This window comes from Xanthomonas campestris pv. campestris str. ATCC 33913 (genome assembly GCF_000007145.1).
In the GTDB taxonomy this organism is placed as follows: domain Bacteria; phylum Pseudomonadota; class Gammaproteobacteria; order Xanthomonadales; family Xanthomonadaceae; genus Xanthomonas; species Xanthomonas campestris.
In genome coordinates this window covers 2,706,712-2,764,382 of record NC_003902.1, presented here as the reverse complement: position 1 = coordinate 2,764,382, position 57,671 = coordinate 2,706,712, and the positions used below count along the sequence as shown (strand labels likewise).

The following is a 57,671-nucleotide window of genomic DNA, read 5'->3' as shown; positions in this document are numbered from 1 at the left end:
CATCACGCGCGCCATGCGCGTTGATCTGGATCAAGCCAGCGCTGCGGCTCAGCTGGCCAGGCGCACCTGGTTGCGGCCGCCGGCCTTGGCCAGGTAGAGGTATTTGTCTGCTTCGCCCAGCAGGTGATGCAGCGACTGGTCGCGCTGGGTGGCGATGCACACGCCGATGCTCACGGTCATGCTCAGCGTCTCGTCGCCGATACGCACGCGCAGGGCACTGATGCGCTCGCGCAAGGTTTCGAAATAACCCGTGGCGTTGGCGGCATCCAGCCCCGGAACCAGCAGGCAGAATTCTTCCCCGCCGAAGCGGGCCACCAGATCCTGCGGGCGGGCGTGCCCGGACACCGAGGCTGCCACCGCACGCAGCGCCTGGTCGCCGGCTTCATGGCCCCAGGTGTCGTTGATGTGCTTGAAGTGGTCGATATCCAGCATCGCCGCGGTGACGGTCTGGTCTTCCGAGAGCAACTTGGGAATCACCCGCTGGCTCTGCTCCAGGAAATAGCGCCTGTTGGGCAGGCCGGTGAGGAAGTCACGGGTGGCCAGGTCCTGCAGCGTGCCGATCAGCTCCAGCTGGTCCACGTTCTGCGAGACGCGGCAGAAGAATTCTTCGCGCGAGAACGGCTTGCGCAGGAAGTCATTGGCGCCGTTCTTGAGAAAACGCGGGATCAGCGACGAATCGCTGTTGCCGGAGATGCCGATCACCGCCACCTTGTCGCGCGAGCGGATCGCACGCAGCCGGCGGGTGAATTCCACCCCTTCCATGCCGGGCATTTCCTGGTCGACGATGGTCAGGCGGATGCCGGGGTCGCGTTCGATCGCCTGCAGCCCGGCAGCGCCGTCGGCAGCCAGCACCACGCGGTAGCCATACATCGACAACAACGCCGCAGCATAGGTGCGTGCAGACAACGAGTCGTCCACCACCAGCGCGCCAATGCGGCGGTTGCGCTCCAGACGCTGCACCAGCCAGGCGAGGTATTCGATGCTGCCTGGCGCGTTCTTGAGGACGTAATCGATGATCTGCTGTTGCAGCACGCGCTGGCGCAGGTCTTCGTCGTAGACGCCACTGACCACCACGGTGGGCAGGTTGCGCGAGAGGAAGAACTCCACCACCTTGTCGCGGTCGCCGTCCACCAGCACCAGTCCGGTCAAGACCAGGAACCAGCCACTTTCTTCGTCCAGCACGCGCGCGGCTTCGGCCAGGGTCGATACGACCGTGACCGGCAGCTCCACGCGTTGCTCGATGGCCTCGCGCAGCATGCTGGTGAACGTGCGCGAGTTCTCCACCAGCAGCACGCGCTGCGGCAGGACTTCGCTTTCACTGTTGCGATGTAGGGTGCCTGGGGACATCGGTCAGCCGTCTGGATCGAACCGTCAGGTCAGCTAACGGCTCGGTTCGGCAGAACTTGAGCACTGCGTCGCACTCACCACAGCGCATCGCGCAGCCGGTACCAGCTCATCGCCGCCATCAGCAGCGGGGTACGCAGCAGCCGGCCGCCGGGAAAGGGCGCGTGCGGAATGCGGGCGAACACGTCCAGGCGCTGGCTCTGGCCGGTGATGGCCTCGGCGATGACCTGGCCGGCCAGCCCGGTGGCAGCTACCCCGTGGCCGGAAAAGCCCTGTGCGAAATACAGGTTCGGGGCCAGCCGGCCCCAGTGCGGCGCCCGGTTGGCCGAGATGTCCACGTAGCCGCCCCAGACTGTTTCCAGCGGCACGTCGCGCAGTTGCGGGAATACGGTGTGCATGCGGCGGGTCATCAGCCGCGCCAGCCCCGGCGGGGGCAGCGACGAATAGCTGGCCCGCCCGCCGAACAGCAGCCGGTGGTCGGCACTGAGCCGGTAGTAGTCCAGGGCCCAGTTGGTATCCGCCACCGCCATGTCGTTGCGGATCAGGCGGCGGGCCCGCGCCGCGCCCAGCGGCGGGGTGGCACCGACGTAGGTGCCCACCGGCATGATGCGGCGCTCCAGCGGTGCGGCGACGCCGCGCAGCAGCGCGTTGCCGGCAAGCACACCGAACTCCGCCGAGACGCTGCCCTGGTCGGTGTGCAGCACGACTCGCTCGCCCTGTTGCACCCGCGTCACCGCGCTGTGCTCGTAGATGCGCACACCGGCGGCCAGCGCTGCGCGGGCCAGCCCCAGCGCATAGGCCAGCGGCTGCAGGTGCCCGCTGGCCGGGTCGAACATGGCGCCGAGATAGAGCGGGCTGTCCAGCTCCGCACGCAGTTGGCTGCGGTCCCACCACTGCAGTGGATAGTCATAGCGTTCGGCCATGCGCACGATGCCGCGCTGCAGGGCCTGCACCTGGCGTGGCTTCAACGGCACGTGCGCGTGGCCGTCGCGCCAATCGCAGGCAATGCCGTGGCGCGCGATGCGTTCGCGCAGCAGCCGCATGCCATCGCGCGAATAGTCGAACAGCAGGCGTGCATCGCGGTCGCCGACCAGCGCTTCCAGCGTGTCCTGTTCGCAGCCATAGCCCACGATGGCCTGGCCGCCGTTGCGCCCGGAGGCGCCCCAGCCAATCCGCCGGGCCTCCAGCACGGTGACCTGGTAGCCGGCCTCGGCCAGCGCCAGCGCCGCGGTGAGCCCGGTGTAGCCGGCGCCGAGCACGCAGACATCGCTGCGCTGCGCACCGTGCAGCGGCGCCTGCGCAGGCAAGGGCGGCGTGCTGCGCGCATACCAGCTGTCGGGATACCCGTTGCCCGGTGCGTCGGTCGAGCCGGCGGGCAAGGCGGTGGCCATCAGACCGTCCGCAGATACCGGGCGTAGTCCAGGTCCGGCACCAGCGCCTGATAGTCGAGCAGCTCGCGCTGCTTCTGCTGGCCGAACACATGCTGGAACTGCGTGCCCAATTGGGTGGCGATGAAGTCGCTGCGCAGGAACGCATCCACCGCACCCTGCCAGGTGCGCGGGGTGAAGGTCGCCTGCGCGTAGGCGTTGCCCTGCACCGGGGCGGTGGGGTCGCCGGGGTGCTGCAAGCCGTCCAGCATCGCGGCCAACACGGCCGCCGCCACCAGGTAGGGGTTGGCATCGGCGCCGGCGATGCGGTGTTCGATACGGGTGTTGTGCGCATCGCTGTGCGGGATGCGCAAGGCCACGGTGCGGTTGTTGAAGCCCCAGCTGGCGTCCAGCGGCACGAACGCATTCGGCACGAAACGGCGGTAACTGTTGGCATGCGGCGCGAACAGCAGCAGCGATGCGTCCGCATGCCGTTGCAACCCGGCAATGGCATGGCGCAGGGCGGCGGCCGGCGCATCTGCTGTGCCGTGCAGCACGTTGTGGCCGGCGGCATCGAGCAGGCTGACGTGCACGTGCAGCCCGCTGCCGGCCTGGCCGGCGAATGGCTTGGCCATGAAACTGGCCAACAGGTGTTGCTGCTGCGCGATCGCCTTGATGGTGCGCTTGAGCAGCAGCGCCTCGTCGCATGCGGCCACCGCATCGGCGCGGTGCTGCAGGTTGATCTCGAACTGCCCGGGCGCGTATTCGGCCACCGCGGTATCGGCCGGAATGCCTTGCTGCCGGCACGCCGCAGTGACGGCATCGGTGAAGCTGCGGTGGTCGTCCAGATCCTGCAATGCATACACCTGGGTGCTGGTGTTGCGCTCGCCGGTGTGTGCATCGCGCGGCGTCTGCGGACGGCCCTGGGCATCGGCCATGGCGTCGAACAGGTAGAACTCCAGCTCCACGGCGATCACCGGCGTCAGGCCCAGCGCGGCGAATCCTTGCACCACGCGCTGCAGCACCGCGCGCGGCGCGACCTCGAACAAGGCACCGTTGGGGGTGTGCATTGCCAGCAACAGCTGCGCCATCGGTTGCGGCGCCCATGGCACCGGGCGGAGCGAGCCGGCGATCGGGCGGCAGATGCGATCGGCATCGCCAATGGCGTAGCCCAGGCCGGTTTCTTCCACCGTATTGCCGGTGATGTCGGTGGCGATCAGCGACATCGGCAGGCACACGCCGTCGCGGTAGACCTTGTCGAGCGCCTCTCGGGTGACACGCTTGCCGCGCAACACGCCGTTGGTATCGGGCAGCAGCAGGTCCACCAGCGCACAGCCCTCGATCGCGGCCAGGGCGGCGGCATCGATGCTGGGCAGGGACGCGACACGGGTTTCGGTTGCCATGGGCCACACCTGTGGAATCGCGGGCCAGCGTAGCAAAGCAGGCGTGAGCAGGCGCAGGAGTTGCGTGCGCGCGGTGGCAATGCACCGGGCGGCGCGCTAAGTTCTAAGGACCGCCAGCGGAGTGCGTTGATGACCATGGTTCCCCTGGTCGGGTTGCCGACCGACCGCAGCCTGCACGGGCCGCATCCGTTCCTGGCAGCGGGCGAGAAGTACGTGCGCGCGGTGGTGGAAGCGGCCGGTGCACAGCCGGTGCTGTTGCCCAGCCTGCAACCGCCGCTGGATGCCGGCGCCTGGCTGCAGCGGCTCGACGGCCTGCTGTTGACCGGGGCGGTCAGCAATGTGGAACCGCATCACTACAGCGACGAACCCAGTTGGGAGGGCAACCCGCACGATCCCGCGCGCGATGCCACCAGCTTGGCGTTGATCCCGCAGGCACTGGCGCGCGGCCTGCCGGTGCTGGCCATCTGCCGCGGGCTGCAGGAGGTCAACGTCGCGCTCGGCGGGCGCCTGCACCAGCGCGTGCACGAAGTGCCGGGCCTGGCGGACCATCGCGAAGACCGCAGCGCGCCGCTGGACATCCAATACGGCCCCGCGCATCCGGTGCAGCTGCAGCCGGGCGGTTGGCTGGCCGGCATGAGCGACACCGCGCAGGTGCAGGTGAACTCGCTGCATGGGCAAGGCATCGCCACGCTGGCCGCGGGGCTGCTGGTGGAAGCCACCGCGCCGGACGGCCTGATCGAGGCCTTTCGCGGCCCTGGCCCGGGGTTTCTGCTTGCGGTGCAGTGGCATCCGGAGTGGCGTGTCACACAGCATCCGTTCTACCGTGCCATCTTCCAGGCCTTTGGCGAGGCCTGTCGCCAGTACGCCGCCCAGCGCGGAAAGTGAGCTCGCATGTCGATCCGTACACGTTCGCGCAAGTCCACGCCCAAGCAGCCGGAGAGCGCGCTGCGCCGTTGGCTCAAGGAGCGCCACATCACCGAAGTGGAGTGCCTGGTGCCAGACATCACCGGCAATGCGCGCGGCAAGATCATTCCAGCCGACAAGTTCTCCCATGACTACGGCACGCGCCTGCCCGAAGGCATCTTCGCCACCACGGTCACCGGCGATTTTCCGGACGATTACTACGCGCTGACCTCGCCATCGGATTCGGACATGCACCTGCGCCCGGATGCCTCCACCGTGCGCATGGTGCCGTGGGCCGCCGATCCCACCGCGCAGGTCATCCACGATTGCTACACCAAGGACGGGCAGCCGCACGAACTGGCGCCGCGCAACGTGCTGCGCCGCGTGCTCGAGGCCTATGCCGAGGTCAAGTTGCAGCCGGTGGTGGCGCCGGAACTGGAATTTTTTCTGGTGCAGAAAAACACCGACCCGGATTTTCCGCTGCTGCCGCCGGCAGGGCGCTCCGGGCGCCCGGAAACCGCACGGCAGTCGTATTCGATCGATGCGGTGAACGAGTTCGACCCGATCCTGGATCTGATGTACGACTATTGCGATGCGATGGAGCTGGACGTGGATACCTTGATCCACGAATCCGGCGCCGCGCAGCTGGAAGTCAATTTCACCCACGCCGATGCGTTGTCGCGCGCCGACCAGGTGTTCCTGTTCAAACGCACCATGCGCGAGGCGGCGCTGCGGCACGGCGTGTATGCCACCTTCCTGGCCAAACCGATGGAGACCGAGCCCGGCAGTGCGATGCATATCCATCAGAGCCTGTTGCATGCCGGCACCGGCAAGAACGTGTTCAGCGGCAAGCGCGAGGGCGGCTTCAGCGACACCTTTGCGCATTATCTGGGCGGGCTGCAGAAATACATTCCGATGGCGATGGGGCTGCTGGCGCCCAACGTCAATTCGTACCGGCGGCTGATGTTCGGCGAGGTCTCGCCAAGCAATGTGCTGTGGGGCTTCGACAACCGCACCTGCGGGTTGCGGGTGCCGATCGATGCGCCGCAGAACATGCGGGTGGAGAGCCGGTTTGCAGGCTCCGATGCCAACCCGTACCTGGCGATGGCAGCGACTTTGGCATGCGGGCTCCTGGGCATCCGCGAGAAGCTGGAGCCGACCGCGCCGATCAGCAGCAACGGCAAGGAGCAGGGCTACGATTTGCCGCGGTCGTTGGGGGAGGCGTTGGATGAGTTGGAGGGGTGTGAGGCGTTGAAGGAGATGTTGGGGCCGCGGTTTGTGCGGGCCTATATTTCTGTGAAGCGGAAAGAATACGAGACGTTTTTCCGGGTGATCAGTTCGTGGGAGCGGGAGTTCTTGTTGTTGAATGTGTGAGGTTGGTTGGCCGGTTGCTTGGTGGTGAAGTGAGTGCGTTTTTCTGTGCTTTTTGTACGTGGTCCCCGCGCGCGCGTGCTTTCCTTGATGCAAGATGAAACAGGAAGCAGGGCTTTCACGCCCTTCGGGCGCGAGTTACTTTCTTTGCTTGTGCAAAGAAAGGTAACCAAAGAAACACACCCCGTCCTCGCGCCCGACGCGCTGCGCGCGACGGGTGCGCAAGTCCGGCAGAAATTTTTGTAAGGGACATCCATGTCCCTTACAAAAACGTCGCGCATCCATGCGCGCCGCCCTGCGGGTTGTATCTGCCGGCCTTGCCGCTGCGGTATGGGGCCCCGGAAGAGCGTGAGCAGAGCAGGGTAAAGCGCAGAGCAGGGCAGCGCAGCGCAGAGCCGTGCAAAGCAGAGCAAGCAGAGCGCAGCAGGCACAGAGCAAAGCAAGGCAAGGCAAGGCAAAGCAGGGCAAGGCAAGGCAAAGCAGGGCAAGGTAGTTCTTGTGTCGCCATGCATGCCTGTGCGCTCCATCCACGGCATGGCAACAGTGCGCGGGTATGCTCGTTGTTTCTCATGTCGGAGCGGGTCGTGGATCCTTCTGTGCTCAGGTCCCTGCAGCAACTCGATGCTGCGCATCATCTGCATCCGTTCAATGACAACGCGGCACTGGCCTCCAAGGGCACGCGCATCCTGACGCGGGGCGAGGGGGTGTATGTGTGGGATGCGGATGGCAACAAGTTGCTGGATGCGTTTGCCGGGCTGTGGTGCGTCAACTTGGGCTATGGGCGGGCCGAGCTTGCGCAGGCGGCGGCGCGGCAGATGGAGCAGTTGGCGTACTACAACAGCTTCTTTCAATGCACCACCGAGCCCACCGTGCACCTGGCTGCCAAGTTGGCGGAGCTGGCGCCGGGCGATTTGAATCATGCGTTCTTTGCCAATTCCGGCTCGGAGGCCAACGACACCATCCTGCGGCTGGTGCGGCATTTCTGGGCGGTGCAGGGGCAGCCGCAGAAGCACATCTTCATCGGCCGCCACGATGGCTACCACGGCACCACCATGGGTGGGGCCAGTCTGGGCGGAATGCGCGGGATGCATCGGCAAGGTGGGTTGCCGATTCCGGGGATCGAGCACATCGCGCCACCCAATCATTTCGGCGAGGGTGGCGAGATGGACCCGGACGACTACGGTCTGCTCGCTGCGCGCCGGCTGGAAGAGAAGATCCTGCAGTTGGGGCCCGACACCGTGGCGGCCTTTATCGGTGAGCCGATCATGGGCGCGATCGGGGTCTACATCCCACCGCGCAGCTACTGGCCGGAAATCGAACGCATCTGCCGGCGCTACGACGTACTGCTGGTGGCCGACGAGGTGATCTGCGGGTTCGGCCGCACCGGTGCCTGGTTCGGCGCGGAGTATTTCGGTTTCCAGCCCGATGTGATGACCCTGGCCAAGGGCATCACTTCCGGCTACATCCCGCTGGCCGCGGCGATGTTCAACGACCGCGTAGCCGGTGTGCTCAAGCGTCAGGGCGGTGAACTGGCGCACGGCGGTACCTATGCCGGGCATCCGGTCTGCGCTGCGGTGGCGCTGGAAAACCTGCGGCTACTGCAGGACGAGGGCATCGTGGACACCGCACGCACGCAGATTGCGCCGTACCTGGCGCAGCGCTGGGCCGAACTGGGCGCGCACCGTCTGGTGGGCGAGGCGCGCATCGCCGGGCTGGTCGGTGCGCTGGAGCTGGTGCCCGACAAGCGCCGCCGTGGTGTGTACTTCCCGGAGCGCGGGCGCGTAGGCGCGCTGTGCCGCGACTTTGCCCTGCGGCGCGGGCTGATCCTGCGGGCCACTTACGACGCCATGCTGCTGTCGCCGCCGTTGATCATCACCTGCGAACAGGTCGATGAGCTGTTCGACAAAACCTGGGCCGCGCTGGACGACACCGCGCAGGCGCTGGGCAAGTAAGCGCGGCGGCAGGCCTCACGCCGCCGAGCTGCGCAGCCACGACGCAGCGAGCGCCACCGCCGCAGTGAGCTTTGCCGTCCCCGACGCTGCAGCGCATCGCAGCCGTCCACCGCCGCCCAGAGGCCGCACGCTGTGCAAACGCGGATGCGGTGGGTAGGCTGGGTGCAGACCGGCCGCGATGCCGGGCCGCCCCACCGCGCTGCCCTGGAGACCCACATGACGCTGCGACTGCTCGCCCTGACCCTGTCCATCACCCTGTTGTCCGGCTGTGGCGGCGGTGGCGCCCCGGGCAAGGCCGATGCACAGGCCAAGGTGCTCAACGTCTACAACTACTCCGACTACATCGCCGAAGACACCATCCCCGCGTTCGAAAAGAGCACCGGCATCAAGGTCACCTACGACGTGTTCGACAGCGACGAAATGGTGGAAACCAAACTGCTCGCCGGTGGCAGCGACTACGACGTGGTGGTGCCCACGCTCAACTTCTTTGGCCGCCAGATCCAGGCCGGCGTGTTCCTGCCGCTGGATAAAAGCAAGATTCCGAACCTGGCCAATCTCGACCCGGACATCATGCGCCGCATCGCCGCGCAGGACCCCGGCAACACCTATGGCGTACCGTACATGATCGGTACCACCGGCATCGGCTACAACGTCGACAAGCTCAAGGCGGCGTTTGGCAACACCGAGATCGCCAACAGCTGGGACCTGATCTTCAAGCCGGAGAACCTGTCCAAGCTCAAGGACTGCGGCGTCACCATTCTCGATACGCCCTCGGACATGATTCCGATCGCGCTGAACTACCTGGGCCTGGACCCGCACAGCACCGCGCCGGCCGAGATCGAAAAAGCCGCCGCGCTGATCAAGACCATCCGCCCCTACGTGCAGAACTTCCACTCCAGCCAGTACGTGACTTCGCTGGCCAATGGCAACACCTGTCTGGCGGTGGGCTGGTCGGGCGACATCATCCAGGCCCGCGACCGCGCGGCCGAAGCCGGCAACACCGTCAAGGTGGCGTATTCCATCCCGAAGGAAGGCGCGCCGCAGTGGTTCGACATGCTGGCGATCCCCAAGGATGCCAAACACCCGGAAAACGCTTACGCCTTCATCAATTATTTGCTGACGCCCAAGGTGGCGGCCGCCAACAGCAATTTCATCCACTACGCCAATCCGGTCAGCGCCGCCACGCCGCTGGTGGATGCGGCCATCCGCAACGACCCCACCATCTACCCGCCGCCGGAGGTGACCGCCCGGATGTTCACTTACGCGATCAATCCACCCGAGGTGGACCGCCTGTACACGCGGCTGTGGACCGAGATCAAGACGGGTCGCTGACGCGGGCTCTCTCACATGCCCTGTGCGGCCCGTGCGAGGGCAGGACTAATAAAGTGCCAATGAGTCACAGCGGGGGCTGACCGGGTCATCACGCAATCTGTACTGGGCGGTTCAAATAATTGTATGGTTGCGCCGCCTCGCCGGGCCCGTTGATGCGGGCATGCCAGCGCGCGCGCCCAGCCCACGACACAGGACGCCCCCTTTGAGCAACCACGATCAGCAGTCCACCGATGGCCAGTCCACAGCAGCGGACGGGCAGGGCAATGCGTCCCGCGACGACGACGCCAAGAAGCCCTCGCCGCTGAAGAATCCCAAGGTGAAGTGGACGCTGATCATCGTCGGCGTGCTGGTGGTGGTGCTGCTGGTGATCTGGCTGGCCTACTACCTGATCAAGGGCCGCTACATGCAGGACACCAACAACGCCTACCTGCAGGCGGACTCGGTGGCGGTGGCTCCGCGCGTCAGCGGCTATGTCACTCAGGTGATGGTGGGCGACAACCAGATTGTCGACGCCGGCCAGCCCCTGCTGCAGATCGACGACCGCACCTACCAGGCCACGCTGCAACAGGCCGAAGCCGCAATCGCCGCGCGCGAAGCCGACATCGCCGCCGCCACCGCCAATGTGGCCGCGCAGGAATCGTCGCTGGTGCAGGCGCGCACCCAGGTGGCCTCGGCCGCGGCAAGCCTGCGCTTTGCCCAGGCCGAGGTGAAGCGCTTCGCGCCGCTGGCCGCCTCCGGCGCCGACACCCACGAACACCAGGAAAGCCTGCAGCACGATCTGGAGCGCGCCCGCGCCCAGTACGAGGCCGCACAGGCGCAGGCCAAGGGGGCGCAGAGCCAGATCCAGGCCAGCAGCGCCCAGCTGGAGCAGGCCAAGGCCGGGGTGAAGCAGGCCACCGCCGATGCCGACCAGGCGCGCGTGGCGGTGGAAGACACCCGCCTGACCAGCCGTATCCACGGCCGGGTGGGCGACAAGACCGTGCAGGTGGGGCAGTTCCTGGCCGCCGGCACCCGCACCATGACCATCGTGCCGCAGCAGTCGCTGTACCTGGTGGCCAACTTCAAGGAAACCCAGGTCGGCCTGATGCGCCCCGGCCAGCCAGCCGAGATCGAGGTCGACGCGCTGTCGGGCGTGAAGCTGCACGGCAAGGTGGAAAGCCTGTCGCCCGGCACCGGCTCGCAGTTCGCGCTGTTGCCGCCGGAGAACGCCACCGGCAACTTCACCAAGGTGGTGCAGCGCGTGCCGGTGCGCATCCGCGTGCTGGCCGGTGAGGAAGCGCGCAAGGTGCTGGTGCCTGGCATGTCGGTGGAGGTCACCGTGGATACCCGCTCGGCCAAGGACGCCAAGCAGCGCGCCGAGGAGGAATCGGACCGCGTGCAGGCGCAGGAGCGCGCGCGATGAATGCCGCGGCGGCCACCGGCGAGCGTGCCGGCGGCAGCGCCGGACGCGAGAAAGCCGAACCGGGCGCGTGGCTGGCGGTACTGGCCGGCACCATCGGCTCGTTCATGGCGACGCTGGACATCTCCATCGTCAACGCCGCACTGCCCACCATCCAGGGCGAAGTGGGCGCCAGCGGCACCGAGGGCACCTGGATCTCCACCGCCTACCTGGTGGCGGAAATCATCATGATTCCGCTCACCGGCTGGTTCGTGCGCACGCTGGGCCTGCGTAACTTCCTGCTGATCTGCGCGGTGATGTTTACTGCTTTCTCGGTGGTCTGCGGGCTGTCCACCTCGCTGACCATGATGATCATCGGCCGCGTGGGCCAGGGCCTGGCCGGCGGTGCGTTGATCCCTACCGCGCTGACCATTGTCGCCACACGCTTGCCGCCCAGCCAGCAGACCATGGGCACCGCCTTGTTCGGCATGACCGTGATCATGGGCCCGGTGATCGGCCCGCTGCTCGGTGGCTGGCTGACCGAAAACGTCAGCTGGCACTACGCGTTTTTCATCAACGTGCCGATCTGCGTGGGCTTGGTGGCGCTGTTGCTGCTCGGGCTCAAGCACGAAAAAGGCAACTGGGCCGGCCTGCTGGATGCGGACTGGCTGGGCATCTACGGGCTCACCGCCGGCCTGGGCGGGCTCACCGTGGTGCTGGAAGAAGGCCAGCGCGAGCGCTGGTTCGAATCCAGCGAAATCAACACGCTCAGCGTATTCGCGCTGAGTGGATTTTTGGCGCTGGTGATCTCGCAGTTTGGCCAGCGCGCACCGGTGATCCGGCTGTCGCTGCTGCTGCACCGCAGCTTCGGCGCGGTGTTCATCATGATCATGGCGGTGGGCATGATCCTGTTCGGGGTCATGTACATGATCCCGCAGTTCCTGTCGGTGATTTCCGGCTACAACACCGAACAGGCCGGCTATGTGTTGCTGCTGTCCGGCCTGCCCACGGTGTTGTTGATGCCGATGATGCCCAAGCTGCTGGAGGTGGTGGACGTGCGCATCCTGGTGATCGCCGGGCTGCTGTGTTTTGCCGCGGCATGCTTCGTCAACCTGTCGCTGACCGCCGACACCGTGGGCATGCATTTTGTCGCCGGGCAGTTGTTGCAGGGCTGCGGCCTGGCGCTGGCGATGATGTCGCTCAACCAGGCGGCCATTTCCTCGGTGCCGCCCGAGCTGGCCGGCGATGCGTCCGGCCTGTTCAACGCCGGCCGCAACCTGGGTGGCTCGGTTGGATTGGCGCTGATCTCCACCTTCCAGGAGCGGCGCATGACCTTCCACACCGAGACCATCGGCAGCGCCGTCACTGCAAACGCCAGCCGCGCGCAGGATTTCCTGGCCGGGTTGAACGCGCAGATGCAGGGCAGCGCCGGTGGCGAGGCGGCGATTCGCGCGGTTGCCCAACTTGCGCGCCTGGTGCAACAGCAGGCGCTGGTGATGACCTATAGCGACCTGTTCTGGATCTTTGGCGTGATCGTGGTCTGCACGATTCCGCTGGCCTTTTTGCTCAAGCCGTTACCCAAGGGGACGCACCTTGCAATGCACTGATTCCCTGCGCCTGGCGCGCATGCCGCTGGCGGCAGCGCTGGCCTCACTGCTGCTGGGCGGCTGCATGCTCGGCCCCAACTACACCAAGCCGCCCGCGGTGGCCGAAACCGCCGTGCAGGCGCCCACGCTGCATCGCGCCAGTGCGGCCGATGTGGTCGCCGCCGCACCACTGAATCACTGGTGGGAAGACCTGCGCGATGCGCAGCTGACCCAGCTCGTCACTCAGGCCCTGGCCGACAGCCCCAACCTGCGCGCAGCGCAGGCGCGTCTGCGCGCCAATCGGGCGCTGGCCAACCAGCGCCGTGCCGAGCGGCTGCCCAAGCTCAACGCCAGTGCGCTGTACGCCTATGCCGAGCCGCCGCAGACCATCGTCGACACCCTGGGCGGGCTGCAGAACGGCCAGCAGGGCCAGCCGCCGGCGCAGGGCAGCCAGGCGCTGAACCTGGAAAAGACCGAGCTCTACACCGCCGGCTTCGATGCCAGCTGGGAGCTGGACCTGTTCGGCCGCCGCCGCCGCGCCGCCGAAGGCGCGCTGGCCCAGGCGCAGGCGTCCGAAGCCGAACTGGCCGACGCGCAGGTGCAGCTGGCTGCCGAAGTGGGGCAGGTCTATCTCAACTACCGCGGGTTGCAGGCGCGCCTGGCGATTGCCGACAGCAACCTGGACAAGATCCGTCAGTCGCTGGCCCTGGTGCAGCAGCGCCGCGGCCAGGGTGCCGCCTCGGACCTGCAGGTCGAGCAGATCGCCACCCAGGTGCAGCAGCAGCAGGCCCAGCGCCTGCCGCTGCAGATGCAGCAACAGGAAGCGCTGGACCAGCTGGCGTTGATGGTCGGCCGCGAGCCGGGCGCGCTGGATGCGCAGCTCGCCGCGCCGCAACCGCTGCCGATGCTGCCCACCCAGGTGCGCGTGGACGATGCCGGTGCGTTGATCCGTCGGCGCCCGGACGTGCGCAAGGCCGAGCGCGAGCTGGCCGCGTCCAGTGCGCAGATCGGCGAGGCGTTGAATGGCTACTTCCCGCAGGTCAGCCTGCTTGGCGGCCTGAGCTGGGTGGCCGGCTCGCCCAGCGATTTCAATTCCGATGCGCTGACCAAGCTGGCAGTGCCGATGCTGCGCTGGTCGATCTTCGACTTCGGCCGCACCCGCGCGCAGGTCGAACAGGCGCGTGCCGGCAATGCCGGGCGCGAGGCCGCCTATGAAGGTGCGGTGCTGGCGGCGCTGCAGGACGCCAATACCGCACTGTCGCGGTTTGGCTCGGCACGCCAGCAACTGGTGGTAGCGCGGCAGGCCGAGGCCTCGGCCACGCGCTCTGCCGGGCTCATGCAGCAGCGCCGCGATGCCGGTGCCACCTCCAGCATCGACCTGCTCGATGTGCAGCGCCAGCAGTTGTCCGCGCAGGACGCCGCCGCGCAGGCGCAGGTGCAATTGCTGGTGTATTACGTGGCGCTGCAGAAGAGCCTGGGCCTGGGCTGGAGCGAGCCGCCGCAGGCCGCCGCCCGCTAGAGCCACGCGTGTCGGCGCGCACTGTAGCGCCGGCACGCTTTTGCCATGATGCGTGTACGGCGCCACGGTGGCGCCGGCGCGTTGTTGTCACCGAGAGGATGCATGGCCCTTTCCGAAGCCGTCTTGCCCGCACCTGCCGCCGCCGATGCGGGGTATCTGTCGATCCGTGAGGTCCGCAAGGAGTTCGACGGCTTCGTGGCGGTGGACGATGTCAGCCTGCAGATCCGCAAGGGCGAGATCTTCGCGCTGCTGGGCGGCTCGGGCAGCGGCAAATCCACCTTGCTGCGCTGTCTTGCCGGCTTCGAGCGGCCCACCAAGGGCAGCATCGTGCTCGATGGCCAGCCCATCGACGCGTTACCGCCGTACGAGCGGCCGATCAACATGATGTTCCAATCGTATGCGCTGTTCCCGCATATGACGGTGGAGCAGAACATCGCCTTCGGGCTCAAGCAGGAAGGCTTGCCCAAGGCGGCGGTGGCCCAGCGGGTGGGCGAGATGCTCGAGCTGGTGCAACTTGCGCGCCTGGCCAAGCGCAAGCCGCATGAGTTGTCCGGTGGGCAGCAGCAGCGCGTGGCGCTGGCGCGCTCGTTGGCCAAGCGGCCCAAGCTGCTGCTGCTGGACGAGCCGATGGGCGCGCTGGACAAGAAGCTGCGTTCGCAGATGCAGCTGGAACTGGTCAACATCATTGAAACCTCCGGCGTCACCTGCGTGATGGTCACCCACGACCAAGAAGAAGCCATGACCATGGCGACGCGCATCGCACTGATGGACCACGGCTGGATCCAGCAGGTGGGCACGCCGGATGAAATCTACGAGCAGCCGGCCAACCGTTTCGCGGCCGAATTCATCGGCTCGGTCAATCTGATCGAGGCCGTCATCGCCGAAGACGCGCCCGATTCGGTCAGCCTCACCACCGCGGCGTTCGCCGCGCCAATTCGCATCGGCCACGGCATCACCGGGTTCGAAGGGCAGGCTGTGGCATTTGCAGTGCGCCCGGAAAAACTCGGCATCGGCAAGCAGGAGCCGGCGCAGGCCTGCAACAAGGCGCAGGGCGTGATCGAAGACATTGCCTATTTCGGCAGCCACTCGGTCTACCACGTGCGCCTGCCCAGCGGCATCAAGCTGATGGCGCATTTCGCCAATCGGCAACGCTGGGCCAGCGAAGCGCTGACCTGGGGCGATGCAGTGTGGGTGGGGTGGGGCGAGGACGACGGCGTGGTCCTCACCGCATGAGGCCGCGCCTGCCAAGAGTGGCCAGCAAAACTACTGCGCAGCCACCAGGGGGGCGCGGCCGGCGCTCGGAATCCTCATGTACCACACGTACACTGCGGTTCCTCCGCGCCGTCCGCGCCCCCCCTGGCGACTGCTCGCTACGTTTTGCTAACCACTCTTAGTCGCGGCCTGCCGGGTGCGCGTTGGGGCGTGATCGCCGCACCGTATCTGTGGTTGCTGGTGTTCTTCGCGATCCCGTTCCTGATCGTGCTGAAGATTTCGTTTGCCGAACGCGCAACCGCGATGCCGCCGTACACGCCGCTGTTTGCGTATGCGGCCGATGGCGCGGTGAGCCTCAAACTGCATCTGGGCAACTACCTGGCCCTGCTGCGCGACAGCCAGTACGTGGCCGCTTACCTGAGTTCGATCAAGATCGCTGCGATTTCCACCGCACTGGCGCTATTGATCGGCTACCCGATGGCATACGTGATCGCGCGCCTGCCTCTGGCCACCCGCAACGTGGCGATGATGCTGGTGGTGTTGCCGTCTTGGACCTCGTTCCTGATCCGTGTATACGCATGGATCGGCATTCTCGATGGCAACGGCCTGCTCAATCAGGCTCTGCTGGCGCTGGGTGTGATCGAGCAGCCGCTGCAGTTGCTGTACACGCCGATCGCCGCCTACATCGGCTTCGTCTATTGCTATCTGCCCTTCATGGTGCTGCCGCTGTACGCCAACCTGGTCAAGCACGATTCGCGGCTGCTGGAGGTGGCTTACGACCTGGGGGCGCGGCCGTGGCAGGCATTCGTGCGCATCACCTTGCCGCTGTCGCGCAACGGCATCGTCGCCGGCTGCATGCTGGTGATGATTCCGGCGGTGGGCGAGTTCGTGATTCCCGAGATGCTGGGCGGTCCCGGTACGCTGATGATCGGCCGCGTGCTCTGGGGCGAGTTCTTCAATAACCGCGACTGGCCGGTGGCCGCCGCGGTAGCCACGGTGATGCTGGTGCTGCTGCTGGTGCCGATCGTGATCTTCCACCGTTACCAGCAGCGCGAACTGGAAGGGCGGCTGACATGATGCGCGCCGCGCGCGGTGGGCGTGTGCTGGGCGGCAGCGTGCTCGCGCTGGGGTTCGGTTTTTTGTATCTGCCGATCCTGTTGCTGATGGTGTATTCGTTCAACGCCTCGCGCCTGGCCACGGTGTGGGGCGGATTTTCCACCCGCTGGTATGGCGAGTTGCTGCGTGACCGCCAATTGCTGGACGCGGCCTGGGTGAGCCTGGAAGTGGCGTTCTGGACCGCATGCGCGTCCACCGTGCTCGGCACCATGGCGGCGATGGCGATGGTGCGCATGCGGCGGTTTCCCGGCAAAACGCTGTTCGGTGCGCTGATCACCGCACCGCTGGTGATGCCGGAGGTGATCATTGGTCTGTCGATCCTGTTGCTGCTGGTCTCGATGGGCGGCGTGCTCGGCATCGCGCCGCGCGGCGCGGTCGCCATCTGGGTGGCGCATGTCACCTTCACCGTCTCATTCGTGACCGTGGTGATTTCCTCGCGGCTGCAGGAGCTGGACCGCTCGCTGGAAGAAGCCGCCATGGATCTGGGCGCCACGCCACTGAAGGTGTTCTTCCTGATCACCTTGCCGATCATCGCGCCAGCACTTGCGTCGGGCTGGCTGTTGGCATTCACGCTCTCGCTGGACGATGTGGTCATTGCCAGTTTCCTGGCGGGCCCAAGCTCCACCACGCTGCCGATCAAGGTGTTTTCGTCGGTACGCCAGGGCATCAGCCCCAAGATCAATGCGCTGGCCACGGTGATGGTGCTGGCGGTGTCGGTGGCGGCGGTGATCGGGTGGTGGTTGCTGGCGCGCAGTGAAAAACGCCGCCTGCGTGATGCGCAACTTGCGCTGCAGTCTGCTCCCTGAGGGCGCGCCGGCGCTGAGGTGGCCAATGATCGCAGCGACCTTGCCGCCAGATAGATGCAAACGCTAGAGCCACCGGTGTGTGCGAATGCTGCAAGTCGATTCCGACCCCGTAGTGCGCAGTCCGGCCGATAAGCGCAACAAGTCGATCGGCGGTGCTTACCTGGCCGAAGGCGTGTATCCGCTGTCCCAGGGCTGTGGCTTGGTCAGGTAGCACTGATACTCGGCCCTGATGTCGTAGCCGCGTTGCTCCACGCTGGATTGTTCGTCGTTGCGGTCCTTGCGGTTGTCCTTGCCGTCGTTCTTGGACTTTCGCTTATCGGGAAAGATCGGGACCATGTTCGGCGGCGACCGCGCGGTGATGAGTTGCCGGATGGCAGTGTCCGAGCACGCTTGCAGCGCTTCTTGCTCGCAGGGTTGCGCGGGGTCGGGCTGTAGGCTGGTGCAGCTCACAGTGACAAACCCGGCCGGGCCGGGCCGCGGGTCACGCAGAAGGTCCTGGAGGACTGCACATCCAGGCAGGCACGCACTGGCGCCAAGTACAACCAGAACAATGAGATTCCGGCGCATCGTGGTGGTCTTCCATGGATGGATCAATCTGCCATTGCAGAATGCTAGAGCATCTTGCGCGGTTGCAGCGTTGAGCAGGGTAGGGCTGCTTTCGTTACCTTGTCTGGGAGCATCATCCCATCTGCCATTGAGCCGCCAGCTGTGCGGTGGAGGTGCGTCACTGCGCGGTGCGGTAAACACAGCGTTGCAGCGATTTGCAGCGGTTGTGACGCGGCTACAACTTCCCGGCGACTAGCATGGCGGGCTTGTAGCAGGAGACCATCATGTCCTACGACACCGTCAATCCGGCCAATGGCCAGGTCGAACATACCCAGCACACGCTGGACGCCGCCGCCATCGAGGCGCGTCTGGCTGCTTCCGCCAAGGCGTTTCCGGAGTGGGCAGCGCTGCCACTGGCCGAGCGCGGCGCCTTGTTGCGGCGGGTGGGCGAGGAGCTGACCAAGCGGCGCGAGGACCTGCAGCGCATCATGACGGCGGAGATGGGCAAGCTGCGTCGCGAAGCTCTGGCCGAGATCGATAAATGCGCACAGGGCTGCGCCTATTACGCCGAGCATGCGGCCGAGTACCTGGCGCCACGCGCCATTCCAACCGAGGCGCAGTCCAGCTATGTGCGCTATGAACCGCTGGGCTGCGTGTTTGCGGTGATGCCGTGGAATTTCCCGCTGTGGCAGGCGTTTCGCTTTCTCGCGCCGGGCCTGATGGCCGGCAATGTCGCGCTGCTCAAACACGCCAGCAACGTGCCGCGTTGCGCCGATGCGATGAAGGAGGTGCTAGACGCCGCCGGCATTCCGCCGGGTGTGTTCGACGTGCTGCATATCGACAACGATCAGGCCGCCGAGGTGTTGCGCGATGACCGCATTGCGGCAGTCACGCTCACCGGCAGCGAACGTGCCGGCCGCTCGCTGGCCGCTAATGCAGGCGATCAACTGAAAAAGTGCGTGATGGAACTGGGCGGCAGCGATGCCTTCGTGGTGCTCGACGATGCGGATCTGGAGCGCACCGTGCAGTCGGCAGTGCAGTCGCGCTTCGACAACAGCGGGCAGACCTGCATTGCCGCCAAGCGCTTTATCGTGGTGGATGCCATTGCCGACCAGTTCGTGGAGCGCTTCGTTGCCGCCGCCGCGCAGCGTGTGCTCGGCGACCCGCAGCAGGACGCGACCACACTTGCGCCGATGGCGCGTGCGGACCTGCGCGATGAATTGCACAAGCAGGTGCAGGAAAGCGTGTCCAAGGGTGCCAAGGTGTTGCTTGGCGGCGAGCCGGTGGCGGGGTCGCATGCGGGTTACCCGGCCACCATTCTCGACCAGGTCGGCCCAGGCATGCCGGCCTACGAGCAGGAATTGTTCGGGCCGGTCGCGGCGGTGATTCGCGTTGCCGATGAGGCCGAAGCGGTGCGCGTGGCCAATGACACCACCTTCGGTTTGGGCGGCAGCGTGTGGACCGCCGATGCCAAGCGAGGTGAGCGCGTTGCGCAGCAGTTGCAGTGCGGTGCGGCGTTCGTGAATTCGGTGGTGAAGAGCGATGTACGGTTGCCGTTCGGTGGGATCAAGCGCTCGGGATTCGGGCGGGAATTGGCCGAGCACGGGATCCATGAGTTCATGAATATCAAAACGATTTATGTGGCTTGAGGGTGGGGAGTTGGGAGTCGGGATTCGGGATTTGCAAGAGCAGCGTTTTCCTTTGCCGTTGGAAGAGGTGCGCGGAGAACAAATGAGGGTGCGTTGCTCTTGCAGTGCTGGTGGTGTGGATGATTCATCCGCTGATTTGTAGGCAACGTCGCTTTGGCCTCTAGCGAATCCCCAATCCCGAATCCCGGGTTGCCGCTCTTCTTGGGGCGGAGGCTTCAGGCAAAAGCAAAAGCAAAGGCTTCCGCGCCTGTGGCGCGGGTAACTTTTGTCTTGGCAAAAGTCACCAAAACCGCGCTCGCCCGACGCGATCCGGTGCGATGAAGCCGCACCGGTGCCCTGTGCTCCTCGCCACGCGCGGCACGGCGCCCAAACTGGCTACGCTCAGACAAGGGCGCCTTTTCGGCCACGCGTGACTGCGGTGCTCGGCTCGCTTTAGGGCGAGGTGAGCGAGGAGCGAAAGCTCAAGCCAAGCCAAGCCAGAGCTTCCGCGCCTGTGGCGCGGGTAACTTTTGTCTTGGCAAAAGTCACCAAAACCGCGCTCGCCCGACGCGATCCGGTGCGATGAAGCCGCACCGGTGCCCTGTGCTCCTCGCCACGCGCGGCACGGCGCCCAAACTGGCTACGCTCAGACAAGGGCGCCTTTTCGGCCACGCGTGACTGCGGTGCTCGGCTCGCTTTAGGGCGAAGGAAACTAAAGGCGTACAACGAAAGCAAAGACTCAAGCCAAGAGCAACGGCGAAGAGCTCAACGCAAGTGGCGGCCATGAACGACAGCCGGGAGCGATGCTCTTCAGCCACGCCCAGGAGCAGTCGCCAGCGAAAAGCTCAGCGACCACCGCTCTACCAATTCCCCATTCCCAACTCCCCATTCCGCCACCGCAACACGGTGGCCCTTTACAGCCAGCGCGCGCGCTTGAACAGGCGATACAGGACGAGACAGGAGGCAACGATGCCGCCGACCAGCAGCGGGTAAGCGTAGGGTTTGTCGAGTTCGGGCATATGGGTGAAGTTCATGCCGTACCAGCTGGTGATCAGGGTAGGGGCGGCCAGCAGGGCGGCCCAGGCGCCGAGGCGTTTGACGGTTTCACCCTGTGCCAGGGTCACCATGGAGAGGTTGACGCTCAGCGCGGTGCCCAGCATTTCGCGCAAGGTGTCGATGGCGTCGTTGATGCGCACAGCATGATCCAGCACATCGCGCAGGTAGACGCCGACTTCGCCGTGAATCAGCGAGCCGGGATTGCGCTTGAGGTGCGAGAGCACGTCCTGCAGCGGGGCCACCACCAGCCGCATCTTGTTGAGTTCGCGCTTGAGTTCGTACAGGCGCACCACGGTTTCGCGTTTGTAGTTCTCCGCGAAGATGTCTTTTTCCAGGCCTTCCAGGGTGTCGCGGAACTCGTCCATGATCGGCAGGTAGTTGTCCACCACGAAGTCCAGCACGCCATACAGGCAAAACGCCGAGCCCATGCGCAGCATCGCCGGCTCGCGTTCCACGCGGTGGCGCACCGGCGTGTAGGAGAGCGAGGCGCCGTGGCGCACGGTGAGCAAAAAACGTGCGCCGAGGAAGGCATGCGTTTCGCCGTAGCGGATCCGTTCGTTGACCAGCTGCGCGGTGTTGACCACCACGAACAACGAATTGCCATAGCTCTCGGCCTTGGGCCGCTGATGCGCCTTGAGCGCATCCTCGATCGCCAGGTCATGCAGGCCGAACTCTTCCTGAAGTTTGCGCAGCACCGATTCCTGCGGCTCGTACAGACCAACCCAGACGAAGCCGTCCGGGCGCTGTAACTCGTCGCTGATCTGTTCCAGGCTGATGTCGTGGCGCGCGCCGTGGCCGTCGTAATAGGCGCAGGTGATGACGCAGGACGGGTTTTCCGGGTGGCGACGGTTGTTCATGGCCGCATCGTGGATCAGCGCGCACGCACCGGCAAGGCGCGCGGACGCAGCGCGATGGCCAGTGCGGCATGAATCGGCAGCAGCAGCAACACCCACTGCAGGTTGTCCTGCGCCTGGAACGACAACCAGTGAATCACCAGCGCCAGCAGCGCGCACGCAGCGACCACCCAGCACAACACATCGAACCAGCGACCCGGCCGGCGGCCGCGCAGCAGCGTAATGCCGCCCACGCAGAGCAACACGCACAGCGGATTGACCAGCAGCAGATTACGGTTGGCCCATGCAGACTGGTGCGCGGTGAATCCCCACAGATACACCAGCAGGCCGCCGCCGATGGCGCACAACAGCCAGAACGGCAGCGCCGCGCCGGCCAGCAAACGCTGCCTGCGGCGCACTGCCAACACGCCCGCGGCGACCAGCACGCCGGTCAGCAGCCAAGGCCACCAGTGCCGTTGCTGTTCGGCCGGCTCCGGTGCAATGCGATGCGGCAACAGCACCTGGGTGGATTGCACCAGCGGACGTCCGGCGCTGTTGTGCACCTGGGTCAGGCTGTCGGCCAGGCGCATCGGCACGAAGGCTTCTTCCCAACGCGACAGCGGGCGGTCTGCGTACGGCCCCAGGCCCAGGTCGAAGCCGAGCCACATCCATGGGGCAGGGGAGGCCAGGCGCACCGCTTCGCTGCGGAAGGTGTTGCCGCGCGAGCGGCCGGCCAATTGCGACTTGAGCGCGCCGCCCATGGCACGATCCAGGGTGTCCCGGACCATCGTGGCGCAGTTGGCAACGAAATAATCGTAGTGGTAGCGCGCATTTTCCGGCCGGCTCCGCACCGCCAGACCATCGGCCAGGGCCTGCGCCTGTTCTGGCGGCAGATCCAGCCACTGGATGCTCACGCCGCGGCCGCCGTCGCGGTATTGCGCGAGGTCTTCTTCCAGCGGCAGCGCCACCAGGTAGTACATCATCTCGCCGCGCGCAAAACGCGGCACGAAGTCGGGCTCACCGGGATCGAAGAAACCGAAGTTGTACGAGGTCACCTGCTGAGTGGCCGGGTCGACCACCACGATGGCGTCATGGCCGAAGCGCTCGAAGAACACTTCGCCCGGCTGCATGGTGGCCACGCCGATGCGCGGCGCCTGCGCCATGGCGCTCTGCAGGCTCAGCAGGGCGAGCAGCAGGAGTGCACTGCAGCCTGCCCACCATGCGGCGGCGTGGCGTGCCGGCCCGCGCACGGCGGTGCTGCGCTGGCGCAGGTTCAAGCGTCGTCCTGCGGGTCGGGCGGCAGAATGGTGACGTGGAAGGCGTGCACGCGACGCGCGTCTGCCTTGGCCACGCGGAACGCAAACCGGCCCAGGGTCAGCTCCTCGCCGGTTTCCGGCAGATGCCCGATTGCATCGGTGACCAGTCCGCCCACGGTGTCGTATTCGTCATCGGGGAAATCGGCGCCGAAGCGCTCGTTGAAATCCTCGATCGGCGTCAGCGCATCCACCACATAGCGGCCGTCGGCCTGGATGGCGATCAACGAATTCTCTTCTTCGGCATCGTCGTGCTCGTCGTCGATCTCGCCGACGATCTGCTCCAGCACGTCTTCGATGGTGACCAGCCCGGCCACGCCGCCGTACTCGTCCACCACGATCGCCATATGGTTGCGCGAGAGGCGAAATTCCTTGAGCAGGACGTTGAGCTTCTTCGACTCGGGGATCAGCACGGCCGGGCGCAGCAGTTCGCGCACGTTGCCCGGGCCATTGTCGGCCACCACGCCGCGCAACAAGTCCTTGGCCAGCAGGATGCCAAGCACTTCGTCCTTGTTTTCGCCGTGTACCGGGAAGCGCGAGTGGCCGGATTCGACCACCTGCTTCATCAGGTCGAGGAAGCGTGCTTCCACCGGCAACGACACCATTTGCGAGCGCGAGATCATCACGTCGCCCACGGTGAGCTCGGACACGGAGATCGCGCCTTCCATCATGCGCAAGGTGTCTGCGGCGATGAGACCGTCTTGTTCGGCGGTGCGCAGCAGGGCGACCAGTTCGTCGCGGGTATGCGGTTCGCCAGAGAAGGCCGCGCTCAAGCGCTCGAGCCAGCTACGGCGTTTTTCCGGGGATTCTGAGGTTTGGCTACTGTCGTCTTCGGACATCTTGACGGGGAACGGCACCCGGCGAACCAGGCGATAGTGCCAAGTCTAGCAGGAAGCCGTGAGTGGTCTGTGGCTGGGGGCTGTGGCTGACCTGGCGCGCAGGGCAGGGTGTGGGTCGGCGCGGCGGTGGGGCCAGCATCCAGGTCGCCGCGACGCACCGCTGCCCTGCGTCCGTCAGGCCATCTACGTCGGGCCGTGTCGGGACCATCCCGTCCCGATAGCACCAGATCGGCGCGGCTCAGCACCGGAGCGCGGAGCTGATTCCAAGTCGAGGCAGACCAGACGCGCGACGCAGCCCGCATGGGCGGGCGAGCGGGGCCGCGCAGCGCTCAGGGCAAGTCGAGGCTGTAACCGCAGCCCACCACGGTCTTGCCGGGGTGCGATTTCACATTCGACACGCTGAGCACGATCGATTCGATCATCACCTCGCCGGTCTTCGGGTTGGTGGTGTCTTCGCTGACCACCTCGCGCCCGTACATCACCTTGTCGGCGTTATCCACACCCAGCTCCAGGTCCAGCTGCTTGGCCAGCGGGCGCGGGTCGGGCAGGTCGAGCAGCGCCATGACGCTGGCACCGGAAAACGCAATATGGTTGGTGCTGTGGCCGAAGACGGTGATCGGCGTGTTGAGCGTGTACTCGGTCATGAACAGGTTGGACTGCGCCTGCGGTGCCCAGCCCAGCGCCACCGCCTTGAGCGGGTCGGCCAGGATCGGTGCCAACGCGGAGAAGTCGCCGATGCGCTGGCGGCACTCGATCAGGGCCGGCAAATCCGGGCGCACCGGCGCGGTCTGCGCCCAGGCCGGGCAGGCAGCTGCCACCAGCAGGCCAATCATCACCCACCGCCGCATCAGCGCTCTCCCGCGTACGGGTCGTCAATGCCGAGTTCGGCCAGGATCTCGCGCTCCAGCTGTTCCATCGCGTCGGCTTCCTTGTCGTCCTCGTGGTCCCAGCCCAGCAGGTGCAAGGTGCCGTGCACGGTGAGGTGCGCGTAGTGCGCGCTCAGTGACTTGCCTTGCTCGGCGGCCTCGCGGGCCACCACCGGCGCACAGATCACCAGATCGCCAAGCAGCGGCATCTTGACGCCCTTGGGCAGGCCCTGAGGCATCTCCGCCGGGAAGCTGAGCACGTTGGTGGCGTAATCCTTGCCGCGGTAGTGATGGTTGAGCGAGCAGCCTTCCTTCTCGTCGACCACGCGTACCGCCAGATCGGCTTCGCGGATCCGCCCCTTCAGCGCGGCCGCCACCCACTTGCGAAAACTCACCGACGACGGTAGCCCGGTGCGCGGCAGCGCATAGCTGACTCCGACGTCGAGGCGGACCGGACCTTTGGTCATGGGGACACCAATCATTCTGATCAGACAGGAGCAACAGTATCGCGCGTGTGCTGTTTTACTGCGACTTCCAGTCGCCTGCGTCATACGCGATTTCGACCACATCGGCCGTTCTCGCTGCATCCTCGATCCCTGCCTCCTTGAGCGTGCGATAGCAGTTGAAGCCCAGATGGGTCTTGATCTCGCGCGCCATTGCCACGGCCTGCTCCTCAGGTGTGGCGTCAGCGTCGACGCGAATGCTCGCCTTGGCGCAGCCGCCGATGCTGGTGACCTGAATTGCTGGAACCAGTGTCAGTGCAGCTTGGTCCGCCAACGCCTCGAAAGCGTCCTGAGCCACAGCGTCCTCGTCCGCAGACACACGCACCTTGAAGTAATAGAGCTGCTTATAAAACAGATAGCCGTTGGAACGCATCGGCTTGCCGGTCGAGGACAGTTGCGTCCTGAGGCGCAGCTTTTCCCCGACAACCCGCTGGGCATCCGCGATGGCCGCGATGACCTTGGCATCGGTGCCATTGGCGGGCGCGGCGGCAGGCGCATCATTGGTCGGCAGCACAAGCGTGGTCTGGTCCAGCTCGTCCAGGCGCGAATAGCTGCCCTGCGTCATTGCCGACGCGAGGTCTTTGCGAAATGCCGCCATGCCCTCTGCAATGGCTTGCGTCTGATCGCGCTGCCCGAGTGGGTAGACGAATACATCGATCGACAGATCCGGTTGCCCTGACATCGCGTAATGGAAAGCGGCGCCGGCGGCCTTGGCGTCCGGGGTGTAGGCCCTGCGGGCCAGAGAGAACGGGCCTACCGTCCTGGGTGCGATCAGATAGCTGGTTTCGATGTAGGCGCGCGGTGATGTTGGAGCCTCTTTGGGCTTGGCCAACAGTGTCGCGGGCACTGCACTCAGCAAATAGACGCAAAGCAGCAAGCAGTCACGGAACATGGGCACTTCCTGTGCGAAACGTCCTGCTAGTTTACGGCCACTGGGCTGCGGGCCAACACGTGCAGGTCAGTGGCACATCCGTGCTGCAGCGGTCAGATAACGCACTGGATCCTTGTCAGGTGCAGGCCCTCGACCTACTGGGCAACGCTGGCACTGCGAAGCGATGACGTCGCATGGCTAGGGTTGCGCAGATGCCTGCGCCACGCCGACATTGCGACGCACCACCTGGGCGCAGGACACCTGGCGGTGCCTGCATCGGCGTGATTTCAGGCCGCGGGTTCGGCCGGCGTGTGGGCGAGATCGTGCTTTTCGTACGCCGTGACGATGCGTTGTACCAGCGGATGGCGCACGACGTCGCGGGCTTCGAAGAAGGTGAAGCTCACCCCGTCCACCTCGCGCAGCACGTCGATGGCATCGCGCAGCCCGGACTTGACGTGCTTGGGCAGGTCGATCTGGGTGAGATCGCCGGTGACCACCGCGGTGGAACCGAAGCCCAGGCGGGTCAGGAACATCTTCATCTGTTCGATGGTGGTGTTCTGCGCCTCGTCCAGGATCACGTACGCGTCGTTGAGGGTGCGCCCGCGCATGTAGGCCAGCGGAGCGATCTCGATGACGTTCTTTTCCAGCAGCTTGACCACCTTTTCCACGCCCAGCATTTCATACAGCGCGTCGTACAGCGGACGCAGATAAGGGTCGACCTTCTGGCTGAGATCGCCGGGCAGAAAGCCCAGCTTCTCGCCAGCCTCCACCGCCGGGCGCACCAGGATCAGCCGCTGCACGCGCGACTCGTTCAGTGCCTCCACGGCGCTGGCCACGGCCAGGAAGGTCTTGCCGGTGCCGGCCGGGCCGATACCGAAATTGATGTCGTGGGTGGTGATCGCGTGCAGGTACTTGGCCTGGTTGGCGCCGCGGCCACGCACGGTGCCGCGTTTGACCTTGATCGCCACGTCCTGTGGTTCGTACGCGCGCTGCGCCACCTGCTCGACATTGGCATCGTTGAGCCGCAGATGGATGGCGTGGTTGTCGAACGTGGTGGAGGCGGCTTCGTCATATAGCGCGGTCAGCAGATGCTGCGCGGCATCGACCGCAGGCTCCGGGCCGGTGACGCGGAAGATGTTGCCGCGGTTGGCGATCTCCACGCCAAGCTTGAGCTCGATCTGGCGCAGGTGCGCATCGAACGGACCGGCCAGGTTGGCCAGGCGCTCGGTGTCGGCCGGGTCGAGGGTGAAGTCGCGGGACGCTGGTGAGTTCATGATTGGATCGGACACCGCAATGCGGCGTCGGTAGGACGGGAGCAAAAGGGTAGCGCGGGGGGCGTGATCCCACCAGCAAACCGGGCGGCGCAGCACCGCGTCGTGCATAGGTGCGGAGCGCAGCCAGGACTTTTCCACACCGGGTGTGGAGCGTCGTACCAGTAACCTGTGGATAGATTCGGTTTGCCTTACTGCCGCAAGGCTCGCACAGTATGTGGCAAAAAAATGACCAGCGTGTGGCAGGTTGTCCACACCGGATGTGGATGGTTCTCGCCAAAGCCTGTGGGTAAGTGACGACGCGCTTACTGCGACAAGGCCTTGCAGTTGCATGGCGAAAAAATGACCATGGCGCGTGGCGCGTGTTTGAGCACGTCGCTGTGATGCTGCACTGGGAGCGATGCATATGGACGTGCATGTCAGCGCGATATCGCTGCGGTGCAGAACCGTGCCACGGCGCGCTAGTCAATGACGCATTGGCCATCCGACAAGAATCGTTTCGCGCTTGCGGGCATTTCTCACGACCACTGCGGCACGTAATGCTTCCGCCATGGCGCAGCACTGCGTCGCCTGCACCATGTCTCGCCACCGTCGTCGGCCTGCACCTGGGCGACCACCACACGCCAACTGCATCAGCGTGTGAGGTCTCCCGGAGGGCAAGAATGCGCGCTGCCCGCTCAGGCCGCGCTGTCGTCCAATTGGATGCGCCCGCGCAGCGAATTGCTCAGTGCTTCGGTGATCAGCACATCCACGAACTGGCCCACCAGGCGCGGATTCCCCGGGAAATTCACCGGGCGCATGTTTTCGGTCTTGCCGGTGAGCTCATTGGCATCACGGCGCGACGGGCCTTCCACCAGCACGCGTTGCACGCTGCCGACCATGCGTTGCGAAATGCCGGCGGCATGCGCGTTGATATGCGCCTGCAGACGTGCAAGGCGAGCCTGCTTCACCGCATCGGGGGTGTCGTCTTCCAGATCCGATGCCGGCGTACCGGGGCGACGCGAGTAGATAAAGGAGAAGCTCTGGTCGAAGCCCACGTCCTCGATCAACTTCATGGTCTTGTCGAAATCGGCGTCGGTCTCGCCCGGAAAGCCGACGATGAAGTCGGAGCTGATCGAGATGTCTGGCCGCACTGCGCGCAGCTTGCGGATCTTGGACTTGAATTCCAGTGCGGTGTAGCCGCGCTTCATCGCCGACAGGATGCGGTCGCTGCCGGCCTGCACCGGCAGATGCAGGTAATTGGCCAGCTGCGGCACATCGCGGTAGGCATCGACCAGCGAATCGGAAAACTCCAGCGGGTGCGAGGTGGTAAAGCGGATCCGGCCAATCCCGTCGATCTGCGCAATGGTACGGATCAGCAACCCCAGATCGGCGTACTGCGCCGGCTCGCCAGCATCGGCACCGTACGCACCGCGATACGCGTTGACGTTCTGGCCGAGCAGATTGATCTCGCGCACGCCTTGTGCAGCCAGCTGCGCCACTTCCACCAGCACGTCCTCGAACGGCCGGCTGACTTCTTCGCCACGTGTATATGGCACCACGCAGAACGAGCAGTACTTGGAACAACCTTCCATGATCGACACGAACGCCGACGGGCCATCGGCACGCGGTTCGGGCAGGCGGTCGAACTTCTCGATCTCCGGGAAGCTGATGTCCACCTGCGACTTGCCGGACTCACGGCGCGCACGGATCAACTCCGGCAGCCGGTGCAGGGTCTGCGGGCCAAACACCAGGTCCACGTACGGCGCGCGCTTGACGATCGCTTCGCCTTCCTGCGACGCCACGCAGCCACCCACGCCGATGATCACCGGCTTGCCGCCGGCCTTGAGCGCCTTCCAGCGGCCCAACTGGCTGAACACCTTTTCCTGCGCCTTTTCGCGAATGGAGCAGGTGTTGACCAGCACCACGTCCGCGTCTTCCGGATTGTCGGTGAGCTCCAGTCCTTCGGACGCGGCAAGCACGTCGGCCATCTTGGCCGAGTCGTACTCGTTCATCTGGCACCCGTGGGTCTTGATGTACAGCTTGCCGCGCACCAGGGCAGGCGCTTGCGGGCGGCCAACGGGCAGGGGCAGCAGGGCGGGCGCGTCCACGGCGGTGGCCGTGGTCGGCAGATCGGAAACGGATGTCCCGGGCATGGCGCTTATTCCAGGCGGGTAGAAGATAGCCGCGCAGTTTACCCGCTCACGCCGCCCCGGTGGCGGTCAGGCGCCGGCATCGACCGCCGCGGCCCGCGCCACCGCTGGCCGCGCGGCCATGCGTGCGATGTAGGCCAGGGTCGGGGCAGGTGGGTCGATCATCTTGAAGCCGGCCATCCAGCCCAGCGCGCTGCCCCACAGCACGTCGGCGGCGGAACAACGCGCGCCGAGCAGATAGTCGCCCTTGGCCAGCTGGGCATCCACCACCGCCAGCACGGTGGGGAAGTCTGCCCATGGCGATAGCGAGCGTGGCGGTGCATCGCGCTTCATGGCCTTGTCGATCAGGGCCGGCTCGAAAGCCGAGCCGTAGAACGCCAGCCAGCGCAAATAGGCGCCGCGGTCCGGGTCGCCCGGCGCAGGCGACAGCCCGGCGTCCGGGTACAGCTCGGCCAGGTATTGGTAGATCGCCGCCTGTTCGGTCACCACGCTGTTGCCGTGCGTGATCGCGGGAATCTTGCCCATCGGGTTGATCGCCAGGAACGCGGCATCGCGCTGGTCGCCGCGCTCCAGATCCAGCCGCTGCAGGCTGTAGTCGGCGCCCAGTTCCTCCAGCAGCACCAGGACTCCGCGCGAGCGCGATTGCGGATTGTGGAACAAGGTGATGTGGCGGTCGCTATGCATCGGAAGCTCCTGGCTGGAAGGAAGGCGAGACATGCAGCCTACTGAGTACTTGCGGACAGTTTCCGTCCGCAATACGGTGCCGGCATGGCCTCCACCGCAGCCCGCCTGCTTCGTCTGATCGCGCTCATGCAGAACGGGCGGGATTGGCCGGGCGCGGCTCTCGCCGAGCGCCTGGGGATTCACCCGCGCAGCGTGCGCCGCGATATGGAGCGGTTGCGCGAGCTGGGCTACCCGATCCGCGCGGTATCCGGCACCGGCGGCGGCTACCGGCTGGGGCACGGCGCGGCGGCCTTGCCGCTGCTGTTCGAAGAAGACGAAGCGCTGACTGTGGCCATCGCGCTGCGCGCGGCCGCGCCGGCCATTGCTGGCCTGGACGACGCGGCCGCGCGCGTGCTGACCAAGCTCGATCCACTGCTGCCGCGCCGCCACCAGCAACGCGCCAGCGCCGCGCATGCCGCCATGGCCAGCCTGCCCACCGCCGCGCCAGGCAGCCTGGTGGACGCGTCGATGCTGACCCTGCTGGCCGGGGCCTGCCGCGATCGCACCACCTTGCAGCTGGAGTACCGGCGCCATTCCGGCGAGCAGATCCGCCGCCGGGTCGTGCCAGCCCTGCTGGTGAACTACGGACGCCGCTGGTACCTGCTGGCCTGGGATTGCGAACGCCAGGATTGGCGCACCCTGCGCGCGGACCGCATCGATCAGGCCCAGCCCACCGGCATGCAGGCGCAAGCCCGCGCGCTGCCAGACGAGCCATTGCAGCTGCTGCGCAAGGCGATCGGCGAGGCGCCGTTTCCGCATCGGGCCCGGGTGCGCCTGCGCGGCAGCCTGCAGGAACTGGCCGCCCGCGTACCGCCCTGGCTGGGCGCGCTGGAGGCGGACGGCACCGACCACTGCTGGCTGGGCCTGGGCGCGCCCAGCCTGCCGGCATTGGCGGCCAACCTGTTGCTGCTCGAGGAGCCGTTCGAGGCGCTCGCGCCAGATCACCTGCGCGCCCCGTTGTGCGAGGCGCTGACGCAGCTGCGGACCCGGCTGGAGCACTTGCCGGCAAGCACCGGCGAGGACACTTGGCAAGTGCCGGGCAAGCTGGGACACTCCGCCGCATGAAGGGGATGTCAAGAATACTGGGGCTCTTGTTTGTCACTTTGGCGGCTGCGCCCGCCAGCGCCGGCACGCTGTACAAGTGTGTCAGCGCCGATGGCATTGCCAGTTACGTCAGCAAGCGCCAGAGCGGCGCCACCTGCAGCATCATCAGCCAGTACACCCCAGACCGCTCGGCCAGCCGGTCGTCTGCTCGCCTGGCCGCCAGCCCGGCGCGTGCTGTGCCCGACATCAACAGCGGTGCCCCGGCCACCATCATCAGCGTGCCGGTCACCGCACGCCGCACGGCCGAGGTCGCCAGCGCGCCGGTGCCGGCGGGCCGCAGCATGCCAGTGTCCGAGAGCGCCATCGCGCCACTGCCGGCAGCGGCTGCAGTCAACCCGCGCCGGGTGGTCAGCGGCCAGGTGTATTCGTATATGAAGGACGGCGTGCGGCACTACACCAGTGCGCGCCCGCGCCAGGTGGCCAGCATCGAAGGCCTGCGCACCATCCATTACAGCTTCATCGAGACCTGCTACGCCTGTGGCGCCAAGCCGGGCGTCAACTTCGGGGCGATCCGGCTCAATACCAGTGCCTACCAGCAGGAGATCGCTGCCGCCGCGCGCGAGTTCGGGGTCGAAGAGTCGATCGTGCGCGCGATCATCCATGCCGAATCCGCGTATGACCCGCTGGCCTTGAGCCGCGCCGGCGCACAAGGTCTGATGCAGCTGATGCCGGGCACCGCGCGCAGGTTCGGGGTCAGCGATGCCTACGATGCGGGGCAGAACATCCGCGGCGGCGTGCAATACCTGTCGTGGCTCTTGAAGCGTTTCAACGGCGATCTCACCCTGGCCGCTGCCGGGTACAACGCGGGCGAGGGTGCGGTGGATCGTTATGGTGGCGTGCCGCCCTACAGCGAGACCCAGCGCTACGTGCAACGCGTCGGCCTGCTGGCTGGCCGCTACCGCGGGCAGGCCTCCACCGCCAATTAGTGCGCCCCTGCGTACAAGCACGCACGCTGCACGACACGGATGCCCAATGATGCAGTGCAATGCGATTGCACGCGTGTGCTGCCTGCATGCGCGCTGTTCCGGCCATGCCTGCATCGCCGCGCGCCGCGCCTTGAGCTGCGCGGTTTCATGGACTGCATCACGCACGCGGCCCACGCGGGTGTGCTGCTGCCATACCCGCCTGCATGCCATTGCACGAGAGGGTTTGCATCGCGCATGCCCGACTGCGTACATTGCATTGTCTGTGCATTAAGCGTTCCGCTACACTGCGGTCGATTCATCGCGGCTGGACCCCCCGCCAGCCGCTGGCAGCCTCACGCTACCTAATCAAGATCGGAGAGCCGGATGGCCAACGATGGGGTTAACGCACCTGCCGACACAGGACGTCGTCGGTTTTTGACCGCGACAACCGCCGTGGTCGGTGCGGTCGGAGCAGGTTTTCTCGCAGTCCCGTTCGTGAAGTCGTGGAATCCCAGTGCACGTGCCAAGTTGGCCGGCGCACCGGTGACCGCCGACATCAGCGCCTTGCAGGAAGGCCAGCGGCTGATCCTGGAGTGGCGCGGCCAACCGATCTGGATCGTCAAGCGGTCCAAGGCGATGCTCGATGCATTGCCGTCCCTGGACGACCGGCTCAAGGATCCAAAGTCCGAGAACAAGGACCAGCAGCCGGACTACGTGCTGAAGAACCCCGAGTACCGCTCGATCAAGTCCGACATCTCGGTCCTGGTCGGCCTGTGCACGCACCTGGGGTGCTCGCCGGAGATGGTGGCCGAGATCCGGCCCGAGCCCTACGACCCGCAGTGGAAGGGCGGCTATTTCTGCCCATGCCACAAGTCGCGCTTCGACATGTCCGGTCGCGTCTTCGATGGCGTGCCGGCACCGATCAATCTGCTGGTGCCCCCACACCACTATGTCGATGACAACACGCTGGTGATCGGCGTCGATCCGGACGCAGCCGGCAAGCCGGCCAACAGCACGGGGGCTGCCTGATGAGCAATATCCTGGTTCGCACCGCCAACGGCGTGTTCGAGTGGGTCAACGAACGCGCGCCCGGCCTGATGCCGGTGTATCGCAAGCATGTCAGCGAGTATTACGCGCCGAAGAATTTCAACATCTGGTACTACTTCGGTTCACTGGCGATGGTGGTGCTGGTCAACCAGATCGTCACCGGCATCTTCCTGACGATGCACTACAAGACCAGCGCCGCCGATGCCTTCGCGTCGATCGAATACATCATGCGTGACGTGGAGTGGGGCTGGCTGATCCGCTACATGCACAGCACCGGCGCCTCGCTGTTCTTCATCGTGGTGTACCTGCACATGTTCCGCGGCCTGATGTACGGCAGTTACCAGAAGCCGCGCGAACTGGTGTGGATCCTGGGCATGCTGATCTACCTGGTGCTGATGGCCGAAGCCTTCATGGGCTACGTCCTGCCCTGGGGCCAGATGTCGTTCTGGGGCGCGAAGGTGATCATCTCGTTGTTCGGCGCCATTCCGGTGATCGGCAATGGGCTGACCGAATGGATCATGGGCGATTACCTGCCCGGCGACGCCACGCTCAACCGCTTCTTCGCGTTGCACGTGATCGCGTTGCCGCTGGTGCTGCTGTTGCTGATCGTGCTGCACCTGGGCGCGCTGCATGAAGTGGGCTCCAACAACCCCGACGGCGTGGATATCAAGAAGGGGCCCAAGGGCAACCGCTGGGATGCGCACAAGCCGGCCGATGGCATTCCGTTCCATCCGTATTACACGGTCAAGGATCTGGTCGGCGTCGGCTTCCTGTTGGTGATCGCTGCCTTCATCATCTTCTTTGCGCCGGCCTTCGGCGGCTTGTTCCTGGAGCATGACAACTTCACCGAGGCCAATCGCCTGGTGACGCCGGAGCACATCAAGCCGGTGTGGTACTACACGCCGTACTACGCGATGTTGCGGGTGGTGCCCAACAAGCTCGGCGGCGTGCTGGTGATGTTCTCGGCGATCGCCATCCTGTTCCTGGTGCCCTGGCTGGATCGCGCCAAGGTGCGTTCGATCCGCTACCGCGGCTGGATCTCCAAGGTGGCGCTGGCCGTGTTGGTGGTGTGCTTCGTGTGGCTGGGCGTGATCGGTTCCGGTCCCGGCACCGATGCGCACGAAACCTACGTCGGGCGCGTGCTGACCTTCCTGTACTTCGCGTTCTTCATCACCATGCCGGTGTGGACGCGGCTGGACAAAACCAAACCGGTACCGGAGCGGGTGACCACACATGACTAAGCCCATCGTGAGGTCATGGAAGTCGCACGTGGTCGCCTTGCTGTGTGGTGTGCTGTTTGCCGGCGGTGCGCTGGCGGCAGAGGGCGGGGCGGTGCAACAGGCCGGCAACGACCTGGGCGACCGCGCATCGCTGCAGCGCGGCGCGCAGTTGTTCATGAACTACTGCTCCGGCTGCCACTCGCTGAAATATCTGCGCTACTCGCGCATGGCCAGCGACCTGGGGTTGAGCGAGGCCGAAGTCATGGCCAACCTCAATTTCACCGGCGCCAAGGTGGGCGAACACATCGAAGGCACCATGCCGCACGATGCGGCCACCAAGTGGTTCGGCAAGGCGCCGCCGGATCTGACCCTGATTGCACGCGTGCGTGGCACCGACTGGGTCTACACCTACCTCAAGTCGTTCTATCTGGATCAGACCCGTCCGCTGGGCTGGAACAATCAACTGTTCCCCAATGCCTCCATGCCCAACCCGCTGTGGGAGCTGCAAGGCCTGCAACAGGCGCAGTTCGGCCCACCGGACAAGGCCACCGGCGATCGCCCGGTGCAGGCATTGAAGCTCGGCCAGCCGGGGCGGCAGACGCCGGTGGAATTCGATCAGACCGTGCGCGACATCGCCAACTTCCTGGAGTACGCCGGCGAGCCTGCAGCGCTCAAGCGGCAGAGCATGGGCGTGTGGGTGATCCTGTTCCTGGCCCTGCTCACCTTCATCGCGTATCTGCTGAAGAAGGAATACTGGAAGGACGTGCACTGATCACGCCCAAAAGCCGGATACGGCGCCGCCAGTGCGGCGACCGTGTCCTTAGCACTATTGGCTTTTGCGTGACGTGATTGCACACTCGATGGACCGTGGTGACGGTCGGCGTTGGGCCGGCCGCACCGATGCGGCCGGCGGATTCCGGTCGTCGGAGAGCCTTGAATGGCGACGAGTGTGCGTATGCGGAATACCTTGACTTTGTTTTCGTCCAACGATGATGTGTTGTGCCACCGGGTCCGACTGGTCCTGGCGGCAAAAGGGGTGACCTACGACCTGGTGTCAGTCGACCCGCAGAATCCTCCGGAAGATCTGATCGATCTCAATCCTTACCACTCGGTGCCGACCCTGGTCGAACGCGACCTGGTGCTCTACGCCGCCTCGGTGGTCAGCGAATACCTCGACGAACGCTACCCGCATCCGCCACTGATGCCGGTCGACCCGTTGTCGCGTGCGCGCCTGCGTCTGGCGATGCTGCGCATCGAGCACGATTGGGTGCCGCAGGTGCAGGCGATCCAGCTGGGCAACAAGACCCAGGCCGAAGCCGGGCGCAAGCGCCTGAAGGAACTGCTGACCGCCTCGGTGCCGTTGTTCAAGGCCAGCAAGTTCTTCCTCAATCCTGAAATGAGCCTGGCCGATTGCGCGATGGCGCCAATCATCTGGCGGCTGGATGCGCTGGAGATCAGCCTGCCCAAGGACAGCAAGGCGATCGAGGATTATGGCAACCGCATCTTCCGCAATCCCGGCTTCATCCGCAGCCTGACCGATCAGGAAAAGAAACTGCGCGACATGCCGGGTTGATGGTGCGGCTGTATGCCAACAGACCGAGTTCCGATGGCACCGCCGCCGCTGCGCGTCGTGTGCGGGTAAAATGACGCAATGAGCGAAGATTTCCCCCGCATGACCAGCCACCGCCCGTATCTGTTGCGGGCTTTAGTGGAGTGGATCAACGACAACGGCATGACGCCGCATATCCTGGTCGATGCCGGGCTGCCCGGCGTGCAGGTGCCCGCCAGTGCCGTCAAGGACGGCCGCGTGGTGCTGAACATTGCCGAGCGTGCCGTGGTTGGCCTGAATGTCGACAACGAGAGCGTGCGGTTTACCGCGCGCTTTGGTGGCGTGAGCTATCCGGTGATGGTGCCGATGCCGGCCGTGCTGGCCGTGTATGCACGCGAGACCGGGCAGGGCATGGCACTGCCGGATGACATCCCGGGCACCAGCACCGAGCCGCCGGATCCCGGTACACCGTCACCGCCGAGCCCGCCACCACCGGACGAACCGCCGAGCACCGGCAAGCGCCCGCACCTGCGCGTGGTCAAGTAAGCGGTCGCGGACGTTGCCGAGCACTGCACCGATGCAGGTCTCGCGCGTCCGCCACATCGATTGCAGCGCGCCGGATGCGTCCGGCGAGTACGCGTATGACTACGAGTACGACATCTATCATTTCGTGGATGGCGGGATCGGTCTGATTGCGCGTAGCTACACCGACACGCCGGAAGAGGCGCATTTCCTCAACATCGAGGCCAACGGCACGCTGCGCCTGTTGACGCAAGCTGACCTGGCGCAGCCGTTGTTCGCACTGGCGCAGGACTACCTGCGGCAGGAGGGCAAGCGGGAGCTGCGTTGGTTGAGTGGCCGGGGAGATGGTTACGAGCCGCTGCCTGGTGGCATGCCTTCGCGCGCTTGATGTGTCGTTGCGACACACGACGTCTTGGCGGATCTTGCTGCCGCGGCGCGCTGACGAGTTTTTAGTGCAGTGACGCCACTAGCTAGCCAGCGCCGCTACGGGATCAGTGCCCATCACTCCAGGCGCTGTTGCTCCGGATGCAAGGCTCGCACGGTCGCTACCTGTGGGCCGGTGAAGGCAATCAGCTGCTCGCCGCGCAGGATCAGACGGCCGCTGTGGCGGTCCACGCCATCGTGCGAATACTCGAAGCGAAACGTGCGCTCAAATCCCAGCCAGCCGTTGGGCATCCGGCAGATGCGCAGGTTAGTGGAGTGCACGCTCTGGTCCAGCCATTGCACATCGGCTGCACGGCAGGCATTGCGGCCGAGCACCTCGGCGCGTTCGGCCGCGGCACGCGACGCGTTCCAGAACGCATAGAGCGCGGCGCCGGCAATCATGAAGAGAATCAGGCTGGGCATGCCGACAATGTGCCATGCCGCGCAGGCGCTGGACAATCGCGGGTGCCGGGCCGCAGCGTTGCGGTGCTGTGGCGTGCAGATGGCGCGAGGCCAGTGATCACAGCGCTCGCAGTCGCCAGGCAAGCGCGAGCGGTGCGCGCAGCCGGCGTGTGTGCTCACGCATTCGGCGTGTTCGCAGGATGCGCACCCGCGGACTGCGCTTTACCGAGGGGACTTGGCTTGCCTATGCCATGCGTGCCCAAGCACCGCGCGATTGCGGTGGTCGCCATTAAACAATTCACCGCGGCCACGGCGGCTGGCTTGTTCTGGCGGTCGGAAAGCCCCATCACTAGGATTCTGCCCCTGTCGACACCGAGTGCCGCACGGCCCTGCCTGGTGCGCCTCGGGCCCCGCCCATGCATCCAGTCCTGCAGCATTTTCATCCCGTGGTCGCCGCCTGGTTTGGGCGTACCTTTGCTGCGCCCACCCCGGCGCAGATCGCCGCGTGGCCGGCGATCAAGGCCGGGCGGCATACCCTGGTGGCGGCGCCGACCGGCTCCGGCAAGACCCTTACCGCGTTCTTGGCAGCGATCGACGCGTTGATCCGTGACGGCCTGGCCCAGGGCGGTGCGCTGCCGGACCAAACGCGGGTGATCTACGTCTCGCCGCTCAAGGCCTTGTCCAACGACATCCATCTGAATCTGGAGGCGCCACTGCACGGCATCCGTGCGGAGTTGCTCGCGCAGGGCCTGCCCGATGTGCCGGTGCGTACGGCGGTGCGCACCGGCGACACGCCGCAGCGCGAGCGGGCCCAGGCGCGGCGCGTGCCGCCGCATATTCTGGTGACCACGCCGGAGTCGCTGTACGTGTTGCTGGGCTCGGCCTCCGGGCGCAGCGCGTTGCGCCATGTACGCACGGTCATCGTGGACGAGATCCACGCAGTGGCAGCGGACAAGCGCGGCAGCCATCTCGCATTGACCCTGGAGCGCCTGCAGCGGTTGGCCGAGCAGCCCATCACGCGGGTGGGTCTGTCTGCCACGCAGAAACCGATCGACACCGTGGCGCAGTTTCTGGTGGGTGTTGGCGAGGACGGCGCGGCGGCGCCGTGCGAGATCGTGGATATCGGCTACACCCGTCAGCGCGATCTGGCATTGGCGCTGCCGCCCACGCCGTTGAGCGTGGTGCTGTCCAACGACCAATGGCTGCAGGTGTATGCCGAGGTCGCTGCGCTGGCGCAACAGCACCGTACCACGCTGGTGTTCGTCAACACGCGCCGCATGGCCGAGCGGGCTGCGCGCCACCTGGGCGAGCTGCTGGGCAAGCAGCGCGTGGCGGCGCATCACGGCAGCCTGTCGCGCGAGACGCGGCTACTGGCCGAGCGCCGACTCAAGGCCGGCGAATTGACCGTGCTGGTGGCCACTGCGTCGCTGGAGCTGGGCCTGGATATCGGCGATGTAGACCTGGTCTGCCAACTCGGCTCACCGCGCTCGATCGCCACCTTCCTGCAGCGCGCCGGCCGGTCCGGGCATGCGGTCGGTGGCACGCCGAAGGCGCGGCTGTTCCCGCAGACGCGCGACGAGCTGGTCGAATGCGCCGCGCTGCTGGATGGCATCCGCCGTGGCGAACTGGATGCCCTGCGGTTTCCGATCGCGCCGATCGACGTGCTGGCGCAGCAGATCGTCGCCGAAGCCGCCTGCGAAGATTGGGACGAAGATGCACTGTTTGCGCTGGTGCGCCGCGCCTGGCCATTCGCAACGCTGAGCCGCGCCACCTTCGATGCGGTCGTGCGGATGTTATGCGAGGGCTTCAGCACCCGGTTGGGGCCACGCGCTGGCTATCTGCACCGCGATGCGGTCAATCGCCGCCTGCATGCGCGGCGTGGCGCGCGCATGACCGCGCTCACCTCCGGCGGCACCATTCCCGAAACCGGCGATTACAGCGTGGTGCTGGAGCCACAGGCGGAAAACATCGGCACGGTCAACGAGGATTTCGCGGTCGAAAGCCTCACCGGCGATGTCTTCCAGCTTGGCAATGCGAGCTACCGCATCCTGCGCGTGGATGCGGACAAGGTGCGGGTTGAAGATGCCAAGGGGGCGCCGCCCAATATTCCGTTCTGGTTGGGCGAGGCGCCGGGCCGCAGCGATGCATTGTCGCTGGCGGTGTCGCGCCTGCGCGAAGAAATTGCCACGCGGCTCGACGGTGCACGGCATGCCGGCGCACAGGCATGGCTATGCGATGAGGTTGGGTTGGCCGCGGAGCCGGCGCAGCAACTGGTGGAGTACCTGGCGAACGCCTGTCAGGCATTGGGTGCGATGCCGACCCAGCACTGCCTGGTGATGGAGCGGTTCTTCGATGCCACCGGCGGCACCCAATTGATCATCCACTCGCCCTACGGCAGCCGGATCAACCGCGCCTGGGGCCTGGCCTTGCGCAAGCGGTTCTGCCGCACCTTCAATTTCGAATTGCAGGCCGCCGCGACCGAGGACGCGATCGTATTGTCGCTGTCCACCAGCCATAGTTTTGCGCTGGAAGAGGTGGCGCGTTATCTGCATTCCGCATCGGCCGAGCACGTGCTGGTGCAGGCGTTGCTGGACGCACCGCTGTTCGGTGTGCGGTGGCGCTGGAATGCCACCAACGCGATGGCGCTGCCGCGCTTTTCCGGCGGCAACAAGGTTGCGCCGCAACTGCAGCGGATGAAGTCCGAAGACCTGTTGGCCACGGTGTTCCCGGACCAGGTGGCATGTGCGGAGAATCTGGTTGGCGAGCGCGAGGTGCCGGACCATCCGCTGGTGGCGCAAACGCTGGAAGATTGCCTGCATCAATCGATGGATAGCGAGGGTTGGCTGCAGGTGTTGCGCGGCCTGGAGTCCGGCGCCATCACGCTGGTGGCACGTGATCTGGCCGCGCCGTCGCCGCTGGCGGCGGAAGCCTTGAATGCACGTCCGTACGCCTTTCTCGACGATGCACCGCTGGAAGAGCGGCGCACCCAGGCGGTGCAGGGCAGGCGCTACACGCCGCAGAGCAGCGATGATTTGGGACAGCTGGATCCGCAGGCAATTGCTGCCGTGCGCGAAGAAGCCTGGCCGCAGCCACGCGATGCCGAAGAGATGCATGAGGCGCTGGTGGGCCTGGGTGTGTTGCCGGTGGAAGAGGCCCTCGATGCACAGTGGCAGGCATGGCTGTCGGCGTTGTCGGCGGCCGGGCGCGCCACCTGCCTGGCAGTCGATGGCGGCACTGCACTGTGGATCAGCGCCGAGCGCATCGAGTGGTTTGCACCGTTGTATCCGCACGCCGTGGCGCAGCCGCCGCTGCAGGCGCCGCCGGATTGCCGTGTGGACGACTGGCAGCGCGAGTGGGCAGTGCGCGAGCTGGTGCGCGGCCGCCTGTCGGCGGTGGGGCCGGCGCAGGTGTCTGCGCTGTGCAGCGCAGTGCGCCTGCCGGCAGCGGAGGTCGAACTCGCCTTGATCGGGCTGCAGCGCGAAGGCTATGTCATGGCAGGTCGCTTCAGTGCCCAGGCACTTGAAGAGGAATGGTGCGAGCGGCATCTACTGGCGCGCATCCATCGCTATACGCTGGGGCGCTTGCGCCGTGAGATCGAGCCGGTGTCGCAGCGCGATTACGCACGTTTCCTGTTCGAATGGCAGCACCTGGATGCCGACCACCGCGTGGCCGGGCCGGACGCGCTGGCCGGCATCGTTGGCCAGCTGGAAGGCTTCGAGGCGCCGGCCGCGCTCTGGGAAAGCGAGCTGTTGCCCGCGCGCGTGCGTGACTACCAACCCGCGTGGCTGGACGAACTGTGCACCGCTGGCCGCACGGTATGGGCGCGCCTGCGTCCAGGCGGTGGCCGCAGTGGCAATGCGTTGCGCGGCACGCCAATCGTGCTGCTGCCGCGGCGTGAAGCGCAGCGCTGGAATGCCCTGGCACGCGCCGACGATGACGCGCCGCTGGGCTCGCGTGCGCAGCGCGTGGTGGAGGTGCTGCAGGAGCAGGGCGCGCTGTTCTTCGACGAGATTGCCGATGCTGCGCGGCTGATGGCCACCGAGCTGGAAGATGTGCTCAGCGAACTGGTGATGCGCGGGCGCGTGCATTGCGACAGTTATGCCGGCCTGCGTGCACTGCTAGTGCCGGCGTCCAAACGCCCCTCGGCACTGTCGCGGCAACGCCGGCGTGCCAGTGCGTTGGGCATCCGCGATGCCGGCCGTTGGGCGCCGGTGCGCAACTTGCCGTCGCTGCCCTTGGCCGAGGCCAGCGAGCGTCACCAGGAAATGCTGGAGCACGTGGCGCGCGCGTTGCTGCGCCGCTATGGCGTGGTGTGTTGGCGGCTGCTTGAACGCGAGGCCGCCTGGCTGCCGCCCTGGCGCGAATTACTGCGTGTGTATCAGCGGTTGGAAGCGCGTGGCGAACTGCGTGGCGGGCGTTTTATTGCCGGCGTGTCCGGCGAACAATTCGCGTTGCCCGATGCCATTGCCGCGATGCGTCGCGTGCGCGCGCAACCGTTGGCGCAACAGTGGATCTGCCTCAGCGCGAGTGACCCGGCCAATCTGCTCGGCAATCTGTTGCCCGGCGAGCGCATCGCGCGCGTGCCCGGCAATCGCGTGGCGTTTCTGGACGGCCTGCCGATGGCCGCCTGGAGCGGCGATCGCTTCCAGCCGCTGCAAGAGCTCTCACACGAGCACGGCGAGCAGGCATTGCGATTGCTGCAACGTGGGCCGGGCGCCGCCGAGCAGACGCCACTGCAGCAATGGCTCGCTCAGTCGCCGGTTACTGATGCGCGTGCGCCGCTCACACGTGGCAGCGGACGCGACAGATAGGCGCTGCCAGGCACAACCCAGCGCCACGGCAATTCCACGGCCTTGCGAATGCCGATGCGCGGGCCGGCAAGCGGTGCCGCTGGTGGCGGAGTGCCGTCGTCCTCGATCCACAAGCGCGCCACGCCAGTGGTCAGGTCCAGTCCGTTATCGACTGCGCTCACGCCAAAGGCTTGCGCCAGGCGGCCTGGACCGGTGGTCAACGATTTGAACGGCGCTGCGCCGCGTGCAGCGTGCATCGCATCGCAGCCGGCCAACGGTTCCAGCGCACGGATCAACACTGCGTGCCCGGGCGCGCCGCCACATACCGCGTTGATTGCCCAGTGCATGCCGTAGATGAAATACACATACAAATGCCCGGGCGCACCGAACATCACCTGCGTGCGTGGGGTCATGCCGCGAAACGAATGCGCAGCGGCATCTTCGCTGCCGCAATACGCTTCGACTTCGGTGATGCGGCCGCGGCGGCCGTCGGCACTCACCAGAACCTTGTTGAGTAGCAGTGGCGCAACGGTGCGCGCATCGGCTGCATAAAAAGCGCGCGGCAAAGGCGAGTGCAATGACATGCGCGCAAGCCTAACGCGGTGGTTGTGATGTCTCTGCGGGACTGTCCCGGACAGCGTGCATAACGCGGGTAGGGATTTTCCGAATGGGGCGCGCGGCAAGCGAGCGAACTGTCACAAATTGGCATATCCGTTCGTGTGAACGGCACATTCAGGCTGAAACCGTCTCAAGCACGTTTTGCTTGCGCCGATAGCCATTAACGATTGGTTTAGCAAGGCACATCAATCGCTGCCCCGATGGTGTCAGCAAGTGCCTGCCGACGCACCGCACTCATGCACGTTCACTCAAGAGACATCCCAATGTTAGGCAACCTCAAAATCGGAACCCGGCTGATCGTGGCGTTTCTGATCGTTTCGGCGATCGGCGCTTGCATTGGCTGGGTGGGGTACTCCAACTCCGGCCGGCTCAATGACCTGTCCACCACGTTGTACGAGCGCGAATTGCTGGGCTTGTCCAACGTGAAGGAAGCCAACATCAATCTGATCTACGCCGGCCGTGCACGCGCAAACCTGCTGCTGGCCAGCAGCGCGGAAGAGCGCCAGTCGCACGTGCAGAACATCGACAAGTACACCGCAAAAGTGGTCGATTACATGACACGTGCGCGGGCCAGCTTCGAAACCGACGAGGGCAAGACCAAGCTGGCGCAGTTTGATCGCGCCTGGCAGAAATACCTGGATGAGCGCGGCCGCTTCATCGAGGCCGCCAACCGCGAAGCACTGCGCGAGGCCAACCCCGAATTGGCCGAGCTGTCACGCGCGGTGCGCGCCAGCTCGGATGAGGTCGATACCTTGATGACCGACCTGAGCAGCTTGCGCGAACGCAGCGCGGCGTCGGCGAACGCCGAAACCGGTGCAATCCACAGCAGCAGTTCCAAATTGCTGATGGCCATTATCTGCGGTGGCGTGCTGTTGGGCGGGGTGCTCGGTGTCGTGATCAGCCGCAGCGTCACCGGCCCGATCCGCCGTGCGGTGGAAGTGGCAAACGGGCTGTCCGAAGGCGATTTGACCATGCGCATCGAGGTGCATGGTCGCGACGAAGCCGCGCAGCTGCTCGAGGCGATGCGCACCATGGTGCAGAAGCTGTCGCAGGTGGTAGGCGAGGTCAACACCAGTGCCGAAACCCTGGCCAGCGCCTCGGAAGAAGTCAGTGCCACTGCGCAGAGCATTTCGCAGGCTGCCAGCGAGCAAGCGGCTGGCGTGGAAGAAACCAGCGCCTCGCTGGAGCAGATGACCGCATCGATCAGCCAGAACACCGAAAACGCACGCATCACCGACGGCATGGCCACCCAGGCCGCGAAGGAGACCATTGAAGGTGGCGAGGCGGTCGTGGCCACCACGCAGGCGATGAAGCAGATCGCACAGAAGATCGGCATCATCGACGACATCGCATATCAGACCAATCTGCTGGCACTCAATGCTGCCATCGAAGCTGCACGCGCCGGCGAGCACGGCAAGGGCTTTGCGGTGGTTGCTGCCGAAGTGCGCAAGCTGGCCGAACGCAGCCAGGTGGCGGCGCAGGAAATTGGTGAGGTCGCCAGTTCCAGCGTCGAGCTCGCCGACCGCGCCGGCCGCTTGCTGGACACCATCGTGCCCAGCATCAAGCGCACCTCCGATCTGGTACAGGAAATTTCTGCCGCCTCTGAAGAACAGTCCTCCGGCGTCAGCCAGATCAACTCGGCGGTAGTGCAGTTGAGCCAGACCACCCAGCAGAATGCCAGCGCCTCCGAAGAACTCGCGGCCACCGCTGAAGAGATGAGCGCGCAGGCCGAGCAGCTGCAGCAGAGCATGGCGTTCTTCCGGCTAGGCGGGCAGGCGCCGGCCAGTACGCCGCCCAAGCGCGGCAAGGCCGTGGCCGCGCGCGCAACCCGCAGCAGTGGCGCACGGACCTGGCGCGGCACTGCCGCACCGGCCTACGCCATGTCCGAGGGCCCGGACGAGGGCCAGTTCGCACGATTCTGAGGACGACCGATGGATGCGTTGACACCCGATGCGCTGCTGGGCGATGCCGATGCGGCAGCCCAGTATCTGACCTTCCAGCTGGACGGCGAGACCTTTGCCACCAGCATTCTCGGCATTCGCGAGATCATCCAGTACCGTGCACCCACGCCGGTGCCATCGATGCCGGCCTGCGTACGCGGGGTGATCAACCTGCGCGGCGCAGTGGTGCCGGTGGTGGATCTGCAGGCACGGCTGGGACGTGCCGACAGCAGCATCGGCAAGCGCAGTTGCATCGTGATTCTGGCCACCGAGCAGGCGCAGGGGCCGCAGGTGATCGGCGTGCTGGTGGACGCGGTCAATGCGGTGATCGAGCTGGCCGATCACGACATCGAAGCAGCGCCGTCGTTCGGCACGCACATCCGCCGCGATCTGCTGCGCGGCATGGGCAAGGTGGGCGAGCGCTTCGTCGTGCTGCTGGAGATGGAGCAGGTGTTGCGAGTGGACGAGATTGCTGGCGAAACCGACGTGCTGGCGGCCTGAAATCCGCGAAACGAAGCGCCTGCGGCGGTGGCGCGTTGATCAGCGGTCGGTCTGCCAACCATCGAAGCGCTGGACGCAATTGCGCCCCGCACGCGCGGCACCGAGCAAGGCGTGGCGGGCACGCGCCATGAGGACATGGCTGTCCAATGGCTCGCCAGGCGCGACGCAGACCAGCCCGGCGGTGATGCTGATGGTGTCGGCTGGCCAGCAGGCAGCGGCGATCGTGGTTTGCAGGCGCTGCACGCTCGCCAGTGCCTGCGCGCTGTCTGCGCCGGGCAGCACCATGCAAAAGTGCGCTGCGCCGATGCGCGCGACACCGCCGGGTTCCTGCGGCTCGGTCTCGATACAACGTGCGGCCTGCACGAGTGTTGCGTCGGCAGCGTCGCTGCCGAACTGCAGCTTCAGCCGTTTGAAGCCGTCGATCTCGATCAGCACGAATGCCAGGCCGTGCAGCTTTGCCACCGGCGCGGCGTCTTCCAGCATGTGTTCCAGACCCTCCCGGTTCCACAGATCGGTGAGCGGGTCGCGTAGGGCATCGCCTTCCAGCAGACGCGCGGCCTGGCGCAGTTCGATGGTGGTGACGACTTGGCGGGCTAGCGCCTGCAATGCAGTGCGCTCGGCGTCCGACAAGGTGCGCGGGGCGCGATCTAGCACGCACAAGGTACCCAGCGCCACGCCGTCGGACGTCAGTAGCGGTGCACCGGCGTAGAAGCGGATCTGTGGCCCGCCTGTCACCAGTGCGTTGCGCGCGAAGCGTGGGTCCACAAACGTGTCGCCCACTTCCATCATCTGGTCGGGCTGCAGGATGGCGTGCGCACAGAACGCCAGGTCGCGCGGTGTTTCGGCGGGCTGCATGCCCACGCGCGACTTGAACCACTGGCGGTCCTGGTCGATCAGCGAGATCAACGCCATCGGCGTGCGGCAAAGCTGCGCGGCCGCTGCGGTGATGTCGTCGTAGAGCGGCTCCGGCGCGGTGTCGAGAATGTTGTAACTGTGCAGCGCGGCCAGACGGTCGTCTTCGTTGGCCGGTGGCGGTGCACCCAAAGCAGCCAGCGCATTGCCGGACAGCAGCGTGGCGTGGGCCAGGTTCAGCGACGGCGCGTCGGGGGTCTGCATCGAGCGTGGTACCGGCAGGGGCCCGCAGGGGCGCGAATAGGAACGGCTGGTTGTCATCGGGCGGCAAGCGCTGGCGCGCGCGGTGCTGCTAGCCGATCTTGCCACACTCGTTGGCTTGCACGTGGCGGCGCGTGGGCATTTGATCTCTCGAATGTGGCCCGCGCACCGCGCGGTGCGGAACGCGGCCTCGCGCCATGCACAAGCAATGCGTTCGATCAACTTCAAACCGCGTCAATAGGCGCCGTCCGTCGTGGCGCGCACATCACGGGCGCAGCGCTAACGTTCGTGTGCAATCTTTCAACGGAGTCGCCCAGATGATGCCCGACCACACACCGCGTGAAAACGAACCCGACAGTCAGCATGGCGAACTGGAAGGGCAGCAAGACAGAAAGCAGGACGAAACCGCCAAACAGCGCCCCGGGCAGACCGATCAGCAGATCCGCGATACCGAAAGCCGCCGCCCCAAGCCCAGCGACGAGCAGGGCGCATAGCTGCACGCCGATCTGGCTGCGCGGCAGGTTGTGATTCGTGCGCCGCGAGGCGCGCTGCTTCCTATCACCGTGTTGCTAATCGGCTGCGGTGTGTAGCGATCGGCTGCAGTGCAATAGCTCGACGACAGCTCCGATCCTGCTGCACGATTTCGATGCCGCGGATGCTGCGGATGCCGTGAATCCGACGCGGTCGTCAGCACTCTGGTGGACTACCGACTGCCGCGATTTTAAGCAGTGCAGTTGGCCATCAACGCTGCGGGTGTGCGGCGCGTCAGACACATGATGTCGCTGTGTCTGCAGTTGAATTTAATGGGCGACCAGTGATCCTCGCTTGCAGCAGCATGTTTGGGACGTCGCTGTTTGCGACGCCTGAGTGCGGGTTCTAAACCAAGTCAGGTGCATCGGTATCACTAGACGCATGTGCATCTCGTTCCACGTGGCTGGTGTGCATCTCGTTCCACGTGGCTGGCAAGATGCGCTCGCACGTCATTCACCCGAGTACGCGCTGCAGTGAGGACTCTGCTGAGGCACTCGCGGCGTGGCTAAATCGCTGGCGATTGCCCCGCCACCGAGCAACGCAGTTCCATCACAAAATCAAAGGTGTTCGTCCGCTGGCGCGCTGACGGGTTGATCAAGCGACACGCCGTAAGAAAAATAGCAGCTGGGCCATACCACCCTTGTTCTATGCCATTGCACGGCTACGTCGGTCTTTTCCGAGTGACTACGGTCGAAACCAAACGCCAGGGCGCCACCGAATGGATGTCCACCGCGTACATCCACCACGGCGATGAGGCAGACGCGATCCGGGTACTCCCCGATGTGGGCTGTAGTCCCGATCGCATGGAGGCGCGCCGCCAGGGCATGCAGGCGGGCGTACAGACAGCGCAGTTACTGCATGCTGGTGTCCGCAACAGGCAAGAGCCTCCGCGCTGGCGCAATGTCTAACAGCGCGCTGTCGATGCGGCTGCACGCGGTCATGCGTCGGCCCACACGTGTTCGTCAGATGCCCACTGCGATACTGCAGCGCATGAAACAGCGCACCCTACAACGCACCGTGCTGCATGGTCATTGCGGCGAGTTCCGCGTGGAAACGGTCGAGTCCCAGGCGCCGGGCGACCCGCAGTGGAGCTCCACGGCGTATGTCTACCATCGCGATCTGTCATCGGCGGTCGCCACGGTTGAAGAAGCTGGCAAGGCCGGCTATCGCGGCGATGCGCGGGCCCAGGCAATGCAGCTTGGCCGCTGCCTGGCGGAGTTCCTGGATCCGGCGGGTTACCGCGTGGCGTGACGCGATCCGGTATTTGCAGTGCGCGCTAGCATCGGCGCCAGCGTCACCCCGAGTGCCGGATTCTTCTTGCCACAGAATCGATATTCCAGTCGCTACTAGCGGCCGCCGGCCGCCGGCTGCTGGTAGCTCCAGATACGGTCTGCCAACACTCTCGTGGTCTTCAGCGCCAAGTTGGCGCGACAAAGAGAGAAGTCAAAGAGTGGCGGCATTTAAATCTGAGTTGGGTTACAAGTGCCCCCCAAATATGCCCCCACTGTCTCGCGCGTTTCAACGAAACGATCCGCTCCGGCCAAAAATGCAGAAGGCCGGACAACCCGTCCTACAGCAGGGTTTCCGGCCTTCTTCCATCCCGTTCGGGATGCTATCTGGTGGAGCGGAAGGGGATCGAACCCTCGACCTTCGCGATGCGAACGCGACGCTCTCCCAGCTGAGCTACCGCCCCACGTGGCTCGATTCTAACCACATGCCACGCGGTTCGCCAAGAGCTGCCTGCGTGGCTGGCCGCATCGGGGGGATGCGGCCGGCGGTCTGATTACTCGCGAATCAGCGGGAACTTGAGGTCGGGGTTCTTGGCTTTCCATTCCTTGTACGACTCCGTGCCTTCCCATGCAGCGAAGGCCTTCGGCGTGCGTCCCCGGCCAGACCAGGTCTCGCCGGTGCCGGGAAGCTCGTACTTCGGGCGCACTTCGCTGCGGCCGGTCTTCACCACGTCCTTGCGGGCGGTGGTGGTGGTGCCCAGGTAGGCAGCAATGTCGTTGCGCTGCTTGGTGTTGAAGTGGCCGGCAAACTGCTCGAGCAGCGACACGATGGTGGCATGTGCAGAGGATGCCTCACTGGCGCGCTCGGTTTTTTCCTGTTCTTCCAGCTTCTGCAGCTCGTCCAGCAGCTTGGCTTTGGCTTGCGCGATGGAATCCAGTTTCGAAGAAGTATTGCTCACAGAGGTATGGCCTCGGAATAAGAGTGGAGACACCGCCCGATGGGCGCGCGCCATTATGGCACTGGTCCGTGGATGGTCGTTGCACGGACACGGCTTTACACATGCGCTAAACGGGCCGTTCACGGGGTCTGGCCGGGTGCTTTCGCATTGTCGTGCTGCGCCTGCTGCAAGACGCATCGCGTCTGGTGGCAGGCCCAACCGCAACAATACAGGAGCATGCCATGAGTGATGACACCCGCAATGTCGGCACGCCGGATCGTGACCTGATCAATGTGCACGAAGCCTACGAACTGCAGTATTGGACCAAGGCCCTTGGCGTGAGCGCCGACGAACTGCGCGCGGCCGTGGATGCGGTGGGGCCGGTGGCCGCCAAGGTGCGCCAGCACCTGGGCAAATAGGCCCGGCTTGCATGAGCCTGAGTGAATACCGCCGCAAGCGCAGCTTCGACAAGACCCGCGAGCCGGAGCCAGGCAAGTTGCTGCCGCAAGGGCAGCGGGCGATCTTCGTGGTGCAGCTGCACCATGCCAGCCGGCGCCACTACGATTTCCGCTTGCAGGTGGGCGATGCGCTCAAGAGCTGGGCGGTGCCGAAGGGGCCAAGCTACGACCCGGCAGTCAAGCGCATGGCGGTAGAGGTGGAAGACCACCCGGTGGACTATGCCAGTTTCGAAGGCGAGATTCCGAAGGGCGAATACGGCGGCGGCCACGTGGCTCAGTTCGATCATGGGGTCTGGGCCACCGCCGGTGACCCGGAAGCGCAGTTGGCCAAGGGCCACCTGCGCTTCGAGTTGTTCGGCAGCAAGCTCAAGGGCGGCTGGCACCTGGTGCGCTCGAGCAAGCCGGCCCGCCAGCCGCAGTGGTTGCTGTTCAAGGAGGACGACGCCTATGCCGGCACGCTGGAAGCCGACGATCTGCTGGCCGATGTGGCTGCGGCGCCAGCAGAAGATGTACGTCGCGCCGGTGCCGGCAAGGCCCAACGCAAGGCACTCACCACCGTGCCTGTGCCCCGGGCGCGCGCACGTAACGCCTGGACCAACGCCGCGTTGAAACTCACGCACGCGCGGCGCGGCGACATCGACGATGCCGCGTTCGCACCGCAGCTGGCCAAGCTCGGGCAGGCGCCGCCGGAAGGGGCGCAATGGGTGCATGAAATCAAGTGGGACGGTTATCGCATCCTGGCCACGGTGACCGATGGTCAGGTACGGCTGTGGTCGCGCAATGCGCTGGAATGGACCGACAAGATTCCCGATATCCGCGATGCGATCCAGGCGCTCAACCTGCGCTCGGCACGGCTGGATGGCGAGCTGATCGCCGGGCGTGGCACCAAGGAGGATTTCAACCTGCTGCAGGCGACCTTGTCGGGCGAACGCCAGGTGCCGCTGGCGCTGGCGGTGTTCGACCTGCTGCACATCGATGGCGTGGAGATCAGCGAGGCGCCGCTGCGCGAACGCAAGCAGCTCTTGCAGCAGATCCTGGCGAATGCGCCGGCCGGCCATCTGGCCTACAGCTCGCATGTGGAGGGCGATGGGCTGGAGGCGTTCCGGGTCGCCGGCGAGCAGCACTTCGAAGGCATCATTTCCAAGCGTGCCGACCGGCCGTACCGCGGCGGTCGCAGCGATGATTGGCGCAAGACCAAGCAACTGGCCAGCCAGGAATACGCGGTCGTCGGCTATACCGCGCCCAAGGGCAGCCGTACCGGCTTCGGCTCGCTGCTGCTGGCCACGCCGGACCCGCAGCACGGCTGGTTGTATGTGGGGCGGGTTGGTTCGGGCTTTTCTGATACGTTGATGCAGGAGGTGACCCAGCACCTGCACGGGGGCGGCAAGCGGCCCACCGCGCATATCCCCACCGAGGACACCGATCTGCGTGGCGCCACCTGGTTCGCGCCGCGGTTCGTGGTGGAGGTGTTCTATCGCGGCATCGGGGGGCAGCAGCTGTTGCGCCAGGCCTCGCTCAAGGCGGTGCGTCTGGACAAGGACATCGCCGACCTGGCCGACAGCGATATGGGGGATGTCAGTCCCGCGCAGGCCGACGTGGCCGACACTCCAGCACGCGGGCGCAAGCGTGCAAACAAGCAAGCGCCCGCGCAGGGCGAGCCCACGTTGTCCAGCCCGACCAAGCTGATCTACCCGGACATCCGCGCCACCAAGGGCGATGTCTGGGACTACTACCACGCGGTGATGGATCACCTGCTGCCAGAGATCGTGGGGCGGCCGTTGTCGATCATCCGTTGCCCCAATGGCGCGGAAAAGCCGTGTTTCTTCCAGAAGCATCACACCGCCGGGCTGGAGCGGGTGAGCTCGGTGCGGTTGAAGGAAGAGACCGGCAGCAATGCCTACTATCTGGTGGTCGAAGATGCGCCCGGGCTGCTGGAACTGGTGCAGTTCAATGCGCTGGAATTCCACCCCTGGGGCTCGCATGCCGCGCGGCCGGACATGGCCGATCGCGTGGTGTTCGATCTGGATCCGGGCCCGGATGTGCCATTTGCCGAGGTCAAACGGGCCGCCACCGATATCCGCAAGCTGCTGGCGCAGCTGGAGCTGGAATCGTTTCTGCGCGTCTCCGGTGGCAAGGGCCTGCACGTGGTGGTGCCCTTGAATCCGGGCTGCGATTGGGAGTTGACCAAGCGCTTTGCCAAAGGCTTTGCCGACGCATTGGCGCAATCCGAGCCGGACCGCTTTGTGGCGACGGCAACCAAGCGCTTCCGCAACAAACGCATCTTTGTCGATTATCTGCGCAACGGGCGTGGGGCCACCGCAGTGGCGTCGTACTCGCTGCGCGGCCGCCCGGGCGCACCGGTGGCATTGCCGCTGCCGTGGTCAGATTTGGCCAAGCTACATCGCGCCAACGCCTTCACCCTGCGCGATGTCCCAGACAAGTTGCGTCGCCGCCGCAAGGACCCTTGGGCAGACATCGCGCAGATTCAACAGAACCTGGCGCGCTGGGCGGACCAGGGCTGAGGCACGTACTGCCTCTCACACAAGCACGCCGGATGCGTTGTTGCCGCACGCCGCCGCAGTCACGCGGCAAACGTGCGCAACACGCCGCTCAGGGCGTTGCCGCATCCAGCAGCGGCAGCAGATCTGCTTCCAATGCGTCGCGTCGCCACTGCCCGAGCGCGGCCGGCCAGCTGCGCTGCTCGATCAGGGTTTCCAGATGGCGGCGCGAGGCAAGGATGCCGTCCGGCAGTTCGAGCTCGCGGCTGCGCTGCGCCACTGCATCCTGCAGGCGCTTGAGCGTGGCCTTGTTGCCATCGGTGGAGGCCTGCGCCAGCGGAGCGTGGTCTTCGTCGGGCAAGGGCGTGTTGAGCGCCTCCCAGACCGCGTTGGCGAGCTTGCGCGGTGCCTTGGGAAATTTGTCGAACTGGCGCATCAGTGCGTCCAGATCCGCTGGCGGGAAGCGCGCCAGCTGGCTGGCCAGTTCGTTGTCCAGGATCCAGCTGCGTGGACGATCGCTCTGCCGTGCCTGCAGGTCGCGCCAGCGCAACAGGCGCAGCAGGCGGCGCTGTGCGGCCGGTTCCAGAAACTGTGCGGTGCGCAGGCTCACGTGCGGCCAACGGTCGCCATCGTCGTGCTCCACCGTGCCGAGCAAGCGCTCGCCATCTTCGGCCAGCCAGCCCAGGCGGTCTTGCGCGGTCAGCTTGGCGGTGAGCGCGTCGTGGATGGCAAACAGGTAGCGCACGTCGTCGGCAGCGTATTCCAGCTGTGCGGGCGAGAGCGGGCGGCGCATCCAGTCCGAGCGGGTCTCGCCCTTGGTGAGCAGGGTGCCGGTGACTTCCTGCACCAGTTTCTGATAGCCCATGCCGCCACCGACGCCGGCCAGTGCGGCCGCGATCTGGGTGTCGAACAACGGCCGCGGCAGCACGCCGCAGGCACACTTGAAGGTGACCAGATCTTCGCTGGCGCTGTGCATCACCTTGACGATGTCCGGCGCGATCAGCCAGTCCTTCAGTGCATCGGTCATGCCCGGAATCAACGGGTCGATCAGCAGGATCTCCTCACCGATCGCCATCTGCACCAGCGCCAGTTGCGGCCAATAGGTGCGCTCGCGAATGAATTCGGTATCCAGGCCAATGCGGGACGGACGCAATTGCAGGCGTTCGGTCAATTCGGAGGGGTGGGTGATCCAATGGGGCACGTGATTTCCGTCGACAGCAAGGGTTTGCGTAGAGCGCGCAGAATAGCCTAACGTCGCGATCGCCTGCCGAAGGGGCAGTGCCGGGCAAGGAGTGGGTGTGGGTCAGTGCGGCAATCGGATCGCAGCATGGGCGCTGGTCGCGCTCTGTGCCGGCGCGTGCTCGCGCGAGCCGACACCTACGCCCGCGGCGGTTACCAAGCCGCGCGTGGCTGCTACTGCCAGCGCAGCGCCGGCTACCGCACCGCGCGTGTCCATCGGTGGCGAAGAATCCGCCGAAACCGTTGCGCAATGGCAGCCACCACCGGTGGACCTCGGCGAGACGCCGCTGGCGCAAGTGCGCCAGCGCGCTGCCGAGGCGTTGAAGGAAGATCGCCTCTACCGCAGCGCCGACGATGCCATTCCGCTGTATCTGGCAATTCAGCAACGCAGCGAGGGCAAGGATGCGGTCAGCCGACGTGGCCTGGAGCAGGCGCGGCGGCGTCTGCTTGAGCGCGGCCATGCGCTGGTCGAGCAGACCGACCGTCAGGACAACGCACTGGAGCAGGCGCGCGAACTGGCGATCGTGGCGCTGGCCCTGGCGCCGGAAGATCCCAAGGTGCGCGCGCTGCAGCTCGAGGTGGAAACGGCCCAGCGCGTGCTCGGCTTCAATCGCGCCGGCGAGGACGATCTGCGCAACGGGCGTCTGGGCGAAGACGGCAACGGCGCGCTGGTGAACTTCCGCGATGCCGCCCAGCTGGACCCGGACAACCCCCGCACACGCCAGGGCCTGGCCGCAGTGGAAAGCGCCTTGCTGCGGCGTGCCGAACAGGCCGCCGAGACGGCCAACTTCGTGGCGGCGCGCTACTGGCTGCAGATGGCCGGCCAGGTGCGCGAGCGCGCCCCGACCATTGCCGATGCACGTGCGCGTATCGAGCGCATGCGGCGCGCGCAGATCGCCGCGCTGCGCGATGCCGGCCTGCGTGACCTGACCACCCCGCGCGGGCTCAAGCCGGCCGGCGAGAAACTGGCCGAGGTGCTGCGCATTGCCGATCCCGGCGACCCGGTGGCCGGCGATTTGCGGCGGCGGCTGGAACTGGCCACGCACTACGGCAGTTTTCGTCCCGGCCAGGTGTTCACCGATGGCCTGAAGGTCGGTGGCCGCGGCCCGCAGATGATCGTGGTGCCGCATGGTGCGTTCCGCATGGGCGCAGGCGACTACGAGCCGGGCGCATCGGACAACGAACGCCCGGCGCATTACGTGCGCTTTGCGCGCGGGTTCGCGATGTCCATCACCGAAGTCACCTTGGCCGAATTCCGCCAATTCGTGGAAGCGACCAAGGCGCGGCCGCGCGCAACCCGGCGCGGCCATTCGGTGGTCTACGACGAGCGCAGCGGCAACTTTATTCGCCGCAGCGGGGTGGACTGGCAATCGGATTACAACGGCGCGCAGGCCGCCCCCAACAGCCCGGTGATGCACGTGAGCATCCGCGACGCCGAGGCCTATGCGACGTGGCTGTCCGAACAGACCGGCCGCCACTACCACCTGCCCAGCGAAGCAGAGTTCGAATACGCGCTGCGTGCCGGCACCACCGGCCGCTATCCGTGGGGTAACCCGGGCGTGCCGCCGCCTGATGCGGGCAACTTCACCGGCGGCAACGACGTCTCGCGCAGCGGGCGGCACTGGAACAACGGCTTTGTCGGCTATGGCGATGGCTTCTGGGGGCCGGCGCCGGTGGGCAGTTTCCGCGTCAATGCTTGGGGCCTGCACGACATGGGCGGCAACCTGAGCGAGTGGGTGGCCGATTGCTGGCACGCCAGCTACCGGCGCGCACCGGCCGACGGCGCCGCGTGGTTCAACCCCGGTTGCCGGCAGCGCCTGGTACGTGGTGGCAGCTGGGCCAATTCGCCGCTGCAGACACGCGCGGCCTGGCGGCTGTCGCAAGAGTCCGACACCACCAGTGCGCGCATCGGCTTCCGCCTGGCACGCGGCATCTAGGCCGGCGCGGCGGCAGGCTTAACCACGCAAAACGGCGCCACTGCATGGATGGAACCGGGCGCGGCCTGCGCCGGTCCAAGCCGCAGCGTTTTCAAGGACCGCCGCGATGACCTGGGGTATCAAACTGTTTCGCTGGATCGTGGCGCTGCTGTTCATTGCAGGCAGCGGCTATGCCGTTGCCCGGCATTTGCAGGACGGCAACACCGCCGGCAACTACGGCGCGGTGGAAGTGGTGCGCCCGGAAGGTACGCCCAAGGCGATGGTGGTGCTGCTGCCGGACAGCGCACACGCCGAGCAGGGGCAGCAACTAGCCGACCTGCTCAGCGACGATGGCGCGCTGGTCGCGGTGGTCGACACCGCGCGGTACCGTACCCGTGCGCGCAGCCGGCATGCTGCCTGCAGTGCGCTCGCCGACGACGCCGAGCGGCTCGGCAAGAAATTGCTGCGCGCCGAGCACGTGGATGCCTTCCTGCCGCCGGTGCTGGTCGGGCAGGGCGATGGCGCGCTGCTGGCGCGTCAGGCGGTCGCCAACGCTGCGCCGGATGTGCTCGGCGGCGTCGTGGTGGCCGATGGCGACGCCACCGACACCGGGTTGGCGTGCCTGCACGACGTGCCCGACCCAAACCAGGGCTTCCTGGATGCCCAGGTGGAAGATGCCAGCCCGGCACAGATCGCCGCCGCCACGCGCGGCCATTTGCAAACCGCACAGGCGCAGGGCTTGGCCGACCTGCCGCTGGTGGAACTGCACGCGCCCGGCAGCGATCGTCTGGTCGTGCTGCTCTCCGGCGACGGCGGCTGGCGCGAGATGGACAAAGGCATTGCTGCACGCCTGCAGCAACAGGGCGTGTCGGTGGTCGGCTTCAACAGCCTGCGCTACTTCTGGGGCAGCCGCACGCCGCAGCAGGTGGGTGTGGATCTGGACCGGATCATCGCCACTTACCAGCAGCGCTGGCATGCGCATCACGTGGCCTTGGTGGGCTATTCGTTCGGTGCGGATGTGTTGCCGTTCGCATTTCCCGAACTGCCGGCGGCGCGCCGCGATGCGGTGCAGTTTGTCGGCTTGCTGGGCCTGGCCCATCAGGCCGACTTCAAGGTGCGGGTGGGCGGTTGGCTGGGCTGGCACAACGAGGCCGAGCGCCCGATCGCCCCCGCGCTGCAGGCGCTCGATGCGCATCGGCTGCAATGCATTTATGGCGAACAGGAGAAGGACACCTTGTGCCCGGAGCTGCGCGCGCGCGGCGTAGAGGTCATTGCACGTCCTGGCGGCCACCACTTCGACCGTGACCCGGGTGCGCTGGCCGACATCCTGCTGCAGGGCTGGCAGCGCGCAGCGCAACTGCCTGGGCATGCGTGACGCCCGCGCAGCGGCAGGCAGGTTGCACAGCGTGCCTGGATGAGCGCGTCAGCCGGTCTCGCTGGTGTCGACCACCACCGTCACGCTGCCATCGGCCAGTTGTGCGCGCAGGCGATCACCCTGGGTCAGTTCGGCGGCACTGCGCACCACGCTGCCATCGGCCTGGCGGGTGACGATGGCATAGCCGCGTGCCACCGTGGCCAGCGGGCTGACGGCTTCCAGCGAACGCACCAGGCCGCGCAGATGCAGGTGATCCTGTTGCAGGCGCCGCTGCATTGCCGCTTGCGGATGTGCAGCGCGCAGGCGTTGCTGCAGGGGTGCCAGGTGGCGCTGCGGGCTGTGTGACTGCACACCGGCCTGCGCGCGCTGCACACGTGCCTGTAGCCGCTCCAGGATATGCTGCATGCGCGCACGCAGATGCCGCGCGGCGTCTTCCTGGCGGCGTTGCAGCAGCTGCAGGCGTGCCTGCGGGCTGCGCGCGCGCAGGCGTAGCGCCAGCCGGTCCGCGTGTTGCATCGCCTGGCCAAGCGTGTGCTGCTGCAGCTGGCTGAGCCGGGCCTGCGCGCGCCGCACACGTGCCACCAGTTCGCGTTGATCGGGCACCAGCAACTCGGCGGCGACCGAGGGCGTGGGGGCGCGCACATCGGCGGCGAAGTCGCTCAGGCTGACATCGGTCTCGTGACCGACCGCCGACACCACGGGCGTGTGTGCTGCGGCGATCGCCCGCGCCAGGCGCTCGTCGTTGAACGCCCACAGGTCTTCCAGCGAACCGCCACCGCGAGTGATCAAGATGACGTCGTAGCGGCCGGAGGCATCGGCGCGTTGCAGCAGCGAAGTGATCTGCGCGGCCGCGCTGTCGCCTTGTACCAGCGACGGCAAAATATCCACCTCCAGCAGCGGGAAGCGGCGCGCCAGCACGCTGAGCACGTCGCGCACGGCCGCACCGCTGGGCGAGGTGATCACCGCCAGGCGGCGCACATGCGCGGGCAGCGGCTGCTTGCGCTCTGCGTCGAACACGCCCTCGGCTGCCAGCCGCGCGCGCAGTTCCTCGAACGCGCGCCGCAACGCGCCTTCGCCGGCTTCTTCCATGTGGTCCAGCACCAGCTGGTAATCGCCACGTGCCTCGTACAAGGTGAGGCGCCCGCGCGCGAGCACGCGCAGCCCCTCGCGCGGCTGGAACTTCAGCCAGGTGCTCTTGGGCTTGAACATCGCGCAGCGGATCTGTGCACGCGCATCCTTGAGCGTGAAATACAGATGGCCGGAGGCGGGGCGGGTCACATTGCCCAGTTCGGCCTCCACCCACACCAGGGGGAAACTGCCTTCGAGCAGGTCGCGCGCCAGCGTGTTGAGCTGGCTGGGAGTGAGGATCTGTTCGGTGCGGTCGGCCATCGCCGCATTATCCCGCAGCGGGGCACGCAATGCGTGAGCGGTTGATGCGGCGAACGATCTGGTGTGGACGGTGAAGCAAGTGCGGCGCCCACGT

47 protein-coding genes, 1 tRNA gene and 1 other RNA gene are annotated in these 57,671 nt (G+C 66.0%); 29 read left to right on the top strand and 20 right to left on the bottom strand.

Annotated features, from left to right (window positions below):
- Positions 1-48: 48 nt before the first annotated feature.
- From XCC_RS12225 to XCC_RS12215, 3 genes are all read right to left on the bottom strand, one after another.
- Positions 49-1,347, bottom strand: a complete 1,299-nt coding sequence (locus XCC_RS12225) for a diguanylate cyclase (protein ID WP_019237577.1) — start codon at positions 1,345-1,347, stop codon at positions 49-51.
- A 74-nt stretch (positions 1,348-1,421) separates the two neighbouring features.
- Positions 1,422-2,735: an NAD(P)/FAD-dependent oxidoreductase gene (locus tag XCC_RS12220; RefSeq protein WP_011037492.1), complete on the bottom strand. Its 1,314-nt coding sequence runs from the start codon at positions 2,733-2,735 to the stop codon at positions 1,422-1,424.
- Positions 2,735-4,114, bottom strand: coding sequence for a glutamine synthetase family protein (locus XCC_RS12215; protein WP_011037491.1), 1,380 nt, complete (start codon positions 4,112-4,114; stop codon positions 2,735-2,737). Before XCC_RS12215 ends, XCC_RS12220 begins: the two co-directional genes overlap by 1 nt.
- A gap of 129 nt (positions 4,115-4,243) precedes the next feature.
- Here XCC_RS12215 and XCC_RS12210 point away from each other — a divergent pair, with 129 nt between their 5' ends.
- From XCC_RS12210 to XCC_RS12160, 11 genes are all read left to right on the top strand, one after another.
- Positions 4,244-4,999 carry a gamma-glutamyl-gamma-aminobutyrate hydrolase family protein gene (locus XCC_RS12210; RefSeq protein WP_011037490.1) on the top strand — a complete coding sequence of 252 codons (756 nt, stop codon included), beginning with the start codon at positions 4,244-4,246 and terminating at the stop codon, positions 4,997-4,999.
- A gap of 6 nt (positions 5,000-5,005) precedes the next feature.
- Positions 5,006-6,391: a glutamine synthetase family protein gene (locus XCC_RS12205; RefSeq protein ID WP_011037489.1), complete on the top strand. Its 1,386-nt coding sequence runs from the start codon at positions 5,006-5,008 to the stop codon at positions 6,389-6,391.
- A gap of 581 nt (positions 6,392-6,972) precedes the next feature.
- Positions 6,973-8,340 carry an aspartate aminotransferase family protein gene (locus XCC_RS12200; RefSeq protein WP_029628941.1) on the top strand — a complete coding sequence of 456 codons (1,368 nt, stop codon included), beginning with the start codon at positions 6,973-6,975 and terminating at the stop codon, positions 8,338-8,340.
- 216 nt (positions 8,341-8,556) lie between these two features.
- Positions 8,557-9,672 carry a polyamine ABC transporter substrate-binding protein gene (locus XCC_RS12195; protein WP_011037487.1) on the top strand — a complete coding sequence of 372 codons (1,116 nt, stop codon included), beginning with the start codon at positions 8,557-8,559 and terminating at the stop codon, positions 9,670-9,672.
- A gap of 202 nt (positions 9,673-9,874) precedes the next feature.
- Positions 9,875-11,074, top strand: coding sequence for an HlyD family secretion protein (locus tag XCC_RS12190; RefSeq protein ID WP_011037486.1), 1,200 nt, complete (start codon positions 9,875-9,877; stop codon positions 11,072-11,074).
- Positions 11,071-12,657, top strand: a complete 1,587-nt coding sequence (locus XCC_RS12185; protein ID WP_011037485.1) for an MDR family MFS transporter — start codon at positions 11,071-11,073, stop codon at positions 12,655-12,657. The genes XCC_RS12190 and XCC_RS12185 overlap by 4 nt, the downstream gene beginning before the upstream one ends.
- 4 nt (positions 12,658-12,661) lie before the next feature.
- Positions 12,662-14,155, top strand: coding sequence for an efflux transporter outer membrane subunit (locus tag XCC_RS12180; protein ID WP_029628942.1), 1,494 nt, complete (start codon positions 12,662-12,664; stop codon positions 14,153-14,155).
- Between the two features lie 102 nt (positions 14,156-14,257).
- The gene (locus tag XCC_RS12175) at positions 14,258-15,388 is read left to right on the top strand and encodes an ABC transporter ATP-binding protein (RefSeq protein ID WP_029628943.1); all 1,131 of its coding nucleotides are present in this window, start codon (positions 14,258-14,260) and stop codon (positions 15,386-15,388) included.
- 76 nt (positions 15,389-15,464) lie between these two features.
- Positions 15,465-15,541, top strand: a non-coding RNA gene (locus tag XCC_RS12170) — sX9 sRNA.
- Positions 15,533-16,444 carry an ABC transporter permease subunit gene (locus XCC_RS12165; protein WP_011037482.1) on the top strand — a complete coding sequence of 304 codons (912 nt, stop codon included), beginning with the start codon at positions 15,533-15,535 and terminating at the stop codon, positions 16,442-16,444. The genes XCC_RS12170 and XCC_RS12165 overlap by 9 nt, the downstream gene beginning before the upstream one ends.
- Entirely contained in the window at positions 16,441-17,289 is an 849-nt protein-coding gene (locus XCC_RS12160) for an ABC transporter permease subunit (RefSeq protein ID WP_011037481.1), read from the top strand. Before XCC_RS12165 ends, XCC_RS12160 begins: the two co-directional genes overlap by 4 nt.
- Positions 17,290-17,445: 156 nt before the next feature.
- On the opposite strand, the gene XCC_RS22430 is transcribed toward XCC_RS12160, so the two are convergent.
- Positions 17,446-17,625, bottom strand: coding sequence for a hypothetical protein (locus XCC_RS22430; RefSeq protein WP_225041615.1), 180 nt, complete (start codon positions 17,623-17,625; stop codon positions 17,446-17,448).
- Between the two features lie 494 nt (positions 17,626-18,119).
- Here XCC_RS22430 and XCC_RS12150 point away from each other — a divergent pair, with 494 nt between their 5' ends.
- The gene (locus tag XCC_RS12150; RefSeq protein ID WP_011037479.1) at positions 18,120-19,484 is read left to right on the top strand and encodes an NAD-dependent succinate-semialdehyde dehydrogenase; all 1,365 of its coding nucleotides are present in this window, start codon (positions 18,120-18,122) and stop codon (positions 19,482-19,484) included.
- An 893-nt stretch (positions 19,485-20,377) separates the two neighbouring features.
- Here XCC_RS12150 and XCC_RS12145 read toward each other — a convergent pair.
- The 9 genes from XCC_RS12145 to XCC_RS12105 form a co-directional block, all read right to left on the bottom strand.
- Positions 20,378-21,376: a magnesium and cobalt transport protein CorA gene (locus tag XCC_RS12145; RefSeq protein ID WP_011037478.1), complete on the bottom strand. Its 999-nt coding sequence runs from the start codon at positions 21,374-21,376 to the stop codon at positions 20,378-20,380.
- A 14-nt stretch (positions 21,377-21,390) separates the two neighbouring features.
- Positions 21,391-22,629, bottom strand: a complete 1,239-nt coding sequence (locus XCC_RS12140; protein WP_011037477.1) for a DUF4105 domain-containing protein — start codon at positions 22,627-22,629, stop codon at positions 21,391-21,393.
- A complete protein-coding gene (locus tag XCC_RS12135) occupies positions 22,626-23,504 on the bottom strand; it encodes an HlyC/CorC family transporter (protein WP_011037476.1) in 879 nt (292 codons plus the stop codon). The genes XCC_RS12140 and XCC_RS12135 overlap by 4 nt, the downstream gene beginning before the upstream one ends.
- Positions 23,505-23,833: 329 nt before the next feature.
- On the bottom strand, positions 23,834-24,352 hold the full coding sequence (locus XCC_RS12130; protein WP_011037475.1) for a hypothetical protein: 519 nt from the start codon (positions 24,350-24,352) through the stop codon (positions 23,834-23,836).
- A complete protein-coding gene (gene ybeY, locus XCC_RS12125) occupies positions 24,352-24,837 on the bottom strand; it encodes an rRNA maturation RNase YbeY (RefSeq protein ID WP_011037474.1) in 486 nt (161 codons plus the stop codon). The genes XCC_RS12130 and ybeY overlap by 1 nt, the downstream gene beginning before the upstream one ends.
- 55 nt (positions 24,838-24,892) lie before the next feature.
- Positions 24,893-25,765, bottom strand: a complete 873-nt coding sequence (locus XCC_RS12120) for a hypothetical protein (RefSeq protein WP_016944539.1) — start codon at positions 25,763-25,765, stop codon at positions 24,893-24,895.
- A gap of 266 nt (positions 25,766-26,031) precedes the next feature.
- Positions 26,032-27,018, bottom strand: a complete 987-nt coding sequence (locus tag XCC_RS12115; protein ID WP_011037472.1) for a PhoH family protein — start codon at positions 27,016-27,018, stop codon at positions 26,032-26,034.
- A gap of 674 nt (positions 27,019-27,692) precedes the next feature.
- On the bottom strand, positions 27,693-29,150 hold the full coding sequence (gene miaB / locus XCC_RS12110; protein ID WP_011037471.1) for a tRNA (N6-isopentenyl adenosine(37)-C2)-methylthiotransferase MiaB: 1,458 nt from the start codon (positions 29,148-29,150) through the stop codon (positions 27,693-27,695).
- Positions 29,151-29,216: 66 nt separating this feature from the next.
- The gene (locus tag XCC_RS12105) at positions 29,217-29,831 is read right to left on the bottom strand and encodes a glutathione S-transferase family protein (RefSeq protein WP_011037470.1); all 615 of its coding nucleotides are present in this window, start codon (positions 29,829-29,831) and stop codon (positions 29,217-29,219) included.
- Positions 29,832-29,915: 84 nt separating this feature from the next.
- On the opposite strand from XCC_RS12105, the gene XCC_RS12100 reads away from it, so the two are divergent.
- From XCC_RS12100 to XCC_RS12065, 8 genes are all read left to right on the top strand, one after another.
- Complete coding sequence (locus XCC_RS12100; protein WP_011037469.1) at positions 29,916-30,935, top strand: helix-turn-helix transcriptional regulator; 1,020 nt, start codon at positions 29,916-29,918, stop codon at positions 30,933-30,935.
- Positions 30,932-31,900, top strand: a complete 969-nt coding sequence (locus tag XCC_RS12095; RefSeq protein ID WP_011037468.1) for a lytic transglycosylase domain-containing protein — start codon at positions 30,932-30,934, stop codon at positions 31,898-31,900. The genes XCC_RS12100 and XCC_RS12095 overlap by 4 nt, the downstream gene beginning before the upstream one ends.
- Positions 31,901-32,263: 363 nt before the next feature.
- Complete coding sequence (petA, locus tag XCC_RS12090) at positions 32,264-32,908, top strand: ubiquinol-cytochrome c reductase iron-sulfur subunit (RefSeq protein ID WP_011037467.1); 645 nt, start codon at positions 32,264-32,266, stop codon at positions 32,906-32,908.
- Complete coding sequence (locus XCC_RS12085; RefSeq protein WP_011037466.1) at positions 32,908-34,167, top strand: cytochrome b; 1,260 nt, start codon at positions 32,908-32,910, stop codon at positions 34,165-34,167. The genes petA and XCC_RS12085 overlap by 1 nt, the downstream gene beginning before the upstream one ends.
- A complete protein-coding gene (locus XCC_RS12080) occupies positions 34,160-34,918 on the top strand; it encodes a cytochrome c1 (protein WP_029216995.1) in 759 nt (252 codons plus the stop codon). The genes XCC_RS12085 and XCC_RS12080 overlap by 8 nt, the downstream gene beginning before the upstream one ends.
- 165 nt (positions 34,919-35,083) lie before the next feature.
- Positions 35,084-35,719 carry a glutathione S-transferase N-terminal domain-containing protein gene (locus tag XCC_RS12075; RefSeq protein WP_011037464.1) on the top strand — a complete coding sequence of 212 codons (636 nt, stop codon included), beginning with the start codon at positions 35,084-35,086 and terminating at the stop codon, positions 35,717-35,719.
- Between the two features lie 78 nt (positions 35,720-35,797).
- A complete protein-coding gene (locus tag XCC_RS12070) occupies positions 35,798-36,241 on the top strand; it encodes a ClpXP protease specificity-enhancing factor (protein WP_011037463.1) in 444 nt (147 codons plus the stop codon).
- 31 nt (positions 36,242-36,272) lie between these two features.
- Positions 36,273-36,605 carry a hypothetical protein gene (locus XCC_RS12065; RefSeq protein WP_012438115.1) on the top strand — a complete coding sequence of 111 codons (333 nt, stop codon included), beginning with the start codon at positions 36,273-36,275 and terminating at the stop codon, positions 36,603-36,605.
- Positions 36,606-36,718: 113 nt separating this feature from the next.
- Here the strand turns inward: XCC_RS12065 and XCC_RS12060 are convergent, their stop codons facing one another.
- On the bottom strand, positions 36,719-37,063 hold the full coding sequence (locus XCC_RS12060; RefSeq protein WP_050912576.1) for a DUF3301 domain-containing protein: 345 nt from the start codon (positions 37,061-37,063) through the stop codon (positions 36,719-36,721).
- A gap of 395 nt (positions 37,064-37,458) precedes the next feature.
- On the opposite strand from XCC_RS12060, the gene XCC_RS12055 reads away from it, so the two are divergent.
- Positions 37,459-41,853, top strand: a complete 4,395-nt coding sequence (locus tag XCC_RS12055) for a DEAD/DEAH box helicase (protein ID WP_011037460.1) — start codon at positions 37,459-37,461, stop codon at positions 41,851-41,853.
- Here XCC_RS12055 and XCC_RS12050 read toward each other — a convergent pair.
- Positions 41,793-42,416 carry a DNA-3-methyladenine glycosylase gene (locus tag XCC_RS12050; protein WP_011037459.1) on the bottom strand — a complete coding sequence of 208 codons (624 nt, stop codon included), beginning with the start codon at positions 42,414-42,416 and terminating at the stop codon, positions 41,793-41,795. The genes XCC_RS12055 and XCC_RS12050 overlap by 61 nt on opposite strands.
- A gap of 297 nt (positions 42,417-42,713) precedes the next feature.
- On the opposite strand from XCC_RS12050, the gene XCC_RS12045 reads away from it, so the two are divergent.
- The gene (locus XCC_RS12045; protein ID WP_011037458.1) at positions 42,714-44,372 is read left to right on the top strand and encodes a methyl-accepting chemotaxis protein; all 1,659 of its coding nucleotides are present in this window, start codon (positions 42,714-42,716) and stop codon (positions 44,370-44,372) included.
- A gap of 9 nt (positions 44,373-44,381) precedes the next feature.
- Entirely contained in the window at positions 44,382-44,891 is a 510-nt protein-coding gene (locus XCC_RS12040; RefSeq protein WP_011037457.1) for a chemotaxis protein CheW, read from the top strand.
- A 39-nt stretch (positions 44,892-44,930) separates the two neighbouring features.
- Here the strand turns inward: XCC_RS12040 and XCC_RS12035 are convergent, their stop codons facing one another.
- Complete coding sequence (locus XCC_RS12035) at positions 44,931-46,007, bottom strand: GGDEF domain-containing protein (RefSeq protein WP_029216996.1); 1,077 nt, start codon at positions 46,005-46,007, stop codon at positions 44,931-44,933.
- A 317-nt stretch (positions 46,008-46,324) separates the two neighbouring features.
- Between XCC_RS12035 and XCC_RS22110 the strand changes: the two genes are divergently transcribed.
- The gene (locus tag XCC_RS22110) at positions 46,325-46,498 is read left to right on the top strand and encodes a hypothetical protein (RefSeq protein ID WP_162098097.1); all 174 of its coding nucleotides are present in this window, start codon (positions 46,325-46,327) and stop codon (positions 46,496-46,498) included.
- A gap of 1,027 nt (positions 46,499-47,525) precedes the next feature.
- Positions 47,526-47,786 carry a hypothetical protein gene (locus tag XCC_RS12030; protein ID WP_029216997.1) on the top strand — a complete coding sequence of 87 codons (261 nt, stop codon included), beginning with the start codon at positions 47,526-47,528 and terminating at the stop codon, positions 47,784-47,786.
- A 366-nt stretch (positions 47,787-48,152) separates the two neighbouring features.
- On the opposite strand, the gene XCC_RS12025 is transcribed toward XCC_RS12030, so the two are convergent.
- Positions 48,153-48,228: transfer RNA gene (locus tag XCC_RS12025), tRNA-Ala, on the bottom strand.
- A 90-nt stretch (positions 48,229-48,318) separates the two neighbouring features.
- A complete protein-coding gene (locus tag XCC_RS12020) occupies positions 48,319-48,723 on the bottom strand; it encodes an H-NS family nucleoid-associated regulatory protein (RefSeq protein WP_011037453.1) in 405 nt (134 codons plus the stop codon).
- 221 nt (positions 48,724-48,944) lie between these two features.
- On the opposite strand from XCC_RS12020, the gene XCC_RS12015 reads away from it, so the two are divergent.
- Together XCC_RS12015 and ligD are read left to right on the top strand one after the other, a co-directional pair.
- Positions 48,945-49,121: a DUF3606 domain-containing protein gene (locus XCC_RS12015; RefSeq protein WP_011037452.1), complete on the top strand. Its 177-nt coding sequence runs from the start codon at positions 48,945-48,947 to the stop codon at positions 49,119-49,121.
- A gap of 11 nt (positions 49,122-49,132) precedes the next feature.
- Positions 49,133-51,682, top strand: coding sequence for a DNA ligase D (ligD, locus tag XCC_RS12010; protein WP_011037451.1), 2,550 nt, complete (start codon positions 49,133-49,135; stop codon positions 51,680-51,682).
- Positions 51,683-51,770: 88 nt separating this feature from the next.
- Here ligD and rnd read toward each other — a convergent pair whose 3' ends face one another.
- A complete protein-coding gene (rnd, locus tag XCC_RS12005) occupies positions 51,771-52,859 on the bottom strand; it encodes a ribonuclease D (RefSeq protein WP_011037450.1) in 1,089 nt (362 codons plus the stop codon).
- Between the two features lie 97 nt (positions 52,860-52,956).
- Here rnd and XCC_RS12000 point away from each other — a divergent pair, with 97 nt between their 5' ends.
- Positions 52,957-54,834, top strand: coding sequence for a formylglycine-generating enzyme family protein (locus XCC_RS12000; RefSeq protein ID WP_019237587.1), 1,878 nt, complete (start codon positions 52,957-52,959; stop codon positions 54,832-54,834).
- Between the two features lie 106 nt (positions 54,835-54,940).
- Complete coding sequence (locus tag XCC_RS11995; protein ID WP_011037448.1) at positions 54,941-56,188, top strand: virulence factor; 1,248 nt, start codon at positions 54,941-54,943, stop codon at positions 56,186-56,188.
- A gap of 48 nt (positions 56,189-56,236) precedes the next feature.
- On the opposite strand, the gene xseA is transcribed toward XCC_RS11995, so the two are convergent.
- Entirely contained in the window at positions 56,237-57,577 is a 1,341-nt protein-coding gene (xseA, locus tag XCC_RS11990; RefSeq protein WP_011037447.1) for an exodeoxyribonuclease VII large subunit, read from the bottom strand.
- Positions 57,578-57,671 lie beyond the last annotated feature (94 nt).

What these genes read in the sequence shown, in the direction of transcription:
- XCC_RS12185 (WP_011037485.1), top strand. Translation starts at nt 11,071, where the DNA reads ATGAATGCCGCGGCGGCCACCGGCGAGCGTGCCGGCGGCAGCGCCGGA.
- XCC_RS22430 (WP_225041615.1), bottom strand. Translation starts at nt 17,625, where the DNA reads ATGGTCCCGATCTTTCCCGATAAGCGAAAGTCCAAGAACGACGGCAAG.
- ligD (WP_011037451.1), top strand. Translation starts at nt 49,133, where the DNA reads ATGAGCCTGAGTGAATACCGCCGCAAGCGCAGCTTCGACAAGACCCGC.
- petA (WP_011037467.1), top strand. Translation starts at nt 32,264, where the DNA reads ATGGCCAACGATGGGGTTAACGCACCTGCCGACACAGGACGTCGTCGG.
- XCC_RS12075 (WP_011037464.1), top strand. Translation starts at nt 35,084, where the DNA reads ATGGCGACGAGTGTGCGTATGCGGAATACCTTGACTTTGTTTTCGTCC.
- XCC_RS12130 (WP_011037475.1), bottom strand. Translation starts at nt 24,352, where the DNA reads ATGCGGCGGTGGGTGATGATTGGCCTGCTGGTGGCAGCTGCCTGCCCG.
- XCC_RS12050 (WP_011037459.1), bottom strand. Translation starts at nt 42,416, where the DNA reads ATGTCATTGCACTCGCCTTTGCCGCGCGCTTTTTATGCAGCCGATGCG.
- XCC_RS12220 (WP_011037492.1), bottom strand. Translation starts at nt 2,735, where the DNA reads ATGGCCACCGCCTTGCCCGCCGGCTCGACCGACGCACCGGGCAACGGG.
- XCC_RS12015 (WP_011037452.1), top strand. Translation starts at nt 48,945, where the DNA reads ATGAGTGATGACACCCGCAATGTCGGCACGCCGGATCGTGACCTGATC.
- XCC_RS12145 (WP_011037478.1), bottom strand. Translation starts at nt 21,376, where the DNA reads ATGAACAACCGTCGCCACCCGGAAAACCCGTCCTGCGTCATCACCTGC.
- XCC_RS12120 (WP_016944539.1), bottom strand. Translation starts at nt 25,765, where the DNA reads ATGTTCCGTGACTGCTTGCTGCTTTGCGTCTATTTGCTGAGTGCAGTG.
- XCC_RS12195 (WP_011037487.1), top strand. Translation starts at nt 8,557, where the DNA reads ATGACGCTGCGACTGCTCGCCCTGACCCTGTCCATCACCCTGTTGTCC.
- XCC_RS12060 (WP_050912576.1), bottom strand. Translation starts at nt 37,063, where the DNA reads ATGCCCAGCCTGATTCTCTTCATGATTGCCGGCGCCGCGCTCTATGCG.
- XCC_RS12040 (WP_011037457.1), top strand. Translation starts at nt 44,382, where the DNA reads ATGGATGCGTTGACACCCGATGCGCTGCTGGGCGATGCCGATGCGGCA.
- XCC_RS12160 (WP_011037481.1), top strand. Translation starts at nt 16,441, where the DNA reads ATGATGCGCGCCGCGCGCGGTGGGCGTGTGCTGGGCGGCAGCGTGCTC.
- XCC_RS12150 (WP_011037479.1), top strand. Translation starts at nt 18,120, where the DNA reads ATGTCCTACGACACCGTCAATCCGGCCAATGGCCAGGTCGAACATACC.
- XCC_RS22110 (WP_162098097.1), top strand. Translation starts at nt 46,325, where the DNA reads ATGCCCGACCACACACCGCGTGAAAACGAACCCGACAGTCAGCATGGC.
- XCC_RS12080 (WP_029216995.1), top strand. Translation starts at nt 34,160, where the DNA reads ATGACTAAGCCCATCGTGAGGTCATGGAAGTCGCACGTGGTCGCCTTG.
- XCC_RS12115 (WP_011037472.1), bottom strand. Translation starts at nt 27,018, where the DNA reads ATGAACTCACCAGCGTCCCGCGACTTCACCCTCGACCCGGCCGACACC.
- XCC_RS12055 (WP_011037460.1), top strand. Translation starts at nt 37,459, where the DNA reads ATGCATCCAGTCCTGCAGCATTTTCATCCCGTGGTCGCCGCCTGGTTT.
- XCC_RS12215 (WP_011037491.1), bottom strand. Translation starts at nt 4,114, where the DNA reads ATGGCAACCGAAACCCGTGTCGCGTCCCTGCCCAGCATCGATGCCGCC.
- xseA (WP_011037447.1), bottom strand. Translation starts at nt 57,577, where the DNA reads ATGGCCGACCGCACCGAACAGATCCTCACTCCCAGCCAGCTCAACACG.
- XCC_RS12065 (WP_012438115.1), top strand. Translation starts at nt 36,273, where the DNA reads ATGCAGGTCTCGCGCGTCCGCCACATCGATTGCAGCGCGCCGGATGCG.
- ybeY (WP_011037474.1), bottom strand. Translation starts at nt 24,837, where the DNA reads ATGACCAAAGGTCCGGTCCGCCTCGACGTCGGAGTCAGCTATGCGCTG.
- XCC_RS12045 (WP_011037458.1), top strand. Translation starts at nt 42,714, where the DNA reads ATGTTAGGCAACCTCAAAATCGGAACCCGGCTGATCGTGGCGTTTCTG.
- XCC_RS12035 (WP_029216996.1), bottom strand. Translation starts at nt 46,007, where the DNA reads ATGCAGACCCCCGACGCGCCGTCGCTGAACCTGGCCCACGCCACGCTG.
- XCC_RS12105 (WP_011037470.1), bottom strand. Translation starts at nt 29,831, where the DNA reads ATGCATAGCGACCGCCACATCACCTTGTTCCACAATCCGCAATCGCGC.
- miaB (WP_011037471.1), bottom strand. Translation starts at nt 29,150, where the DNA reads ATGCCCGGGACATCCGTTTCCGATCTGCCGACCACGGCCACCGCCGTG.
- XCC_RS12225 (WP_019237577.1), bottom strand. Translation starts at nt 1,347, where the DNA reads ATGTCCCCAGGCACCCTACATCGCAACAGTGAAAGCGAAGTCCTGCCG.
- XCC_RS12135 (WP_011037476.1), bottom strand. Translation starts at nt 23,504, where the DNA reads ATGTCCGAAGACGACAGTAGCCAAACCTCAGAATCCCCGGAAAAACGC.
- XCC_RS12095 (WP_011037468.1), top strand. Translation starts at nt 30,932, where the DNA reads ATGAAGGGGATGTCAAGAATACTGGGGCTCTTGTTTGTCACTTTGGCG.
- XCC_RS12205 (WP_011037489.1), top strand. Translation starts at nt 5,006, where the DNA reads ATGTCGATCCGTACACGTTCGCGCAAGTCCACGCCCAAGCAGCCGGAG.
- XCC_RS12100 (WP_011037469.1), top strand. Translation starts at nt 29,916, where the DNA reads ATGGCCTCCACCGCAGCCCGCCTGCTTCGTCTGATCGCGCTCATGCAG.
- XCC_RS11995 (WP_011037448.1), top strand. Translation starts at nt 54,941, where the DNA reads ATGACCTGGGGTATCAAACTGTTTCGCTGGATCGTGGCGCTGCTGTTC.
- XCC_RS12030 (WP_029216997.1), top strand. Translation starts at nt 47,526, where the DNA reads ATGAAACAGCGCACCCTACAACGCACCGTGCTGCATGGTCATTGCGGC.
- XCC_RS12070 (WP_011037463.1), top strand. Translation starts at nt 35,798, where the DNA reads ATGAGCGAAGATTTCCCCCGCATGACCAGCCACCGCCCGTATCTGTTG.
- XCC_RS12210 (WP_011037490.1), top strand. Translation starts at nt 4,244, where the DNA reads ATGACCATGGTTCCCCTGGTCGGGTTGCCGACCGACCGCAGCCTGCAC.
- XCC_RS12175 (WP_029628943.1), top strand. Translation starts at nt 14,258, where the DNA reads ATGGCCCTTTCCGAAGCCGTCTTGCCCGCACCTGCCGCCGCCGATGCG.
- XCC_RS12085 (WP_011037466.1), top strand. Translation starts at nt 32,908, where the DNA reads ATGAGCAATATCCTGGTTCGCACCGCCAACGGCGTGTTCGAGTGGGTC.